General features: G+C 61.3%; 55 protein-coding genes and 1 riboswitch (1 of these 56 running past the window's edge). Of the genes, 41 read left to right on the forward strand and 14 right to left on the reverse strand.

The window, feature by feature from the left end; all coding sequences use genetic code 11:
* Positions 1 to 415: 415 nt before the first annotated feature.
* Positions 416 to 1,495: a Gfo/Idh/MocA family protein gene (locus tag DWX39_RS05830; protein ID WP_117758819.1), complete on the forward strand. Its 1,080-nt coding sequence runs from the start codon at positions 416 to 418 to the stop codon at positions 1,493 to 1,495.
* Positions 1,496 to 1,498: 3 nt separating this feature from the next.
* On the forward strand, positions 1,499 to 2,245 hold the full coding sequence (locus DWX39_RS05835; protein ID WP_117758820.1) for a DeoR/GlpR family DNA-binding transcription regulator: 747 nt from the start codon (positions 1,499 to 1,501) through the stop codon (positions 2,243 to 2,245).
* A gap of 398 nt (positions 2,246 to 2,643) precedes the next feature.
* Here the strand turns inward: DWX39_RS05835 and DWX39_RS05840 are convergent, their stop codons facing one another.
* Both DWX39_RS05840 and DWX39_RS05845 read right to left on the reverse strand, forming a co-directional pair.
* Positions 2,644 to 3,303 carry an RluA family pseudouridine synthase gene (locus DWX39_RS05840; protein WP_233508892.1) on the reverse strand — a complete coding sequence of 220 codons (660 nt, stop codon included), beginning with the start codon at positions 3,301 to 3,303 and terminating at the stop codon, positions 2,644 to 2,646.
* Positions 3,304 to 3,318: 15 nt separating this feature from the next.
* Complete coding sequence (locus DWX39_RS05845) at positions 3,319 to 5,814, reverse strand: U32 family peptidase (protein ID WP_117758821.1); 2,496 nt, start codon at positions 5,812 to 5,814, stop codon at positions 3,319 to 3,321.
* Positions 5,815 to 6,114: 300 nt separating this feature from the next.
* Between DWX39_RS05845 and DWX39_RS05850 the strand changes: the two genes are divergently transcribed.
* A complete protein-coding gene (locus DWX39_RS05850; RefSeq protein WP_117758822.1) occupies positions 6,115 to 6,492 on the forward strand; it encodes a RidA family protein in 378 nt (125 codons plus the stop codon).
* Between the two features lie 112 nt (positions 6,493 to 6,604).
* Here the strand turns inward: DWX39_RS05850 and DWX39_RS05855 are convergent, their stop codons facing one another.
* On the reverse strand, positions 6,605 to 7,261 hold the full coding sequence (locus tag DWX39_RS05855; RefSeq protein WP_231500731.1) for a transcriptional regulator: 657 nt from the start codon (positions 7,259 to 7,261) through the stop codon (positions 6,605 to 6,607).
* A 352-nt stretch (positions 7,262 to 7,613) separates the two neighbouring features.
* On the opposite strand from DWX39_RS05855, the gene DWX39_RS05860 reads away from it, so the two are divergent.
* From DWX39_RS05860 to DWX39_RS05885, 6 genes are all read left to right on the forward strand, one after another.
* The gene (locus DWX39_RS05860; RefSeq protein WP_055252519.1) at positions 7,614 to 9,008 is read left to right on the forward strand and encodes a uracil-xanthine permease family protein; all 1,395 of its coding nucleotides are present in this window, start codon (positions 7,614 to 7,616) and stop codon (positions 9,006 to 9,008) included.
* Positions 9,009 to 9,203: 195 nt separating this feature from the next.
* Positions 9,204 to 10,559, forward strand: a complete 1,356-nt coding sequence (gene ssnA, locus DWX39_RS05865; RefSeq protein WP_117758823.1) for a putative aminohydrolase SsnA — start codon at positions 9,204 to 9,206, stop codon at positions 10,557 to 10,559.
* Between the two features lie 148 nt (positions 10,560 to 10,707).
* On the forward strand, positions 10,708 to 13,707 hold the full coding sequence (gene ygfK / locus DWX39_RS05870) for a putative selenate reductase subunit YgfK (RefSeq protein ID WP_117758824.1): 3,000 nt from the start codon (positions 10,708 to 10,710) through the stop codon (positions 13,705 to 13,707).
* 11 nt (positions 13,708 to 13,718) lie between these two features.
* Complete coding sequence (locus DWX39_RS05875) at positions 13,719 to 14,198, forward strand: 4Fe-4S binding protein (protein WP_117758825.1); 480 nt, start codon at positions 13,719 to 13,721, stop codon at positions 14,196 to 14,198.
* A 12-nt stretch (positions 14,199 to 14,210) separates the two neighbouring features.
* Positions 14,211 to 16,988, forward strand: a complete 2,778-nt coding sequence (xdh, locus tag DWX39_RS05880) for a selenium-dependent xanthine dehydrogenase (protein WP_117758826.1) — start codon at positions 14,211 to 14,213, stop codon at positions 16,986 to 16,988.
* A 291-nt stretch (positions 16,989 to 17,279) separates the two neighbouring features.
* Positions 17,280 to 18,101: a 3'-5' exonuclease gene (locus tag DWX39_RS05885; protein ID WP_158561623.1), complete on the forward strand. Its 822-nt coding sequence runs from the start codon at positions 17,280 to 17,282 to the stop codon at positions 18,099 to 18,101.
* On the opposite strand, the gene DWX39_RS05890 is transcribed toward DWX39_RS05885, so the two are convergent.
* The 3 genes from DWX39_RS05890 to DWX39_RS05900 form a co-directional block, all read right to left on the reverse strand.
* Positions 18,093 to 18,545, reverse strand: a complete 453-nt coding sequence (locus tag DWX39_RS05890) for a hypothetical protein (RefSeq protein ID WP_117736006.1) — start codon at positions 18,543 to 18,545, stop codon at positions 18,093 to 18,095. The two genes, DWX39_RS05885 and DWX39_RS05890, sit on opposite strands and share 9 nt — an antisense overlap.
* Positions 18,546 to 18,553: 8 nt before the next feature.
* A riboswitch (SAM riboswitch) is annotated at positions 18,554 to 18,644 on the reverse strand.
* A 266-nt stretch (positions 18,645 to 18,910) separates the two neighbouring features.
* Complete coding sequence (locus DWX39_RS05895; RefSeq protein ID WP_117758828.1) at positions 18,911 to 19,873, reverse strand: hypothetical protein; 963 nt, start codon at positions 19,871 to 19,873, stop codon at positions 18,911 to 18,913.
* 123 nt (positions 19,874 to 19,996) lie between these two features.
* Entirely contained in the window at positions 19,997 to 20,650 is a 654-nt protein-coding gene (locus tag DWX39_RS05900) for a transcriptional regulator (protein WP_022094290.1), read from the reverse strand.
* A 277-nt stretch (positions 20,651 to 20,927) separates the two neighbouring features.
* On the opposite strand from DWX39_RS05900, the gene dpaL reads away from it, so the two are divergent.
* The 5 genes from dpaL to hydA all read left to right on the forward strand — a co-directional run bounded on the left by dpaL (position 20,928) and on the right by hydA (position 27,306).
* Positions 20,928 to 22,142, forward strand: coding sequence for a diaminopropionate ammonia-lyase (gene dpaL, locus DWX39_RS05905; RefSeq protein ID WP_089573553.1), 1,215 nt, complete (start codon positions 20,928 to 20,930; stop codon positions 22,140 to 22,142).
* A 232-nt stretch (positions 22,143 to 22,374) separates the two neighbouring features.
* Complete coding sequence (locus DWX39_RS05910; protein ID WP_099432046.1) at positions 22,375 to 23,760, forward strand: YgeY family selenium metabolism-linked hydrolase; 1,386 nt, start codon at positions 22,375 to 22,377, stop codon at positions 23,758 to 23,760.
* Between the two features lie 201 nt (positions 23,761 to 23,961).
* Positions 23,962 to 25,164: a knotted carbamoyltransferase YgeW gene (ygeW, locus tag DWX39_RS05915; RefSeq protein ID WP_055252229.1), complete on the forward strand. Its 1,203-nt coding sequence runs from the start codon at positions 23,962 to 23,964 to the stop codon at positions 25,162 to 25,164.
* Positions 25,165 to 25,314: 150 nt separating this feature from the next.
* Complete coding sequence (locus DWX39_RS05920) at positions 25,315 to 25,929, forward strand: nucleotidyltransferase family protein (RefSeq protein ID WP_158561624.1); 615 nt, start codon at positions 25,315 to 25,317, stop codon at positions 25,927 to 25,929.
* A 9-nt stretch (positions 25,930 to 25,938) separates the two neighbouring features.
* Positions 25,939 to 27,306: a dihydropyrimidinase gene (hydA, locus tag DWX39_RS05925; protein WP_117758830.1), complete on the forward strand. Its 1,368-nt coding sequence runs from the start codon at positions 25,939 to 25,941 to the stop codon at positions 27,304 to 27,306.
* A 79-nt stretch (positions 27,307 to 27,385) separates the two neighbouring features.
* Here hydA and yqeC read toward each other — a convergent pair whose 3' ends face one another.
* Positions 27,386 to 28,123, reverse strand: coding sequence for a selenium cofactor biosynthesis protein YqeC (gene yqeC, locus DWX39_RS05930; RefSeq protein WP_117758831.1), 738 nt, complete (start codon positions 28,121 to 28,123; stop codon positions 27,386 to 27,388).
* 102 nt (positions 28,124 to 28,225) lie between these two features.
* Here yqeC and yqeB point away from each other — a divergent pair, with 102 nt between their 5' ends.
* The 23 genes from yqeB (at position 28,226) to DWX39_RS06045 (ending at position 42,827) form a co-directional block, all read left to right on the forward strand.
* Positions 28,226 to 29,020, forward strand: a complete 795-nt coding sequence (gene yqeB, locus DWX39_RS05935) for a selenium-dependent molybdenum cofactor biosynthesis protein YqeB (protein WP_117758832.1) — start codon at positions 28,226 to 28,228, stop codon at positions 29,018 to 29,020.
* Positions 29,021 to 29,029: 9 nt separating this feature from the next.
* Positions 29,030 to 30,073 (forward strand): XdhC family protein, encoded by a 1,044-nt coding sequence (locus DWX39_RS05940; RefSeq protein WP_117758833.1) that lies wholly within the window; start codon positions 29,030 to 29,032, stop codon positions 30,071 to 30,073.
* A gap of 325 nt (positions 30,074 to 30,398) precedes the next feature.
* The gene (gene rplE, locus DWX39_RS05945) at positions 30,399 to 30,956 is read left to right on the forward strand and encodes a 50S ribosomal protein L5 (RefSeq protein WP_006235260.1); all 558 of its coding nucleotides are present in this window, start codon (positions 30,399 to 30,401) and stop codon (positions 30,954 to 30,956) included.
* Between the two features lie 79 nt (positions 30,957 to 31,035).
* Positions 31,036 to 31,221: a type Z 30S ribosomal protein S14 gene (locus tag DWX39_RS05950; RefSeq protein WP_022094280.1), complete on the forward strand. Its 186-nt coding sequence runs from the start codon at positions 31,036 to 31,038 to the stop codon at positions 31,219 to 31,221.
* 119 nt (positions 31,222 to 31,340) lie between these two features.
* Positions 31,341 to 31,739, forward strand: a complete 399-nt coding sequence (gene rpsH, locus DWX39_RS05955; protein WP_006235262.1) for a 30S ribosomal protein S8 — start codon at positions 31,341 to 31,343, stop codon at positions 31,737 to 31,739.
* 33 nt (positions 31,740 to 31,772) lie between these two features.
* Positions 31,773 to 32,309, forward strand: coding sequence for a 50S ribosomal protein L6 (gene rplF / locus DWX39_RS05960; protein WP_006235263.1), 537 nt, complete (start codon positions 31,773 to 31,775; stop codon positions 32,307 to 32,309).
* Between the two features lie 75 nt (positions 32,310 to 32,384).
* Positions 32,385 to 32,753, forward strand: a complete 369-nt coding sequence (gene rplR / locus DWX39_RS05965; protein WP_006235264.1) for a 50S ribosomal protein L18 — start codon at positions 32,385 to 32,387, stop codon at positions 32,751 to 32,753.
* A gap of 14 nt (positions 32,754 to 32,767) precedes the next feature.
* Entirely contained in the window at positions 32,768 to 33,292 is a 525-nt protein-coding gene (gene rpsE / locus DWX39_RS05970) for a 30S ribosomal protein S5 (RefSeq protein ID WP_055252236.1), read from the forward strand.
* Between the two features lie 2 nt (positions 33,293 to 33,294).
* Positions 33,295 to 33,477 carry a 50S ribosomal protein L30 gene (rpmD, locus tag DWX39_RS05975; RefSeq protein WP_006235266.1) on the forward strand — a complete coding sequence of 61 codons (183 nt, stop codon included), beginning with the start codon at positions 33,295 to 33,297 and terminating at the stop codon, positions 33,475 to 33,477.
* 3 nt (positions 33,478 to 33,480) lie between these two features.
* Positions 33,481 to 33,930: a 50S ribosomal protein L15 gene (gene rplO, locus DWX39_RS05980; RefSeq protein WP_006235267.1), complete on the forward strand. Its 450-nt coding sequence runs from the start codon at positions 33,481 to 33,483 to the stop codon at positions 33,928 to 33,930.
* Positions 33,924 to 35,210 carry a preprotein translocase subunit SecY gene (gene secY / locus DWX39_RS05985; protein WP_089573561.1) on the forward strand — a complete coding sequence of 429 codons (1,287 nt, stop codon included), beginning with the start codon at positions 33,924 to 33,926 and terminating at the stop codon, positions 35,208 to 35,210. The genes rplO and secY overlap by 7 nt, the downstream gene beginning before the upstream one ends.
* An 18-nt stretch (positions 35,211 to 35,228) precedes the next feature.
* The gene (locus DWX39_RS05990) at positions 35,229 to 35,855 is read left to right on the forward strand and encodes an adenylate kinase (protein WP_006235269.1); all 627 of its coding nucleotides are present in this window, start codon (positions 35,229 to 35,231) and stop codon (positions 35,853 to 35,855) included.
* Complete coding sequence (map, locus tag DWX39_RS05995; RefSeq protein WP_006235270.1) at positions 35,852 to 36,640, forward strand: type I methionyl aminopeptidase; 789 nt, start codon at positions 35,852 to 35,854, stop codon at positions 36,638 to 36,640. The genes DWX39_RS05990 and map overlap by 4 nt, the downstream gene beginning before the upstream one ends.
* A 104-nt stretch (positions 36,641 to 36,744) precedes the next feature.
* Positions 36,745 to 36,963 carry a translation initiation factor IF-1 gene (gene infA / locus DWX39_RS06000; RefSeq protein ID WP_035137443.1) on the forward strand — a complete coding sequence of 73 codons (219 nt, stop codon included), beginning with the start codon at positions 36,745 to 36,747 and terminating at the stop codon, positions 36,961 to 36,963.
* Between the two features lie 150 nt (positions 36,964 to 37,113).
* The gene (gene rpmJ, locus DWX39_RS06005; RefSeq protein ID WP_006363204.1) at positions 37,114 to 37,227 is read left to right on the forward strand and encodes a 50S ribosomal protein L36; all 114 of its coding nucleotides are present in this window, start codon (positions 37,114 to 37,116) and stop codon (positions 37,225 to 37,227) included.
* Between the two features lie 14 nt (positions 37,228 to 37,241).
* On the forward strand, positions 37,242 to 37,616 hold the full coding sequence (gene rpsM / locus DWX39_RS06010) for a 30S ribosomal protein S13 (RefSeq protein ID WP_022094275.1): 375 nt from the start codon (positions 37,242 to 37,244) through the stop codon (positions 37,614 to 37,616).
* A 14-nt stretch (positions 37,617 to 37,630) separates the two neighbouring features.
* Entirely contained in the window at positions 37,631 to 38,035 is a 405-nt protein-coding gene (gene rpsK, locus DWX39_RS06015; protein ID WP_006235274.1) for a 30S ribosomal protein S11, read from the forward strand.
* Between the two features lie 19 nt (positions 38,036 to 38,054).
* Positions 38,055 to 38,651 (forward strand): 30S ribosomal protein S4, encoded by a 597-nt coding sequence (gene rpsD / locus DWX39_RS06020; RefSeq protein ID WP_006235275.1) that lies wholly within the window; start codon positions 38,055 to 38,057, stop codon positions 38,649 to 38,651.
* Positions 38,652 to 38,683: 32 nt separating this feature from the next.
* Positions 38,684 to 39,625, forward strand: a complete 942-nt coding sequence (locus DWX39_RS06025; protein ID WP_006235276.1) for a DNA-directed RNA polymerase subunit alpha — start codon at positions 38,684 to 38,686, stop codon at positions 39,623 to 39,625.
* 30 nt (positions 39,626 to 39,655) lie between these two features.
* The gene (rplQ, locus tag DWX39_RS06030; RefSeq protein WP_089573564.1) at positions 39,656 to 40,138 is read left to right on the forward strand and encodes a 50S ribosomal protein L17; all 483 of its coding nucleotides are present in this window, start codon (positions 39,656 to 39,658) and stop codon (positions 40,136 to 40,138) included.
* Positions 40,139 to 40,230: 92 nt separating this feature from the next.
* Positions 40,231 to 41,055: a tRNA pseudouridine(38-40) synthase TruA gene (gene truA, locus DWX39_RS06035; RefSeq protein ID WP_117758834.1), complete on the forward strand. Its 825-nt coding sequence runs from the start codon at positions 40,231 to 40,233 to the stop codon at positions 41,053 to 41,055.
* 203 nt (positions 41,056 to 41,258) lie between these two features.
* Positions 41,259 to 42,257 (forward strand): glycosyltransferase, encoded by a 999-nt coding sequence (locus DWX39_RS06040; RefSeq protein WP_147336376.1) that lies wholly within the window; start codon positions 41,259 to 41,261, stop codon positions 42,255 to 42,257.
* A gap of 132 nt (positions 42,258 to 42,389) precedes the next feature.
* Entirely contained in the window at positions 42,390 to 42,827 is a 438-nt protein-coding gene (locus tag DWX39_RS06045; RefSeq protein ID WP_006235280.1) for an arginine repressor, read from the forward strand.
* Positions 42,828 to 43,011: 184 nt separating this feature from the next.
* Here DWX39_RS06045 and DWX39_RS06050 read toward each other — a convergent pair whose 3' ends face one another.
* Positions 43,012 to 45,210, reverse strand: coding sequence for a transglycosylase domain-containing protein (locus DWX39_RS06050; RefSeq protein ID WP_117583036.1), 2,199 nt, complete (start codon positions 45,208 to 45,210; stop codon positions 43,012 to 43,014).
* 162 nt (positions 45,211 to 45,372) lie between these two features.
* Here DWX39_RS06050 and DWX39_RS06055 point away from each other — a divergent pair, with 162 nt between their 5' ends.
* From DWX39_RS06055 to DWX39_RS06070, 4 genes are all read left to right on the forward strand, one after another.
* Complete coding sequence (locus DWX39_RS06055) at positions 45,373 to 47,349, forward strand: U32 family peptidase (RefSeq protein WP_158561625.1); 1,977 nt, start codon at positions 45,373 to 45,375, stop codon at positions 47,347 to 47,349.
* Positions 47,350 to 47,445: 96 nt separating this feature from the next.
* Positions 47,446 to 48,657, forward strand: a complete 1,212-nt coding sequence (gene tyrS, locus DWX39_RS06060; protein WP_117758837.1) for a tyrosine--tRNA ligase — start codon at positions 47,446 to 47,448, stop codon at positions 48,655 to 48,657.
* Between the two features lie 358 nt (positions 48,658 to 49,015).
* Positions 49,016 to 50,836, forward strand: coding sequence for an adenine deaminase (locus DWX39_RS06065; protein WP_117630078.1), 1,821 nt, complete (start codon positions 49,016 to 49,018; stop codon positions 50,834 to 50,836).
* A 206-nt stretch (positions 50,837 to 51,042) separates the two neighbouring features.
* A complete protein-coding gene (locus DWX39_RS06070; RefSeq protein WP_117758838.1) occupies positions 51,043 to 51,837 on the forward strand; it encodes a Cof-type HAD-IIB family hydrolase in 795 nt (264 codons plus the stop codon).
* Between the two features lie 101 nt (positions 51,838 to 51,938).
* Here the strand turns inward: DWX39_RS06070 and DWX39_RS06075 are convergent, their stop codons facing one another.
* The 6 genes from DWX39_RS06075 to DWX39_RS06100 form a co-directional block, all read right to left on the reverse strand.
* Positions 51,939 to 52,781 carry a Cof-type HAD-IIB family hydrolase gene (locus DWX39_RS06075; protein ID WP_117758839.1) on the reverse strand — a complete coding sequence of 281 codons (843 nt, stop codon included), beginning with the start codon at positions 52,779 to 52,781 and terminating at the stop codon, positions 51,939 to 51,941.
* An 86-nt stretch (positions 52,782 to 52,867) separates the two neighbouring features.
* A complete protein-coding gene (locus tag DWX39_RS06080) occupies positions 52,868 to 54,286 on the reverse strand; it encodes a citrate synthase (protein WP_117630075.1) in 1,419 nt (472 codons plus the stop codon).
* Between the two features lie 74 nt (positions 54,287 to 54,360).
* Positions 54,361 to 54,648: an ACT domain-containing protein gene (locus DWX39_RS06085; RefSeq protein WP_006235289.1), complete on the reverse strand. Its 288-nt coding sequence runs from the start codon at positions 54,646 to 54,648 to the stop codon at positions 54,361 to 54,363.
* Positions 54,649 to 55,044: 396 nt separating this feature from the next.
* Positions 55,045 to 55,752 carry a site-specific integrase gene (locus tag DWX39_RS06090; RefSeq protein WP_255360342.1) on the reverse strand — a complete coding sequence of 236 codons (708 nt, stop codon included), beginning with the start codon at positions 55,750 to 55,752 and terminating at the stop codon, positions 55,045 to 55,047.
* Between the two features lie 18 nt (positions 55,753 to 55,770).
* Positions 55,771 to 56,022, reverse strand: coding sequence for a helix-turn-helix transcriptional regulator (locus DWX39_RS06095; RefSeq protein WP_006235292.1), 252 nt, complete (start codon positions 56,020 to 56,022; stop codon positions 55,771 to 55,773).
* A gap of 9 nt (positions 56,023 to 56,031) precedes the next feature.
* Positions 56,032 to 56,495, reverse strand: the 3' portion of a protein-coding gene (locus DWX39_RS06100; protein ID WP_117758840.1) for a DUF2975 domain-containing protein. Its footprint extends 49 nt past the window's final position; the window shows 464 of its 513 coding nt (coding positions 50–513); the start codon falls outside the window, past its right edge — the gene reads right to left on this strand; the stop codon is at positions 56,032 to 56,034.

Genomic DNA, 56,495 nt, shown 5'->3' on the forward strand with positions numbered 1-56,495 from the left:
TTTCAAAGTCCAAGAAATGGGATGCAGTTCAAATGAGTGGGTTAGCCGTTGGGGAAGGTCCTTCGCGGGCAGGGCGATCTTCATGGCGTTCCTAGGGTCCTTTCGACCGATATCTCCTGTGCAAATCTTCGGCCTGAGACGTATCGGGGATCAACCTACTGGATGCATCAAGCATAGATTCTCATCCGCCTAAGAGCCAATATCGGTCGCGCGTCGTGCTCTGTAAATTGCATGCTTGCGTGTCTGTGCGCGTTCTCTTGCGTTCTATTGCGCACTACCGCGTATATATGTGCCGTTTTCGGGACAATAATGACCGTTTAGCGGTGAGATACGCACAAACGCGCACAGACGCGCGTGTTTGTGCGAATATAGAGCTGTCAGAAAGCAAGGCGTTCTATGACACAGGAGGCACATAATGGCAGATTCCAAGCAGGCTCCGCTCGACGCGGCGGCAGCCGCCAAAGCAGCGTTCGCTTCGGTCCAGGACAAGCCGTTCCCCGACGATATCTTTACGGCCCCCGAGCTTCGTTGGGCTGTGATCGGTTGCGGTGTTATCGCCAACCAGATGGCTCAGTCTCTCGCCCTTGCCGGCCGCAAGCTCGCGGGCGTTGCCAACCGAACGCTGTCCAAGGCTCAGGCTTTTGCTGAGCAGTATGGCGTTGAGAAGGTTTATGACACGGTCGAGGACCTTTACGCCGATCCGGGCATCGACGCCGTCTACATCACCACCCCGCACAACACTCATATCACCTATCTGCGCGCTGCCCTGGCAGCCGGCAAGCACGTGCTCTGCGAGAAGGCCATTACCCTCAATTCCGCTGAACTCGATGAGGCCCGTGCCATTGCCGCCGAGCACAACGTGGTCCTTATGGACGCTACCACGGTGCTCCACATGCCCTTGTATCAAGAGCTGCGTCGCCGCATGGATGCCGGCGAGTTCGGCCGCATGAACCTCGCTCAACTCAACTTTGGTAGCTACAAGGAGTACGGCGACCTGACTAACCGCTTCTACAACCGTAGTCTTGCCGGCGGTGCCATGCTCGATATTGGTGTGTATGCCCTGTCCGTCATGCGCCTGTTTATGGCGAGCCAGCCCGCCGAGGTCGTGTCTCTAGGCAACACCTGCGAGACTGGCGTCGATGTTGCGGGCGGCATCGTCTGCCGCAATGCCGAGCAGCAGCTGGGCGTCGTGAGCCTTACGCTTCACTCCAAGCAACCCAAGCGCTCGGTCATCAGCTTTGACAAGTGCTACATCGAGGTCAACGAATATCCGCGCGCCGATCACGCGACCATCGTGTGGACTGCGGACGGCCACCGCGAGGAGGTCCACGCCGGCACCGAGGCTTACGCCCTTTGCTATGAGATGGCCGATCTTGAGAAGGCCGTTGCCGGCGACGACTCTAAGCGTGAGCTTCTGGGCTATGCTTCTGATGTTATGGAGCTGATGACCAAGCTACGCGCCGACTGGGGAGTCGTGTACCCCGAGGAGGAGTAAGCGATGCTAGCGGAAGATAGGCTCAACGCGATCGTGTCGATGGTTCAGCAGACCGGCTCGGTTACCGTGCCGGAGCTTGCCGAAGCCCTGGGCGTGACGGCGTCTACCATTCGGCGCGACCTGCAGACGCTCGACCGAGCACACCGTATCGCCAAGGTGCACGGAGGCGCGACAAGTCTGGAGCGCGCGCACGTGACGCGCGACCTAACGCTTAATGAGCGCAGCGATCTCCATAACGACGACAAGGAACGTATCTGCGCCCGTGCGGCGGCGCTGGTAGAGCCCGAGAGCTTTGTGTACATCGATTCGGGTTCGACGACGCTCAGGCTCATCGAGCATCTTCCGCATCTCGAAGGGGTCACCTATGTGACTGATTCCGTGCTCCATGCTCAGCATCTCGCTTTGCGCGGTATGCGTACCGTGGTGCTGGGCGGCGAGCTCAAACCCGAGACCGAGGCGCTCGTTGGCCCCGATGCCTTGGCAACTCTAGACCGCTACAACTTCAACTGCGGCTTTTGGGGCTCTAACGGCATTGCCGCCGAGCAGGGCTTCACGGCGCCCGATATCGAGGAGGCACAGGTCAAGCGCATCTCGATGCGCCATACGGCCAAACGCTTCGTAATCTCTGATGCCAGCAAATTTGGCATGGTGGCACCCGTCAAGTTCGCGGACTTCCGCGACGCGACGATCATCACCGCGGGCGAGGTGCCTGCCAAGTACCAGACGATGGACAACGTCATCACGGTCTAGCGGCGGGGCAAGGCCAAAACCACCACAAAGGGGACAGGCACCTTTGTGGTGGGTCAATGGAAAAGCGGCAACGACCATCCCGGGCGCTGCCACTTTTGTTGTCTACCGGTTTATCTAAATCTGTAACAACCAGACCGTTAAAAGCAGGCTAGATGTTACAGATCGAGATACTTACGAACCGCGCCGTCCCTTTGTCTCAATCTGTAACATCTGGGACTGATTTTGCCGAGTTACTGTTACAGATTGAGATTATTCCCTTGAGGGGATTCGAATGTCTCGATCTGTAACAGATAGACCGGAAAATGGGTTCTAACTGTTACAGATCGAGACGTTTTGGGACCGCGGCTGAGCCATCGCGGCAAAACCATCATAAAGGTGCCTGTTCCCATTGTGGTGGTTTAGGGCTCCCAGGGGCAAGGGGCTTCGATGTGGATGTGCTCGCCGGTTACGGGATGCGTAAAGGACACGCTGTGGGCATGGAGCATGAGGCCGCAGGGGCGCGGCGTTCCGTACAGGTCGTCGCCAACCAGGGGATGATGCTCGCTTGCCAGGTGCACGCGAATCTGATGCTTGCGGCCGGTGAGCAGCTCGACATCAATATACGAGCGCGTGGGCAGGCCGCGGCGGCTCTTAAGGCGCTTGAGTACCTTGACGCGCGTCTGAGATGGCTTGCCGCTGGCGCCAACGCGCATCTTGCGGCTATCGTGGCGGTCGCGGGCGATAGGCTTGTCGATGAGCTTCTCGTTCCAGTCGATTTTGCCCTCGGCGAGCGCCAGATAGTGCTTTTCGAATGCGTGGTCGATGACCATCTGGTCAAAGGCGGGCTGCGTCTGCTTGTCGAGCGAGAACAGCACCACGCCGGTGGTGTTGCGGTCCAGGCGATTGAGCGGCTGCATGTCGGTCGCGGCAAAGCCGTCGCCCATCGCCAGCAGCAGGTCGCTGGCGTAGTCGGTAAGTGTGCGCTCGCCGGTGCCGTCACCGTGGACGATCATGCCGGCGGGCTTGTCGATGGCCATGAGCCAGGCGTCGCAGTAGAGGACTTGAGGTTCTTCGTTCACGTGTAAGCCTTTCGGTTAGCTAATTCCCACAAACATGCAGCCCGAGGTGGCCCCGCGCAGGCGGGCGGCGGGCTTACGGCCGGCCTGCGCGGCCTCGACGGCGCGACGGACGCGTGCGACGGCGCGGCCCAACTCATCCGTCTCGAGCAGCGTGCCGTCCACCATAAGACGACGGACGCCGGCGTCGAGCAGCTGTGGCACCTGCGGCGTGAGGTCGATGGGGTAGGCGTCGTACAAGCGAGAGCGGCCATGGATGTCGGTGCGCACGGGCATGACCTTGCCGTCGATATTCTTGAGCGACAGCTTGCGGGCGCGCAGACGGCAGTTGGCGCAATCGTGGATGCAGCCATTGGCCACCTGCAGGATGCAGTGCTCGCTCGTCATAACGCGCGGGCGGCCGAACACGGTGATGCCCAGGGCTGCGGGCGCGGAGGTGCCAAGCGAGACGATCTCGTCGAGCGTGATCTCGGGCGAGAGCCAAAACGCGCCGGCTCCGCGCTCGGCAAGTGCCTCCATGCAAGGGGTGTTGTGCACGGGCAGGCAAGAGCGGATCTCCGCCGTGGCGCCAACCTGGGCGGCCAGGGCAAGCTCAGAGATGTTGCCAATAGCGACCGTGGCGCCGGCAACAACCCACGGGTCGACGCGTACGTGGTCAACGGCGCGGCAGACCTCGTCGAGTACGGGTACGATGCCCTGCTCAAGCGCATCGGCGGGGGAGAGCTCGGCCGCATCGAGCGCGTCGGTGGTCATGTAGATGCGCGTTGCACCCTCGGCGCGAGCGGCCTCGGCGGCCTCGAGCGAGGTGACGGTGGCGCAGATCTGCGGCTCATCGCGGTAGTGCTCGGGCGCGGGGCGGGAATCACTGGTGACAATCGCCGGCAGCTCGAGCGTGCGGGCACGCTCCTCGTACGGCGCCAGAATGGCCTTTTCCAGCGCCTTGCAAGCGGCGGTGCGTACCTTGTGCACAGCGGAGAAGCCCATGCCGCAGCCTTCATCGAGCGCCACATCAAAGCTCGCGGCCTCAAAGGGAGAGGAGCCCATGCGGCCCACATGCTCAACCAGATCGGATGCCTCGACGGCGCGGGTCTTGGCAGCCTCGACGGTAAAGCCCGTGGCCGTGGCCGTAAGCGATGGGGCGTCGCAGCAGGTGAGCGTGACGACAAACGGTTCGCCCAAACGCGCCACAACGGTTACATCAACGGCGCGGCGGCGCAGCACGTCGCGCTTGAGCGCGGCGCCGGCGGCGTCGATGGCGCGCTGGCTGCGGATGATGCGCACGCGGCAGCCCTCGGGCATGCTGCGGGGCACGCGACATTCGATGATGTCACCGGCGGCGGCATCATCGGTAGCGATAGTGGTTAGGAACTGATCGAACTCGTCGTCGTGGCGAAGTTCCAACAAGTCGCCCTTGCCCACGGGCTCAAACAGCTCAATGCGGGCGATGGCGGCGCGGCGACGACGATCGTCGGGTTTGAGCCCGCGCACGTCGCGGTTGGCCAGGCGGCTGCCCAGTACCGTGCCCACAATCTGGCCGCGGTTGTTGGAGCGCTCGTAACTCATCATCTCGTCGCCCGAGGTGCCGTCCTGATAGGCGTGCGTAAAGTCGCGGTTAAAGCAGCGCTTGAGTTGGCGCTGGCGAGCGGCGTTCTCGTGCTTATCTACGGCGACCCCGGCCAGCATGTCATCGATTTGATGACGATACACATCGACGATGGAGTACACGTAATCGGGCGCCTTCATGCGGCCCTCGAGCTTGAGCGATGCGGCGCCGGCGTCATACAGACGGCGAACGAGCTGCGAAGTGTTGGTGTCGCGCGGGCATAGAGCGCGCTCGCGTCCGGCAGGGGAGAGCGCGCGGCCGTTCTCGTCGATCAGCTCGTAAGGCAGGCGACAGGGCTGAGCGCACATGCCGCGGTTGGCCGAGCGGCCCGCCATGGCAAAGCTCGATAGCAGGCACAGGCCCGAGTAGCAAAAGCAGATGGCGCCATGGCTAAAGACCTCAAGGTCCACATCGGGCGCGGCATGGTGAATGGCGGCGATCTCGTCGATGGAAAGCTCGCGCGAGAGGGTCACGCGGTCAGCGCCCTGCTCGCGGCACCAGATGGTTCCACGGTCATCATGGATGTTCGCCTGGGTCGAGATGTGTGTCTCGATGCCGGGCATGGTGTGCTTGACCTCAAAGAACAGGCCCCAGTCCTGGATGATAAAGGCGTCGGCGCCCAGCGTGGAGCAGCGGTGGATGAGTTGCAGTGCGTCGCCCAGCTCGGACTGCTTGATGACGATGTTGACCGTGACATAGACGCGCGAGCCGGCCAGGTGTGCAGCACGGCAGGCCTGCTCAAAGGCCTCGTCGGTAAAGTTCGTTGCCTTGCGGCGGGCGTTGAAGCTGCCCATGCCACAGTAGATGGCGTCTGCCCCGGCAGCGAGTGCGGCGGCAAAGGGTTCCGGGCCTCCGGCGGGGGCCAAGAGCTCGGGTCTGCGGTTGGTGGTTCGACTGGCGGTTGCGGTCATATCCTGCCTTTCAAAATGCTCAGATACTCAAAAGTATAGTGGCGCTGGCGCGACAGGCGATGCCCGTGGTCCAAGCGGGATAAAGTCTTCAGCAGCTTGGGGTGGCTGCCACAGAACAGAACCGTTCGGCGGTTCGGAGAAACCGTTGGGCGATAAATCTTTCTCGCACAATAATAAAATTCTTGCACAGCGCGAAATCCTTGGTTACTATCCCAATCAAGCGCGGTGTTCAGACCGAACTGTGCCTCCCGGTGTGAACACCGCGCTCACGCTCTCTCAACTGATCGTAAGGAGAAAAACATGAGCAAGACCGTCGTGTCTTCCGATAACGCACCCGCAGCCATCGGACCGTATTCCCCCGGCATCCAGACCGACAACATGGTGTTCCTGTCCGGCCAGCTGGGCATCGACCCCGCAACCGGCAAGCTGCCCGAGGGCGTCGAGGCCCAGGCCAAGCAGTCCCTCGCCAACGTCGAGGCCCTGCTGACCGCTGCCGGCGCCACCTTTGCCGATGTCGTCAAGACCACGGTCTACCTGGCCGACATCGCCGACTTCGCCGCCGTGAACGAGATCTACGCCTCTAAGTTCGAGGCCCCGTTCCCCGCGCGCAGCGCCTTCCAGGTTGCCGCCCTTCCGGCTGGCGGTCTGGTCGAGATCGAGGTCGTCGCCGCTCTCTAAGGCGTTGGCCACAACTAAACATGACATGCAAAAAGACCCTGCAGCGCGTGCGAGCTGCAGGGTCTTTTGTCAAGTGACGGATCGCTTATGGAGCCGCGCTCCATTTTGCTTGTTAGCCTTCCTTGCGAACTTTTTGTAGGTAGCGGTAGACGCTGGGCTCCGAGATGCCGAGTGCGGTCGCGGCGCAGGCAACAGCGCCCTTGAGCATAAAAACGCCGTTGCCGTTAAGGTGGCGAATAACGTCCACACGATCGGCCTGCCCGAGCGAGGCGACATCCTGCCCGCGGCTTTCGAGCAGCTCGGAAATACTGCGGTCGATGAGCTCCTGTGTAGACTCCGAAAGACTTTCAACCTCGATAGACGCGGGCTCCGCCTGCCTTGGCACAGCGTCGAAGCATGCCATGAGCTGCTGCGCCATGGCGTTGATGGAGCGCACGGTCGAGAGGTCGGTGTTGACGCAGAGCATACCGACGATCTCGTTATCCTCGCGGATAAAGTACGTCGCGGACTCCAGTGTCTTGCCACCGGCACCGCGCCCCTCGTAGCCCGTAATAAACGGCAGGTCGCGATACTTGGGGTCGTGCATGATCTTGAGCGCCAGATCGGTGGCGGGACCGCCGACCTTACGGCCGCTTACGATGCCGTTGCGAATATCGACGATGGCATGGTCGGGATCCGAGAAATCGTGCAGCACGATTTCGCTGTTTTTGCCGAGTATCTGCTCAAGGAAATCGACCATCGGCAAAAAGCGACGTACGGTCTCGTTCACGGGCAACTCCTTGGGATGAAATCGGAAATGTTCATAACAATTTTTTCTCATGGTAACACGGTGTCTATTGACTCGCATATTCGCAGGTACATTGCGTAATACGGACGAGCGGTAGGAATTTGGCGGTAAACGGTCGACCAAAAGAAAAGTTAGATGTTATTTTGACAAGACACTTTCCTGACCTGCGGAAATGCATAATCCCAGCTCAAGAACAGTCTGATAACAAAAAATTATTATTGAGAATGAGAAAAATCTTTAATACGATATGCAACGAAGGCACAACCTCACCCCCGCACTGCGTCACAATAGAGCGTTAGATGCGAAAACAACTACTTCGAGGATTGGTGGTCAAATGGCCCAGGAGACGGTTACGAACGGCACTGAAGCCCTGTTCACTCGCGAAGGCATGCCGCCCGTTAAGGAAATGATCCCGTGTGCCCTTCAGCACGTACTGGCATCGTTTGCCGGCATCATTACCCCGGCGGTCATCATGGCCGGCGTCTACGGCTTTAATAGCCAGCAGAGCACCGACATCATCCAGGTCGCGCTCATTCTTTCGGCGATCGACACGGCCCTTCAGGCCTTCGCTCCCTTCCGCCGCATCGGCGGCGGCCTGCCCATCGTCATGGGCGTCTCGTTCGCGTTCCTGCCGGCCCTGCAGGCCATGGGTGCCTCGGGCTTTAGCTTTGGTGCGCTGCTGGGCGGCGAGATTGTCGGCGGTGCCGTCGCGGTCCTCTTTGGTCTGGCCTACAGCAAGATTAAGTGGCTGTTCCCGCCCGTCGTGACCGGTACGGTCATCTTCTCCATTGGCGTCTCTCTCTATCCCACGGCCGTCAAGTACATGGCCGGCGGTATGGGTACGCCGCTGTGGGGCACTCCGCAGGCCTGGTGCGTCGCTCTTATCACCTTCGCCGTGGTCTTTGCGCTCGCCAACTTTGGCAAGGGCACGCTCAAGCTGGGATCCGTGTTCTTTGGCATGATCGTTGGCATGATCGTTTCGATCCCCTTTGGCATGATCGACTTCTCCAGCGTCGCCACCGCTCAGGTCTTCGCCCTTCCCAAGCTCATGCCCTACGCGCTCGAGTTTGACCCCGAGGTCTGCATCACCCTCGCCGTCGTGTTCCCCATGGTTGCCATCCAGGTTATCGGCGACGTCTCCGCCGCCTGCCTGGGCTCCATCGACCGTATGCCCACCGAGCGCGAGCTCTCCGGCGCTATCGTGTCCCAGGGCCTCACCTCTATGGTCGGCGGCCTGCTGGGCGGTCTTCCCACCAGCGCCCTTGGCCAGAACGTGGGCATCATCTGCTCCAACAAGGTCGTCAACAAGTGGGTCTTTGTGATCATTGCGGCCGTCTTTGCCATCGCCGGTCTGTTCCCGCAGCTCTCTGCCGTCCTTTCCGCTATCCCGCAGCCCGTCATCGGCGGTGCTACCGTGGGCGTGTTTGGCACCATCACCATGAACGGCGTGCGCATGTTCACCCGCGAGGGCCTCACGCAGCGCACTACCACCATCGTCGGTACCTCCGTCGTCTTTGGCCTGGGTATCTGGATGGCCAGCGGTTGCCTTGCCGGTGAGGGTATGCCCGCCTGGGTGTCCACCGTCATCGGCTCCAATGCCGTAACCCCCACCGCCATCATGGCCATCGTCCTTAACCTGATTCTTCCGCAGACGCCGGTCGTGGCTCAGCACATCGATGCTGCCAAGGACGCTGCCGTGGATCTGGTCTTGCCCGAGAGCAAGAAGTAGCCAATTCGGTGCTATTCGTCGGCGGGCGCATCGCCTCGTCCGCCGACGTCATGCGGCGCCAAGCCGCACTTCAAAGGGTTTGTCCCTTTGGTGAAGCGTTGACGGGAGAGGGCCCGTTTCCGGTGTAGGCCGGCGCTTCGCACTCCGCCATGTCAGAGGTGTCAAACCCCGCCCCTGATGTTGAAGGGAGCATCCATGCTTCTGGTCGCTAACGGTTCTGTCTTTACCCGCAATGCTCAGACCCCGTTCATTCCAAACGGTGCGGTCGCCATTGACGGAGATACGATCGTCGAAGTGGGCCCCGAGTGCGAGCTCAAGGCCAAGTACCCGGATGCCGAGTACGTCGACGCCCGGGGCAACCTCATCATGCCCGGACTCATCAACTGCCACACCCACATCTACTCGGGTTTGGCCCGCGGCCTTGCCATTAAGGGCTGTAACCCTACCAACTTCCTGGAGAATCTTGAGCAGCAGTGGTGGAAGATCGACGACAACCTGACGCTCGACGGCACCAAGGCCAGCGCCTATGCCACGATTCTTGACTCCATCCGCGATGGCGTCACCACGATCTTCGATCACCATGCGAGCTTCTGCGAGATTCCGGGAAGCCTCTTTACCATTAAGGATGCCGCTCAGGATCTGGGCATGCGTTCGTGCCTGTGCTACGAGGTCTCCGATCGCCGCGGCCAGGAAAAATGCGACCAGGCCATTGCCGAGAACGCCGAGTTTGCCCAGTGGGCCGCCAAGGAGCGTCGCGATAACGACAACCACATGATCGCCGCCATGTTTGGCGGACATGCCACCTTTACGCTGTCGGACGAGACCATGGACAAGATGGCCGAGGCCAACAACGGCCTGACCGGCTTCCACATCCATGTGTGCGAGGGCATGAACGATGTGTGGGACTCCCGCCTCAACCGCGGCGGCATCAGCCCCGTCGAGCGCCTGCTGCAGCACAATCTGCTGGGTCCCGACACCATGCTCGGCCACTGCATCCACGTGACGCCTGCCGAGATGGATATCGTCAAGGAGTCCGGTACCTGGCTCGTCAACAACCCCGAATCCAATATGGGCAACGCCGTGGGCTGCGCCCCCGTGCTCGAGTTCTTCCGCCGCGGCATCCCCGTGTGCATGGGCACCGACGCCTACACCCACGACATGCTCGAGAGCCTCAAGGTCTTCCTGATCATTCAGCGCCACAACGCCGCCATGCCCAACGTGGGCTGGTGCGAGGCCATGACCATGCTGTTCGAGAACAACGCCAAGATGGCCAGCAAGTACTTCGATCGCAAGCTCGGTGTGCTCGAGGCCGGCGCCGCTGCCGACGTCATCGTTATGGACTACAAGCCCTTTACGCCGCTGAGCGAGGAGAACATCGACGGCCACATGCTCTTTGGCATGATGGGCAAAAACTGCCGCACCACCATCATCAACGGCCGCGTCCTGTACAAGGATCGCGAGTTCGTTGGCATTGATGAGGACAAGATCAACGCGTGGACCATGGCCGAGTCCAAGAAGCTCTGGAGCACGCTCAACGATCGCGCCTACTAATTACAAGTAGATTTGCGCGCGTCAGATGTTTCGCCGCATCCGACGCGCGTATAGGTGACCTCCGCGGGGTCGCCGGCGCTGTGCTAGCGCTACACCGTATTTGCGCCCGCCGCGCGGTCTCGCCGGGCGTTACAGAGAGGAGCTCACTATGAGCGACATCATGAGGCCGATCCCGTTTTCGCAGCTGATGAACTGGATCATCGAGGAGCACAAGACTCAGGGCGCCGTCTTTGGCGTGCGCAAGATGGCCACGACCAACCAGGAGGGCGCGCTTCCCATTTTTGACGAGCGCATCGAGACTCCGTTTGGCCCGGCCGCCGGCCCCAATACACAGCTTGCCCAGAACATCGTGGCCTCTTATGTGGCCGGTTCTCGCTTCTTTGAGCTCAAGACCGTCCAGGTTATGGACGGCGAGGAGCTTTCCCGTTGCGTCAACAAGCCCTGCATTGTGGCGCAGGACGAGTGCTACAACTGCGAGTGGTCGACCGAGCTCGAGGTTCCGCAGGCCTTTGCCGAGTACGTGAAGGCATGGTTCGCCTGCCACCTGATCGCTCGCGAGTACGGCCTGGGTAGCCCGGACGGCTTTGTCTTCAATATGTCCGTGGGCTATGACCTGGAGGGCATCAAGAGCCCCAAGGTCGACGCCTACATCGAGGGCATGAAGGATGCCAGCGGCTCCGACGTCTGGAACGAGTGCCGTGCCTGGGCGCTTGCCAACCTAGACAAGTTTGAGCATGTCGACGCCGCATTTGTCGAGTCCATCCCGGCGCGCGTCTCCAACTCCATCACCGAGTCTACCCTGCACGGCTGCCCGCCCGCCGAGATCGAGCGCATTGCGACCTACCTCATCACCGAGAAGGGCCTCAATACCTACATCAAGTGCAACCCCACGCTGCTGGGCTATGAGTTTGCCCGCCAGCGTCTGAACGAGCTGGGCTTTGACTACATCGTCTTCGACGATACGCACTTCCGCGAGGACCTGCAGTGGGCTGACGCCGTGCCCATGTTCGAGCGCCTGATTGCCCTGTGCGCCGAGCGCGGCCTGGAGTTTGGCGTCAAGCTGACCAACACGTTCCCCGTCGACGTGACGAGAAACGAGCTGCCCTCCACCGAGATGTACATGTCGGGCCGTTCGCTGTTCTCACTGACCATCGAGGCCGCCCGTCGCATTACCGAGCAGTTCGATGGCAAGCTGCGCATCAGCTACTCCGGCGGCGCCACGGTCTACAACATCCGCGCCCTGTACGATGCCGGCATTTGGCCCGTCACCCTGGCGACCGACGTGCTCAAGCCCGGTGGCTACGAGCGCTTTAGTCAGATGGCCGGCGAGTTTACCGACCTGGATGGCAAGCCGTTCGCGGGCGTCTCTCTCGAGGCCGTGACGGCGATTCAGACCGACTCGCTCACCAACCCGCTCTACAAGAAGCCGCTGCGCCCGCTGCCCGATCGCAAGGTCGCCGGCAAGAGCCCGCTTTCCGACTGCTTTACCACGCCGTGCCGCACGAGCTGCCCCATCCAGCAGGATATCCCCGCCTATCTGGCGGCTGTTGACGAGGGCCGTTACGAGGACGCACTCAACATCATCATCGAGCGCAACGCCCTGCCGTTCATTACCGGCACCATCTGCCCGCATCCCTGCGGCCGTGCCTGCGAGCGTGCATTCTACGAGCCCGAGGGCGCCCAGATCCGCGCCAGCAAGCTCAAGGCCGCCCGCGAGGCCATGACCGCCGTGCTGCCCAAGCTGCGCGCCCAGGCCATCGCCAACGACGGCGAGCGCAACGTTGCCGTTATCGGCGGCGGCCCGGCCGGCCTGGCGACGGCGTTCTTCCTGACGCGCGCCGGCGTGCCCGTCACTATCTTCGAGACCCGCGACTCTCTCGGCGGCGTGGTCCGTCACGTGATCCCCGAGTTCCGTATCGCGAGCGACGATATCTCCCACGATGCCGAGCTCTGTCTGGCCTTTGGCGCCAAGGTGCAGCTCAACGCCCGCGTGGAGTCCATTGGCGAGCTCAAGGCCCAGGGCTTTACCGACGTAGTCGTGGCCACTGGTGCCTGGATGCCCGGCTCTGCGGGCTTGGGCGAGGGTGCCGAGCTCGACGTGCTGGAGTTCCTCGAGGCCGCCAAGAAGGGCGAGAAGCTCGAGCTGGGCGAGGACGTCGTGGTCATTGGCGCCGGCAACACCGCCATGGACGCGGCCCGCGTGGCCAAGCGCCTTGCTGGCGTGAAGAACGTGCGCCTAGTGTATCGCCGCACCAAGAAGCAGATGCCCGCCGACGAGGAAGAGCTCGATCTTGCTCTTGCCGACGGCGTTGAGTTCTGCGAGCTGCTGGCGCCCAAGGCGCTCAACGGCGCCGTGCTGACCTGCGACGTCATGGAACTTGGCGAGCCGGATGCAAGCGGCCGTCGCAGCCCCATCGCCACGGGCGAGACCGTCGAGCTTCCCGCCACCACGGTGATTTGCGCCGTGGGCGAGGGCATCGATGCCAGCCTGTACGACGCCGCGGGCGTCGAGCACGACCGTCGCGGCCGCCTTGCCGCCACCTCCACCGGCGTCGAGGGCGTTTGGGCTGCCGGTGACTGCCGTCGCGGTCCTGCCACCGTGGTCGAGGCTATTGCCGACGCCGCCGAAGTTGCCCGCGCCATCGCCGGCGTGGACTTTAACAAGTACGTCGACTGCAACGAGCAGGCCGGCCGCGAGGACACCTGCTACGAGCGCAAGGGGTCGCTATGCCGTGACAAGCGCAACTGCACCAAGACTCGCTGCCTGGGCTGCGGCTCGGTGTGCGAGGTCTGCTGCGATGTGTGCCCCAACCGCGCCAACGTTGCCATTAAGGTGCCGGGCCTGGCCAAGCATCAGGTCGTCCACGTCGACGGCATGTGCAACGAGTGCGGCAACTGCGCTGTGTTCTGCCCCTACCAGGAGGGCCGTCCCTACAAGGACAAGCTCACCCTGTTCTGGAGCGAGCAGGACATGGAGAACTCCGAGAACGAGGGCTTCCTGGCCGTGGACGAGGACCACTTTAAGGTCCGCGTCGCCGGCACGGTCCGCACCGTCTCGGTCGATGCCGTCAACACCGGCCTTCCCGAGGCCGTCCGCCTGACCATCAGGGCTGTGCGCGACAACTATCCGTACCTCCTTAAGAAATAGGCGAGTCTCTTATGGCCAAATCCATTCAACATAACGTGGCCTACGTTGCCTGCGGAAGCGGTTGCGCCTCCGCAGGCGGCGACGCCCGCTGCAGCGAAGGCTGCATTGGCTGTGGCGCCTGCGTCACGGCCTGCCCCCACGGTGCCATTGCGCTGGTCGATGGCATCGCCCGCGTGGATCGCTCAAAGTGCACGGGCTGTGGCCTGTGCGGCATGGCGTGCCCGCAGCGCGTGATTGCCTTCGTTCCCGGCTACCAGAACATTCTGGTGCGCTGCAACAACACCGACAAGGGCGCCATTGCGCGCAAGATCTGCGACACGAGCTGCATCGGTTGCGGCATGTGCGCCAAAAAGTGCCCTGCCAGCGCTATCCGCATCGAGGACAACTGCGCCCATATCGACGGCGCGGACTGCCTGTCGTGTGGCATGTGCGCTGTCGTCTGCCCGCATGGCGCCATCCACGACCGCACCGGCATCGCCGCCGGCGTGTAGAAGGGAATCACCATGGCACAGGAATTCACTTTTACCGTTAACGGCGTCGAGCGCACGACGACTCAGAACAAGCCGCTGCTCCGCTACTTGCGCGACGACCTGCACATCCATTCCGCTAAGGACGGCTGCTCCGAGGGCGCCTGCGGTACCTGCACCATCCATGTAGACGGCGCGGCCGTCAAGGCGTGCGTGCTAACCACCGCTCTTGCCGCCGGCCGCAACATCGTGACTGTTGAGGGCCTGCCCCAGGACGTGCGCGAGGCCTTTGTGTACGCCTTTGGCGCCGTGGGCGCCGTGCAGTGCGGTTTTTGCATCCCCGGTATGGTCATGGCGGGCGCTGCGCTCATCGCCGAGGATCCCGAGCCCACCGAGGAGCAGATCAAGTACGCCATCCGTGGCAACGTCTGCCGCTGCACCGGCTACAAGAAGATCATCGAGGGTATTTCGCTGGCAGCTGCGGTGCTCCGCGGCGAAAAGCAGATCGACGAGGACTTGGAGCGCGGCGACGACTACGGTGTGGGCAAGCGTGCCTTCCGTATCGACGTGCGCAAGAAGGTACTCGGCGAGGGCAAGTACCCCGACGACATCGACGAGCTCGATCAGCCAGGTCTGACCTACGCCAGCGCCGTGCGCTCCAAGTATCCGCGCGCCCGCGTGCTCTCCATCGACACTTCCAAGGCCGAGGCCCTGCCCGGCGTGGTGGGCATCCTGCGCGCCGAGGACGTGCCGGTCAACCAAGTCGGCCACCTTATCCAGGACTGGGACGTCATGATCGCCCAGGGCGATATCACCCGCTGCGTGGGCGATGCCATTGTGCTGGTGGTTGCCGAGGACGAGGCGACGCTCGAGAAGGCCAAGAAGCTCGTAAAGATTGATTACGAGCCGCTGGAGCCCGTGCGTAACATTGTCGAGGCCAGGGCCGCCGACGCCCCACGCCTGCACGACAGCTTCTTTGCCTTTGGCAACACGGTGGAGCTCAAGGACAACGTGTGTCAGAGCCGCCACGTGACGCGCGGCGACGCCGCCAAGGCGCTGGCCGAAAGCGCGTTCACCGTGACGCAGCGCTTTACCACGCCCTTTACCGAGCATGCCTTCTTGGAGCCCGAGTGCGCCGTTGCCTTCCCGTACAAGAACGGCGTCAAGGTGCAGTCGACCGACCAGGGTGCCTACGACACGCGCAAAGAGTGTGCCCACATGTTTGGCTGGGACAACGAGCCCGAGCGCGTGGTCGTCGAGACCATGCTCGTGGGCGGCGGCTTTGGCGGTAAGGAGGACGTTTCGATCCAGCACCTGGCCGCGCTTGCTGCCTATAAGCTCCAGCGTCCTGTGAAGTGCAAGCTCACGCGTGCCGAGTCGCTCGCGTTCCATCCCAAGCGCCATGCCATGGACGGCACCTTTACGCTGGGTTGCGACGCCGAAGGCAACTTTACCGGTCTGGACTGCGAGATCAACTTTGACACCGGCGCCTACGCGTCGCTGTGCGGCCCGGTGCTCGAGCGCGCCTGCACGCATGCCGTCGGCCCCTACAAGTACCAGAACACCGACATCCGCGGCTTTGGCTACTACACCAACAACCCGCCCGCCGGCGCGTACCGCGGCTTTGGCGTGTGCCAGTCCGAGTTTGCGCTCGAGAGCCTGATCGACCTGCTGGCCGAGAAGGTCGGTCTGGACCCGTGGGAGATTCGTTATAGAAACGCCATCGAGCCGGACGAGGTTTTGCCCAACGGCCAGATTGCCGACTGCTCCACGGCGCTTAAGGAGACGCTGCTCGAGGTCAAAGATGCCTACTATGCGCATCCCGGACACGCCGGTATCGCCTGCGCCATGAAGAACGCCGGCGTGGGCGTGGGCCTGCCCGATGCCGGCCGCTGCAAGATTCGCGTCGAGAACGGCGTGGCCGTGGTCTATGCCGCCACGTCCGACATCGGCCAGGGCTGTAACACCGTCTTTTTGCAGGACGTTGCCGAGGCATGCGGCCTGCCGCTGAGCTGCATTGCCAACGGCGAGTGCTCCACCGAGAACGCTCCCGACTCCGGCACCACGTCTGGCTCGCGTCAGACGGTCGTGACCGGCGAGGCCGTGCGCGGTGCCGCCTTCCTGCTGCGCGATGCCATGGTTGGCATCGAGGCCGGCAAGCCTGCGCCTACCGCCCCGGTGAGCGCCCATGGTGACGGCGTCAAGATCGAGTACGACGACGGTCGCGCCTATCAGCTACGCACACAGGAGCTCGTCGCCGGCCAGGGCATGCATCCTCAGGATCCCGCGGCCGCCATCAAGGCGCTCGAGGGATGCGAGTTTGGCTACGTGTATCTGGAGCCGACCGACAAACTGGGCGCCGACGTCCCCAATCCCAAGAGCCACATCTGCTACGGCTTTGCCACGCACGTGGTCATTCTGGACGATGACGGCCGCGTGAGCGAGGTCTATGCCGCGCACGATTCCGGCAAGGTGGTCAACCCCATCTCGATCCAAGGTCAGATTGAAGGCGGCGTGCTCATGGGTATGGGCTATGCGCTCACCGAGGACTGGCCGCTTAAGGACTGCGTACCCCAGGCAAGGTACGGCACGCTCGGGCTGTTCCGTGCGCCCGAGATTCCGGATATCCACGCCATCTACGTGGAGAAGGACGAACTGCTGCCCGTGGCATACGGCGGCAAGGGCATCGGCGAGATCGCAACGATCCCCACGGCGCCCGCCGTGCAGAATGCCTACCGCGCGTTTGACGGCAAGCTGCGTCCAAATCTGCCCATGGTGGATACGCCGTACAGCCGCGCTCGTCACCGCGGGTAGAGTAGAGCGCGGACGGCCATTACTGACGGGCTGTTCGCGCTCAACATCAACTACATATGCTGCGTCTTTGGCCCCAGCTCCATCGCGAGCCGGGGCCTTTTGTTTGGAGCGGAGGGCGCATCCCGGAATTGGCGCTCAGAATGGGATGCGCTGCAGAGCCTCAAATGGAACATGCGTTCCAGGACCCGCAACGGCGCCGCCGCGCAATTTTGTGTCCGCACGGGCAGCTACACTTGCTGTGATATGACCGTTCGAGAAACGAGCGGCAAGCAACGGAGAGAGGCCCTAACCGTGTCAGCTGAAAAGATGCCGGGTGTCTCGGCTATCGATACGACGAACTTTGCGCGCCAGATCGTGCTGGACTTTGAGTTTGCGCCGGTGCCAAAGCAGCGTCAGCGCCGTGGACTGTGCAATGAGATTATCGAGGCCGGCGCCGTCAAGCTCGATTACCACGGCAACGTTATGGGCGAGTTCTCGCAGTTTGTACAGACGGAATTTACCGAAGGCGTTGCGTTTCCCGTCCGCGAGCTTACAGGGATATCGACCGTGGACACCGCGATGGCCGATCCGCTCTACACGGTGATCAAAAGGCTCAGCGATTGGATCGGTCGCTACTCCGCTCAGATAGTTTGCTGGAGCGGGACGGATCGTCGACAGCTTTTGACCGAGTGCCAGGCAAAGCACATCGACCTTGCCGCATTTCCTTCGGACTGGGCCGACCTGCAGGCGTTTTACACCTCGATTATGGACGTGGGCAGCCATGGGCGCGTCTCGTTGGGCGACGCGGCGACGTGGTCTGGCATCGAGTTTGACGAGTCGACGGGGCACGCCCACAGCGCTCTGGCCGATGCGCGCGTGACCGCCAAGCTGCTCAAGCAGATGATGGACGGGGACTACCGCGTGAGCCCGCGCGCCCAGGAAGTCCGCCAGCGGTGGGGGATGGGCGAGCGAGCCCGGATGCGCCTTTCCGACAAGTGCCCCGGGTCGAGCGACCTGCTGCTGAAGCTGAAGGCGGAGGGGGTAGGCCTTTTGAGAACGCCATTCGGTTTGGCATGGCAGCGCTGTAAGCGCGACTCCGCCCTGCTGTTTGAATCGAAGCGTCAATCAGTATGACGAGTGGCTCGGTCCGCCTACCTGCACTTCCGCAATCCCGCCCGCTGCACTCAGCAGCTCGTACTCCCTTTGGCTCCACTGACGCAGCTCGGCTGTGCGTACGGCGTCGCGACACAGGTCCAGAAACACCTCAGCGCCCTCGCAGAAGCGCTCGCGGGCAAAGGCTCCGGACCCGCTTGCGACACACGCGCCGTCGGCAAAGAGCTTCCAGCTAGACGGCTCGCGCGAGTCGTCTCCGAGCAGCTGAATCTGCAGTACGTGCGGATTGCCAGCAGCACAGAGTTCCTCCTCGAGCTTCTGTATGGTAAAGCGCATCTGGTGGGAGAGGCCGCTCTTCACCAAAGCCGAGGTGTAGCCGCTCGGCTCGTCTAGAAGATGCATTCGTTTTGGCTTGACGATCAGGTTGTGGAAATTGCGCTCGCTGCGCACGGAGAAATTGTCCATACGGACTCCTTTCATCGATGTTGGCAGGGCCACCGTGCCTCTTGGCCGGTTGGCGTCGGGATCGTGGAGCCAACTCTCTACCCCGACTCTGGATAAAACGCGCCCGCTCCTTGCGGGCAAGAGGAAGTCTATCAACGTGTACGGACAGAAATCAAGCGCCGCCTGCGAAATGACGCGTGAACGGCGTTGGTTTCCCAAGTGATTATTCGGCTTTCATCCAGAAAAGTGTCGAAATCAGCCGTGTAAAAGTACGGAAAAGTGTCGAAATAGGCACCTTAAAACTTCGGAAAAGTGTAGCTGGATGACAAAACAGCACTTAGAAGCCGGTGTTGGATGCGGGATCCTGCGGCCGCCTTCAGCCCTCGCTACTCATCGTCCCCGTCGTTGGGGTCGCCCTTGAGGGTGTTGATGTCCAGATACTCGTTATCGTCCTCTTTTTGCTGGGTCTCCGACTCCGCTTGGGTGGGGCCGGAGAACAGCCGGAATCCCTCAAACGCAATGACACCGAGCAGGGCAATGACAATGGCGATAAAGGCAACCTTGACTGCCTGCGGAAATTCCGAAAAACGCAGCGCCTTTTCCTCGGCGTAATAATCGGCGAAGCGCTCTTCGCCCGTGCTTTTGGTATACGCCGGTGCGGACGCGGCCTCCGGGTCATATTCCGGTGCAGGCGTGGCGGCGTACGGATCGTTGAGATAATCGCTCGATGCAGTGCCATAATCCTCGGTCTCGATGCGACCGGTGCCAGTATAGCTATCGGAATAATCGGAATATGCCGCACCGCCCTCATAGTCCGCGGCGCTCGTGTTGGCGGCAAAAAGCGGGTTAACTGGAACGTCGAGCGCCGGCATGCCGGTAGAGGTCTCATCCAGATCGGCTGCAGCCCAGGAAGCGTAGGCAACCTGATGGGCAACGGGCTCATCGAGCCTTGTGACCGGAGACTTGCGTGCCGCAGGAACGGGCAACTGCTGGGCGCTGTACATAACGGTGCTGTCGGCCGATTTGCTCCGCGTCGCCGCAGCGAGAAATGCCGCCGTCTCGGATGGGTCGCTTGCGGGGCGGGGAGCGGGCGTAGACGCGGGCGTCGAAACAGGCGGCTGCGCAGGAGTCGGCGCAGATGCGGGCTTAGGCGCAAGTGCGGGATTGGGGCTTGACGGGCGAGCCCCACCGCCCATGAGTTCGTCGGCGGTCCACGGGCGATCATCCATCACGTCGTCAAGGCTCAGCGAAAACAGGTCGTCTTCACCCTCATCGAACATGCGGTGCACATGTCCACCAATTGCCGGAATCAATCCGCGACCGGTGCATGATGCCTTGCTCAACGCCATTCTGTTCCACCCTTTCGAAATACTAATGACATCGATTATATGGAACTTTCCAAGCGGCTCGGTCTTGGATTCATGCTTTCCAGAACTCGCGCCCAAAAGGGGAGGGGCAATCCAGGCGAGTGCCTACTTGTCGCCGGCCGCCGCCTTGGCCTCATTGAGGTAGCTATAGAAGCTGTACTTAGAGATGCCAAAGAACTCGCAGGCGCGCTCGCTCGACTTGGAAATGAGGAAGGCGCCGCGACGGTCGAGGTAGCCGATGGCGCGAATGCGCTCATCTTTGGTCATAAGTGCCGCGGGCTTGCCCACAAACTGCTCGCACTCGTGCAGCAGGTCCTCGAGCAGGTCACCGATGTTCTTGGTAATGGGCTCGGGCTCGGTATAGCCCGTGCCGCCGGTGCCGGTAAAGGCGTCGAGCGAACGCTCAAAAGCCTTCATAAGCGTAATGTCAAAGTTGATGCCCAAAATGCCGACGGGCTTGCCCTCGTCGTTGCGGATAAAGATGGTCGAGGACTTGAGCAGCTTGCCGTCGGTGGTTTTGGTGAGGTACGGCTCGCGGTCGTGCACGTCGGTGGTGCCCTCGTGCATGGACTCAAACACAATATGGCTGGGGCCGTCACCCAGTTTGCGCCCGCTGACGTGGCCGTTTTCGATCACCACGATGGAGTGGTCCACGTCCTCGGTCTCCAGATCGTGGACGACGACTTCGCAGTTGGGGCCAAATTGGAGCGCCAGGCCGTGTGCAAGGCGCTTATAAAACTCAATCTGTGCGGGGGTCATGGGTGCCTTCCTAAAAATTAGTTTGGGCACACTTTGCCATAAACCACACTTGTTCGCAAATAACGAAAGCGTCGCTGCGTTATGTGACCGTTCGGCGGCGAAAGGGTACCGATTACGGCAACAAACAATTTGTTAGGTTTACCAATCAAAAAGTGTGATAGAACAGTGTTAACAAACTTTTTGTTTGGCATCCACATAAAAGTTCAGTCGCATGAATGGGAATGGGCTGAAACGCGTATGCGGGGGCCGGCAAGAGAGGACTTAAGGAGTTCACCGTATGGCCGATAAGATCCAGTGGGCGGGCAACACGATGCCCAAGAGCGATGACAAGCACTTGGGAATCATGAGCCTCGACCACGTGAAGAAGGCCCGTGCCTTCCACCAGTCGTTCCCTCAATATACCGTCACTCCGCTTGCCCGTCTGGACGGTCAGGCTGCGCGCCTGGGCCTGTCCAACCTGTGCGTTAAGGACGAGAGCTATCGCTTTGGCCTCAACGCCTTTAAGGTCCTGGGCGGCTCGTTTGCCATGGCCAACTATATTGCCGACGAGACCGGCAAGGACGTTGCCGACTGCACCTTCGATTACCTGACCTCCGATCAGCTTGCCAAGGACTTTGGCCAGGCTACCTTCTTTACCGCCACCGACGGCAACCATGGCCGCGGCGTGGCATGGGCTGCCAACAAGCTGGGCCAGAAGGCCGTCGTGCACATGCCCAAGGGTTCCACCAAGCCCCGCTTCGATAACATCGCCGCCGAGGGCGCCACGGTGACCATCGAAGAGGTCAACTACGACGAGTGCGTGCGCATGGCCGCCGCCGAGGCCGACGCCTGCGAGCGCGGCGTCATCGTTCAGGACACCGCCTGGGAGGGCTACGAGAAGATCCCGTCCTGGATCATGGAGGGTTACGGCACCATGGCCTCCGAGGCTGCCGAGCAGCTGCGTGAGATGGCCATCAACCGCCCGACGCACGTGTTTGTCCAGGCTGGCGTGGGTTCGCTCGCTGGCGCCGTGGTGGGCTACTTCACCAACCTGTATCCCGATAACCCGCCCACCTTTGTCGTGGTCGAGTGCGCTCCTGCCGCCTGCCTGTACAAGGGCGCTGCCGCCGGCGACGGAGATCCGCGCATCGTGGACGGTGACATGCCCTCCATCATGGCCGGCCTGTGCTGCGGCGAGCCCAACATCTTGGGCTGGGATATCCTGCGCAACCACACCACCGCCTTCGTGTCCTGCCCCGACTGGGTCACCGCTCGCGGCATGCGCACCCTGGGCGCTCCCGAGAAGGGCGACCCGCGCGTCATCTCCGGCGAGTCCGGCGCAGTGACCACCGGTCTGGTCGAGACCCTCATGCTCGACCCCGAGTACGCCGAGCTCAAGGAGCTCATCGGCCTGGACAAGACGAGCTCCGTGCTCTGCTTCTCCACGGAAGGTGACACGGACCCCGACCAGTATCGCCGCATCGTCTGGGAAGGCGAATACCCCACTTGCTAATCGTTGGGCGGCGCAACGCGCCGCGCCAAATTTCTATTAGACCCTCTATGTCCTGCAGATGCATGAACCCGGGAGGCGGAGGAATACCTATTTGCTCCGTCGCGAGTTCCGCACGCAAAGGAAAGCACTTAATGTGCTTTCCGTCTTGCGCAGGACTGTTCGAGCAGCGGAGTAAATAGGTATTCCTCCGCCAACTCCTAGGTAGACTCCTTCGAATGAAAGGTTGACTGTTATGACTAAAGAACTCGATTTCGACGCTATCAAGGCTGCTGCTGAGTCTCACCGCGCCGACATGACCCGCTTCCTGCGCGCTATGATCTCCCATCCCTCTGAGTCCTGCGAGGAGGGTGAGGTTGTTGCCTGCATCAAGGCCGAGATGGAGAGCCTTGGCTATGACGAGGTCAAGGTCGACGGCCTGGGCAACGTCATGGGCTTTATGGGCGAGGGCGACAAGATCATCGCCATCGACTCTCACATCGACACCGTCGGCATCGGCAACATCGAGAACTGGGATGCCGATCCCTATGAGGGCTACGAGACCGACGAGATCATCTACGGCCGCGGCGGCTCCGACCAGGAGGGCGGCATGGCTTCTGCTACCTACGCTGCCAAGATGATGAAGGACATGGGCCTCATCCCCGAGGGCTACAAGATCATGGTCGTCGGCACCGTCCAGGAAGAGGACTGCGACGGCATGTGCTGGCAGTACATCTACAACAAGGACGGCATTAAGCCCGAGTTCGTCATTTCCACCGAGCCCACCGACGGCGGCATTTATCGCGGTCACCGCGGCCGCATGGAGATCCGCGTCGACGTTCACGGCACCTCCTGCCACGGCTCCGCTCCCGACCGCGGCGACAACGCCATTTACAAAATGGCCGACATCATCGCCGACGTCCGCGCCCTCAACAACAACGGCTGCGACGAGTCGACCGACATCAAGGGCCTCGTCAAGATGCTCGACCCCAAGTACAACCCCGAGCACTTCGAGGACGCCCGCTTCCTGGGCCGCGGCACCTGCACCGTCAGCCAGATCTTCTACACCAGCCCCAGCCGCTGCGCTGTCGCTGACTCCTGCGCCATCTCCATCGACCGTCGCATGACCGCCGGCGAGACCTGGGAGTCCTGCCTGGACGAGATCCGCAACCTGCCGGCCGCCAAGAAGTACGGCGACGACGTGAAGGTCTCCATGTACATGTACGACCGTCCGTCCTGGACCGGCGAGGTTTACGAGACCGAGGCTTACTTCCCCACGTGGATCAACAAGGAGACCGCTCCGCACGTCAAGGCCCTCGTCGACGCCCACAAGGCCATGTTCGGTGACGAGCGCATCGGCTGCGAGCCCAGCATGGACAAGCGCACCGGTCGTCCGCTGTGCGACAAGTGGACCTTCTCCACGAACTGCGTTTCCATCCAGGGCCGCTATGGCATCCCCTGCGTTGGCTTTGGCCCGGGTGCCGAGTCTCAGGCTCACGCTCCCAACGAGGTCACCTACAAGGACGACCTGGTCACCGCTGCCGCCATGTATGTTGCTGCTTTGAACCTCTACGATCCGAGCCAGGCCGATGGCGACGCTACCGTGTTCCGCGCTGGTCTGACCAACAACAAGATCGACTAGTCCCATTCCTTGATCTTGTTGAGCCGGGGACAGCCTGTGTCCCCGGCACCCCCTGTTGACTTGGGGCCCGTGGTCGTTATCTCCCATGCTTCCTCAACGGTAGCGGGTCCTCGTCATAGCGCTCTGCATGTTCTAGCCACACGCGCATGCCGGAGCACATCTACTCATTGCGATCGTTTCATCTATGGAAAGGATATTTACATGGACGCCAAGTTTACCGAGCTCGTCGAGCAGCTGAACGGCCTCGATTTTAAGGGCATGTACGGCAGCGACTTCCTGCACACCTGGGATAAGACCACCGATGAGCTCAAGGCTCTCTACATCGTTGCCGACGCCCTGCGCGAGCTGCGTGAGAACAACGTTTCGTCCAAGATCTTCGACTCGGGCCTGGCCGTCTCCCTGTTCCGCGACAACTCCACCCGTACGCGCTTCTCCTTCTCTAAGGCCGCCAACCTGCTCGGCCTCGAGCTGCAGGACCTGGACGAGAAGAAGTCCCAGATCGCTCACGGCGAGACCGTCCGCGAGACCGCTACCATGATCTCCTTCATGGCCGACGTCATCGGCATCCGCGACGACATGTACATCGGCAAGGGCGACGCCTACATGGCCGAGGTCTCCGAGTCTGTCCAGCAGGCCTACGAGGATGGCGTTCTGGATCACCGTCCCACGCTCATCTCCCTGCAGTCCGACTCCGATCACCCCACGCAGTCCTCTGCCGACATGCTCTACCTCATCAACGAGTTTGGCGGTCTTGAGAACCTCAAGGGCAAGAAGGTTGCCGTTACCTGGGCCTATTCACCCTCTTACGGCAAGCCGCTGTCCTGCCCGCAGTCGCTGATCAGCCTGCTGCCCCGTTTTGGCATGGACGTCACCCTGGCCCACCCCGAGGGCTACGACCTCATGCCCGAGGTCGTCGAGCGCGCCAAGGGCTATGCCGCCGAGTCCGGCACCACCTTTAAGCAGGTCAACACCATGGCCGAGGCCTTCGAGGGCGCCGACATCGTGATCCCCAAGAGCTGGGCTCCGTTTGCCGCCATGGAGAAGCGTACCAACCTGTACGCCGAGGGCGACGACGCCGGCATCGCAGCGCTCGAGAAGGAGCTGCTCGCTCAGAACGCCACCCATCAGGACTGGTGCTCCACGACCGAGCTCATGGAGAAGACCGCCAACGGCCAGGACACCATCTTTATGCACCCGCTGCCCGCCGACATCTCCGGTGTCTCTTGCGAGCACGGCGAGGTCAACGCCGACGTCTTTGACATGCACCGCGTGGGCATGTACAAGGAGGCCAGCTACAAGCCGTACGCCATCGCAGCTATGATGTTCCTGCAGAAGGTTGCCGATCCCGCCGCTACCCTCAAGGCCCTCGACGAGCGCAACACCGCCCGTTGGTTCCAGGCCTAAAGCCGCGCTGAGGTAAGCCATGTAAAGGGGGCGCTCTGCCAACCGGCGGGGTGCCCCTTTTTGCATCGTGGGCGTGCGGGATAAGCGCTTTCGATGTAGATGCCCCGCGACGCGAGTTATGGGTACGATGGTTTCAGGGGAGGTATCGCCATGAAACTCGGTTGCGTCATTATGGCTTCGGGCGAGGGCAAGCGGTTTGGCTCTAACAAGATGCTTGCCGATATCTATGGCAAGCCGCTGATTGCCCGGACTATCGATTCGGTTCCCCGGGGCTTTGACGTCGTGGTTTCGACGCGTTGGCCCGAGGTCGCCCAGATTTGCGAGGACAAGCATTGCCCGTGCGTGCTGCACGATGGCAAGCTCAGGAGCGAAAGCGTCCGTGCGGGCCTTTCGTGGGGGGCGAGCCGCGGCTGGAAGGGTTGCCTCTTTTTGCCGGGCGACCAGCCGCTCGTGAGTTCGGATTCTTTTGAGGCCATGGTTCGCGCGTTTGATGAGCGTGGCCGCAAGTATCCGGTGCGTCTTGCGTGCAACGGTGAGCCTTCGAGCCCGGTGCTCTTTCCGGCGGAACTGTTCGATGCACTTATGTGTCTTGAGGGCAAGGACGGTGGCGGCTCGATCCTCAAGGACCGTATCGACGTGGTGCTGGTTGATGCGCGTGCTTACGAACTGTGGGACGTCGATACCGTCAAGGGACAGCGACGCATAACGGAGCATATCGCCGCCTGCTCGTATTTTGATCGCGTGGCCAACTGCATCAATCAATAAGGAGCAATTATGATCATCATCAAAAACGGCGCGCTCGTGACGCCCCAGGGGCTTCGTCGCGCCGATCTTGCCATGGATGGCGATAAGATCGTGCGGATCGCCGCGGCGATTGAGCCGGCCGAGGGCGATACCGTCGAGGATGCCGCGGGCTGCTGGGTGTTCCCGGGCTTTATCGATGGGCACACGCACATGCAGTGCTGGACCGGCATGGATTGGACAGCCGATAGCTTTGAGACCGGCACGCGCGCGGCTGCCTGCGGCGGCACGACGACCATTGTGGACTACGCGACGGCCGATCGCGGCGTGACCATGCCCGATGCCTTGGTCGAGTGGCATCATCGCGCCGACGGCACCTGCACCGCCAACTATGCCTTCCATATGGCGCTTGCCGAGTGGAATGAGCGCAACCGCGCCGATCTTTCGGCCATGCGCGAGGCGGGCGTGTCGTCGTTTAAGACCTACTTTGCCTACGACCATCTGCGCCTGGACGATGCCGAGACGCTCGAGGTGCTGGAGGAGCTCAAGCGCGTGGGCGGTATCCTGTGCGTGCATTGCGAGAACGGCACGTTGGTCAACGCGCTGCAGAAGCGCGTGTTTGAGCAGGGTATCCACGGGCCCGAGGGCCATGCGCTCAGCCGTCCGGACGTGTGTGAGGCCGAGGCCGTGAGCCGCCTGCTGTATCTGGCGCACTTGGCCGGGGACGCTCCGGTCAACGTGGTGCACCTTTCGACCAAGCTGGGGCTCGAGGCCATTCGCGCTGCCAAAGCGCACGGGCAGAAGAACATCTATGTCGAGACCTGCCCTCAGTATCTGATGCTCGACGACACCTGCTACCTTGAACAGGGAGAGGACGGCTTTGCGGGCGCCAAGTATGTGATGAGCCCGCCGCTGCGCCATGCCGGTGACCGTGCCGCGCTGCGCGAGGCGCTTGTGGCTGGCGAGATCGATACTATTGCGACCGATCATTGCAGCTTTAACCTGCACGGGCAAAAGGACCGAGGACGCGATGATTTCCGCGCGATTCCCAACGGCGGGCCCGGCGTGGAGCATCGTCCCGTTGCGATTGCCACGAGCTTTGAGGGACAGCTGGGTCCCGAGGATCTGTGCCGCTTGATGAGCGAGAATCCGGCGCGCGTTTTTGGCATGTATCCGCGCAAGGGCTGTCTTGCCGAGGGCGCCGATGCCGACGTGTGCGTGTGGGATCCGTGCGCGCGTTGGACGATCAGCGCCGCGACGCAGCATCAGGCCGTGGACTACACGCCGCTCGAGGGCTTTGAGGCGCATGGCCGCGCCAAGGCCGTGTTTGTGAACGGCGTGCTGGCGGCACGCGACGGCGAGCCCACCGGAGCCCAACCCGGCCGCTACGTGCCCCGCTAACGGGAAGACCGCCGGGGTAGCTAATTTGGGAGATGATTTTTTGGGACGGGGTAGCAAAAAGAGCCCCGTCCCAAATTTGCTACCCCTGGAGGCTGGTGGCGATGAGGGGGCGGTTGAGGGCTGCCTCGAAGCGATCTGCCATTGTTGGGTCGGCAAGCGTGTCGGCTTGGTTGAGCATGACGCGTGCGGTGCTGAGTCCCAGCGCCTGCATCTCGGCATTGAGCACCTGGGCGACGCGCTCGGGCGTGGCGATGTCGGTAGGCTCGCAGCCGCAGCGCTCGCAGAAGAGCTCGGGGCGGTGGACAACCTCGGCGACGGGCTTGCCCAGCCCCGAGGCGCCGACGACCCAGACAACGTTTGCCGTGGCGGCGGGAATTACCGGCTCCCAGGCGGCATGCGCCTTGAGCGGGAGTCGCTTGCTGCCATCTGCCTCGGCCAACACATAGTTAAAGCGCCGTGCCAGCTCGCCGAGCGGCTCGGCGGGGGCGGAGAGCTTGCCTGTCTCCGGGTCCAAGACGCCTGCCTGGCAGATGCTTCCGTGCACAAGGCCCGTGCAGGCCTCGCAGGTGCAACCGGGGACATGCGCGGCGCCCGGCTTCCAAGGCGCGGCGTCCAGGCGACGATTCGACCCGTCCCATGGCACGCCGGCGACGGGAAACATATGCGTGGTGGTGCAGAGGAGCACGCGGCCGCCAGCGCGCATGAGCTCAAGACCCAGCGTCTTCAGCAACGTCGACTTGCCGCCGCTGCCGATAATCGCGGTAATGCCTGGCTCGATCCTGAGCGCCGAGACAAGATTGCCGCTAACCGTTTCCATCTGTTCACCGCCGTATAATACTGTGATAATAAATAATCATCAGAGTAGCGGTCGAACCGCTTTTGCTCTGCTCAAACCGTAGCACAGGGAGGTGCCCCGGGAATGCTCGTTTATGTTCGCGGCGCCGGCGATATCGCCACGGGCGTCGCCGCTCGCTTGGTGCGCTCCGGCGTGTCGGTCGTTATGGCCGATATCGCGGTTCCCACGTGCATCCGTCGCACAATCTGTTTTTGCGAGGCCATTCGCCTGGGCGAGGTCGAGGTCGAAGGCATTCGCGCTCGCTTGGCACAGACGCCGGCTGAGGCGCTTGCGATTACCGAGGCTGGAGACGTCGCCGTTGTAGTGGACCCCCAGGCCAAGATGCTCGGCGAGTTGAAACCCGTGGCTGTGGTCGACGCGATTTTGGCTAAGCGCAACTTGGGCACCACGCGCGACATGGCGCCTGCCGTCATCGCCGTGGGGCCGGGCTTTACCGCGCCGGTTGACTGCGACGCCGTGGTCGAGACCATGCGTGGGCATTTCCTGGGCCGTGTCATTACCCAAGGTTCGCCCCAGCCCAACACGGGCGTGCCGGGCATTATCGCCGGCTATGGCAAGGAACGTGTTATCCACAGCCCCGCCGCCGGCGTGTTTCGGTCCGACCGCGCAATCGGCGACATCGTGAGCGCCGGAGACGTGATTGGCTACGCGGGCGATACGCCCATGTGCACGCAGATCGATGGCTGTCTGCGCGGGCTTTTGGCGAACGGCGTGCAGGTGACTGAGGGCTTTAAATGCGCCGATGTCGATCCACGCGGCGATGCCAGCTATATCAACTACATTTCGGACAAAGCGACGTCGGTCGGCGGCGGCGTGCTCGAGGCACTCGCTATGCTCACCGATGTCTTTAGAGGATAGAAGGCGGCAATGGAAAAGCTCGATGTTGTGAATGCGGCGCTTGCCGCCCTGCGTGCTGGCGAGACGTGCGAGCTGGTGGTAGTGGCCGGTACGGCGGGGTCGTCCCCGCGCGGTGTGGGCGCATGGATGACTGTCTTTGCCGATGGCAGCCAAGCGGGCACTATCGGCGGCGGCAAGATTGAGCTCTTTGCGCTGGACGAGGCGCGCGAGCTGCTGGCCGGGGGTAAATCGCGTCTGGTCCGCTACACCATGGGCGGCGAGAACTCCGATACCGGCATGATTTGCGGCGGAGCCATCTGCCTGTGCTACCTGCATCTGGATGCGACCCAGGCACCGTTGTTCCAGTCGGTTGCCGACGTCTTGGCCTATCGGCGCATCGGCGACTTCGCCATCGACTTTGAACCGTTTATCGCAAGTGCGCTCGAAGGCGATGTTGCCGAATACCATGGCGAGGAGTCGCGCCGCACCATAATGGGCTGCCCCGAGCTTTCGCTGGTGGAGGAGGGGAGTAAGGTCACCTACACCAACGCGGCCTCCGAGATTCCCGCGGCGCACATCGAGACGCTCTGCCCCGAGGGCCTGACCTATATCTTTGGCTGCGGCCACGTGGGTGCTGCGACGGCGCGGGTGCTCACGGCGGCGGGCTTTGCCGTCGTGGCTTGCGACGACCGCCCCGGCACACTGACCCCCGAATGGGTGCCCGGTGTCTACGACCGTCGTCTGGTCGACTACAAGAACCTGAGCAAGCAGTGCCCCATCGGCCCGCGTGACCTAGTGGTCGTCGCCACGGCGGGTCACAAGTCCGATATCGACGTGGTGATTCAGGCCATGCACGCCAAGCCCGCCTATCTGGGCTGTCTGGGTTCGCGCCGCAAGACGGCCTTTGTGCGCGCCCGCCTGGAGCAGGAGGGCTTTACGCAGGACCAGATCGACGAGCTGCACCTGCCGATCGGTGTCGCCATCGAGGCCGAGGACCCCGAGGAGATCGCCATCTCCATCGCTGCCGAGATGATCCACCTGCGCCGCACCAAGCTCGTCCCCCGCAAGCGCTAATCGCATCCCCATATATGAGTTGCGGTGAAATACGGACTGTTAAAGCCTGTTAAGCCGTCAAACGGTCCCTATTTCACCGCAACTGCCATTTTCCTCCGTCCCCTAGGGATCAATATGTGCGGGGGAGTTGTGGAGTTGTGCAGGCAGACGAGGTTTTTCTGGAAATACGCTCCCGATGCGCGTATAGTACCGATTGTTTTGTCGGCTCCTGCTGCGTCGAGTCCAAACCGCGAAATGCCATGAGCGGCGCGGATGCAGCCAGGAGGCACGAGGACAACCCATCGTGGCCACGCCCCGTGCTTAAAACCCCAAAAAGGAGTGAACAATGGCAGAAGAGAAGTATGTGCCGCGTCTGAAGACCAAGTACAACAACGAGGTCAAACAGCAGCTTCAGGACAAGTTCCAGTACGAGAACGTCATGATGATCCCCAAGTTTGAGAAGATCGTCGTGAACATGGGTGTCGGCGAGGCCGCTACCGATTCCAAGGCCATCGACGGTGCCGTGCGCGACCTGCGCGCCATCACCGGCCAGCAGCCGATGATCACCCGTGCCCGCAAGTCCATCGCTACCTTCCGCCTGCGCGCTGGTATGCCGATCGGCTGCAAGGTTACCCTGCGTGGCGACCGTATGTGGGAGTTCTTCGATCGTCTGACCTCCGTCGCGATCCCCCGTATCCGCGACTTCCGCGGCATCTCGGCCAAGAGCTTCGACGGCCGTGGTAACTTCTCCATGGGCGTCACCGAGCAGCTCATCTTCCCCGAGATCGACTTCGACTCCGTCGATCACCAGCGTGGTATGGACATCACTTTCGTGACCACCGCCAACACCGATGAGGAGGCCAAGGCCCTTCTGGACGCCTTCGGTTTCCCGTTCAAGAAATAGGTTCACCTGCCCTATGAGCGCCGTTCCCACAAGGGGGCGGCGCTTGGGGCGAACAATACTCTATGTGAGGAGGATATAAGTGGCTAAGACATCGATGATCGTCAAGTGCAATCGCAAGCAGAAGTTCTCTACTCGTGAGTACACGCGCTGCCAGCGCTGCGGCCGTCCGCACTCTGTGTACCGCAAGTTCGGCCTGTGCCGTGTCTGCTTCCGCGAGCTTGCACTCAAGGGCGAGCTTCCCGGCGTTAAGAAGGCCAGCTGGTAAGTCACTACCAGCGTTTCAAGCATCAGTTTGGAACAGGGAAAACGCGCTAAAAAGGCTTTGCCGTTAAGGGCGGCGAAGAACCAAGAGCACGTGTTCATCAAGAACGAAGGAGAATCTGTATGAACCTTACAGACCCGATCGCAGATATGCTTACGCGCATCCGTAACGCTAACTCTGTGAACAAGGCCACGGTCTCCATGCCGAGCAGCAAGAAGCTCGTCGAGATCGCTCGTGTTCTGCACGAGGAGGGCTACATCGAGGGCTACGATGTCGAGGACACCGTTCCCCAGAAGACTCTGCACATCACGCTTAAGTATGGTCCCAAGAAGGCTAAGGTCATCAACGGCATCCGCCGCATTTCCAAGCCGGGCCTGCGTAAGTACACCGGCGTTGCCGACATGCCCCGCGTCCGCGGTGGCCTTGGTACCGCCATTATTTCCACCAGCCATGGCGTCATGACCGACCGCGATGCTCGCAAGCACAACGTCGGCGGCGAGATCATCGCTTACGTCTGGTAATTCGCTCGGTAGGTAGAAGGAAAGGAGATCACCGTGTCTCGTATCGGTAATAAGCCTGTCCAGATTCCCGCCGGAGTCGAAGTGGCAGTCAACGGCAACAACGTTGTCGTCAAGGGCCCCAAGGGCCAGCTCGAGCTCGATGTCTTTGAGAAGCTCGCTATCAACGTCGAGGACAACGTCCTCACCGTTTCCCGTCCCGACGACGAGCGTGAGACCCGTGCCCGTCACGGCCTCACCCGCGCCCTCATCCACAACATGGTTGTTGGCGTTTCCGAGGGCTTCGAGAAGAAGCTCGAGCTCGCCGGCGTCGGTTACCGCGTGCAGCAGAAGGGCAAGAACCTCGAGTTCTCCCTGGGCTTCTCGCACCCCGTGATCGTCGAGGCTCCCGAGGGCATCACCTTCGAGGTTCCCGACAACACCCACGTGAACGTCAAGGGTATCAACAAGCAGCAGGTCGGTCAGATCGCCGCTGAGATCCGCGGCCATCGTCCTCCCGAGCCTTACAAGGGCAAGGGTATCCACTACGTTGGCGAGCACATCCGCCGCAAGCTGGGTAAGGCCGCCAAGTAGTCGTAACCGACTCACTCGCATAAGACCAGCACCCCGTCAGGTGCTGGCAAGATCAACCTTTTTAGGAGTTTACGTATGAACAAGCATAAGGCGAAGCTGGAAGGCCTCAAGCGTCGTCAGCGTCGTGTTCGCGGCAAGGTCTCGGGTACCTCCGAGCGTCCGCGTCTTCGCGTGACCCGTACTAACGCCAACATCTATGCCCAGATCATCGACGACAGCAAGGGCTCCAGCCTGACGCTCGTCTCTGCCTCGACCCTCGAGGCCGAGTTCAAGGGCACCCACACCTCGAACAAGGAGGCTGCGGAGAAGGTCGGTCAGCTCGTTGGCAAGCGCGCCATCGAGGCCGGCATCACCAAGGTCGCCTTCGATCGTGGTGGCCGTATCTACCATGGCCGCGTCAAGGCCCTCGCCGACGGTGCTCGTGCCGCCGGTCTCGAGTTCTAGGAGGTATGTAGCACATGGCTCGTAATCAGAAGCAGCAGCGCGAGGCCTCCGAGTTCGAGGAGCGCGTCGTTTACATCAACCGCGTGTCGAAGACCGTCAAGGGTGGTCGTCGCATGAGCCTCGTCGCTCTCGTCGTCGTTGGCGACGGCAAGGGCAACGTCGGCGTTGGCATGGGCAAGTCCGCTGAGGTGCCCCTGGCCATCTCCAAGGCGTCTCTCGATGCCAAGAAGAACATGTTCCACGTGCCGGTGACCGAGCAGGGCACCATCCCGCACGAGGTTCTCGGCCACTTTGGTGCCGGCCGCATCATCATCAAGCCCGCTGTCGAGGGTACCGGCGTTATCGCCGGCGGCGCTGTGCGTCCCCTCTTCGAGCTTGCTGGCATCAAGAACGTCCTGTCCAAGTCCCTCGGTACCGACAACGGCCTCAACATCATCAAGGCTGCCGTCGAGGGCCTCAAGGAGCTCTCCAGCCCTGAGGACGTCGCGGCTCGCCGTGGCCTGACGGTCTCCGAGATGTTCGTCGGTAAGGAGAACTAAGCATGGCTGACACCATCAAGATCAAGCAGGTCCGCAGCACCAACGGTTGCAAGCAGGACCAGGTCCGTACTGTCCGTGCCCTCGGTCTCCACAGGATCCGCGAGGTTCGCGAGATTGCTGACAACGAGTCCGTCCGCGGCATGATCTTCAAGGTCAAGCACCTTGTCGAGATTGTAGAGGAGTAGCAAATGCAGCTTCACGATCTTACTCCCGCGCCCGGTTCCACCAAGAACCGTAAGCGCGTCGGCCGTGGCAATTCTTCGGGTCACGGCACCACTTCTGGCCGCGGCCAGAAGGGCCAGGGTTCCCGCTCTGGCGGCACCAAGGGTGCCGGCTTCGAGGGTGGCCAGACTCCGCTGGCTATGCGCCTGCCCAAGCTTCCGGGCTTCCGCAACCCCCGTCGTATCGAGTACACCGCTGTTAACGTTGAGCGTCTCGAGCGTAAGTTCGAGGATGGCGCTGTGATCGACGGTGCCGCTCTTAAGGCCGCTCGCATCACCAAGAGCGAGTTCGAGCCCGTCAAGGTGCTCGGCAATGGTGAGCTCACCAAGAAGTTCACGGTCAAGGTCGACAAGGTCAGCGCTTCTGCGCAGGCCAAGATCGAGGCCGCCGGCGGAAAGGTCGAGCTGCCGTGCTAAATGGTCTTAAGAATGCTTTCCGCATCAAAGAATTGCGCGAAAAGATTCTTTTTACCATAGCTATGCTCGTCGTGTACCGCATTGGTGCGCACGTTCCTGTGCCCGGCATTCCCTTCCAGGGGATGCTGGGCCTTTTCTCGACCGATAACAATTCGGTCGCCGCAGGTGCTATGGCCCTCCTGAATCTTTTCTCTGGCGGCGCGTTGAGCTATGTGTCGGTGTTTTCGCTGGGCATCATGCCTTACATCACCAGCTCGATCATCCTCCAGATGCTCCAGGCCGTCGTGCCTTCCCTGCATGAGCTTGCCCGCGAGGGCGAGGTCGGTCAGACCAAGATTACGCAGTATTCGCGTTACCTCACCTTGGCTCTGGCAATCCTCAACTCCGTGGGTTACCTCTTCCTCTTTAAGAGCTTCGGCATCAGCTTTAATGGCGCCGGCGCTCCCGAGATCATCTTCGACCTCATGGTCGTCGGCACGCTCACTGCGGGCGCCATGCTGATCATGTGGATTGGTGAGCTCATCACCCAGCGCGGTATCGGCAATGGCATGTCGCTGATCATCTTTGCGAACATCATGGCCGGTCTGCCGCAGGCTATCTTCTCCAGCACCGAGGGCAATGCCGGTGGCATCATCACCATGGTGATCATCTGCGCCATCATCCTGCTGGTTATCCCGCTGATCGTTTTCCTTGAGCGCGGCCAGCGCCGCATTCCGGTCTCCTACGCCAAGCGCGTCGTGGGCCGTCGCATGATGGGTGGACAGACCACCTACCTGCCCATCAAGGTCAACACCGCGGGCGTCGTGCCGATCATCTTCGCTTCGGCGCTGCTGTACTTCCCGGCTCAGATTGCCGTGTTCTTCCCCGGCATCGGCTGGATTCAGGCAGTTGCCTCTGCGCTTTCGACCGGTTGGCTCAACTGGGTGCTTAACGTTGTCCTCATCGTGTTCTTCGCGTACTTCTACACCTCCATGGTGTTCAACCCCGATGACACGGCCGATAACCTTAAGAAGCAGGGCGGCTTTATTCCGGGCGTGCGTCCGGGTAGGGCTACCGCGGCCTACATCAAGAACGCGCTCAACAAGATTACGCTTCCCAGCGCTGTCTTTTTGGCGCTCATCGCCATCGTGCCTTCGATCATCTTCTCCTTCACGGGTAACCATCTGATCCAGGCATTTGGCGGCACGTCCATCCTCATCATGGTCGGCGTCGTGCTCGACACGGTCGATAAGCTCGAAGGCCAGATCAAGATGTATGATTACGATGGATTCTTTAAATAGGCTAGAGGAGGATTGCTCATGAACCTCGTATTGCTCGGAGCTCCGGGTGCCGGTAAGGGCACCGTCGCACAGGAGCTCGTCGCCGAGTTTGGCGTCGCCCACATTTCCACGGGCGACCTGCTGCGTGCTGCCGTCAAGGGCGGCACCGAGCTTGGTATTCAGGCTAAGAAGTACATGGACGCTGGCGAGCTCGTTCCCGACCAGCTCGTGATCGACCTTGTCAAGGAGCGCCTTGCCGCCGATGACGCCCAGCAGGGCTTCATTCTCGACGGCTTCCCGCGCAACACCGCCCAGGCTGTGACGCTCGATTCCGAGCTCTCCGCCATGGGTCGCGAGATCGATTGCGCCCTTCTGGTCGATGTGGCCCCCGAGGTCATTATCGATCGTCTGTCTTCGCGTCGCACCTGCCGCGCCTGCGGTTACACCGGCACTGCTGCCGATGCTACCTGTCCCAAGTGCGGTGGCGAGATGTATCAGCGCGACGACGACAAGCCCGAGACCATCAAGAACCGTCTCGACGTCTACGAGAAGTCCACGAGCCCGCTCGTCGACTACTATCGTGGCCAGGGTCTGCTCAAGTCGGTCAACGGTGACCAGGCTCGCGAGACCGTGTACGGGGATGTCAAAGAGGCTCTCGGTCTATGATCAAGATTAAGTCTGCAACGCAAATCGAGCAGATGAAGAAGGCAGGAGCGCTATCTAAGATGGCGCTCCGCCACGTTGGAGCCATGGTGCGCCCTGGTGTTTCGACCTTTGAGCTCGATCAGCTCGCGGAGCAGATTATCCGTATGCATGGCGGCACCCCGGCCTTTAAGGGTTACGGCGGGTTTCCCGGTACCATTTGCGCATCGATTAACGATGCCGTGGTCCACGGCATTCCCAACCCCGACATGATCCTGCGCGATGGCGATATCATTTCCATCGATACGGGAGCCGTTGTCGACGGTTGGGTCGGCGATAACGCTTGGACGTTTTTTGTCGGCACACCCACGCCCGAGGCCAAGGCCCTGTGCGAGGTTACGCGCGATTGCCTTAAGGCTGCCATCGAGCAGGCTGTTCCCGGTAACCATATCGGGGACGTCGGTTATGCCGTTCAGTCCCTCGCTGAGTCTCACGGTTACGGCGTGCTTCGCGACTATGTGGGCCATGGCATTGGCCGCGTGATGCACGAGGACCCCAACGTTCCTAACTATGGAAAGAAGGGGAGGGGCGTTCGCCTCCAGGCTGGCATGGTCATTGCCATCGAGCCGATGGTTACGATGGGTTCCAACCATGTGAGCACGGGCTCCGACGGTTGGATTGTTACGACCAACGACCACCTGCCCGCCGCGCACTACGAGAACACCGTCGCCATTACCAATGACGGTCCGGTGATTCTCACCACCGACGCGCAAGGTGCTTGGTGTTCGCTCCAAGGCGGAGAAATGTAACAAGTTTCATTTAGTTGTGGAGCCATTACGAAGTTATTACGATGCGTGCATACGTGTTGTAGAATACTCAATCGCTGTCGTTTTCTAGAGAAAGATGATTGCTTGTGAAGAAGGAAGACGCAATTGAGCTCGAGGGTACGGTAAAGGAACCGCTGCCCAACGCCATGTTTAAGGTCGAGCTCGAGAACGGTCATTCGGTTCTGTGCAACATTTCTGGCAAGATCCGAATGAATTACATCCGTATTCTCCCCGGTGACAGGGTTGTCGTGGAGCTTTCCCCGTACGACCTGACCCGCGGCCGCATCACCTATCGCTACAAATAGCGGCACGCATACACGCACTCCATTTCCGACTGCAGGCTTAGCTCAACCTACGGTCGGATTGTGTGTGAAGACCAGCCATAGTTTTAAACGCCTGCGGCTGGGCGAGTAGATAGTAGGGAAGTAGTTTGAGCGCTACCGAAAGGAAGAACGATGAAGGTACGTCCTTCGGTCAAGAAGATGTGCGATAAGTGCAAAATCATTAGGCGCCATGGCAAGGTCCTCGTTATTTGCGAGAACCCCCGTCATAAGCAGCGTCAGGGTTAAGAGAGGAGACTACGTTGGCCCGTATTAATGGTGTCGACCTCCCGCGTGAGAAGCGCGTTGAGATCGGTCTGACCTACATTTACGGCATCGGCCGCACCACTGCGACGAAGATCTGCGTCGAGTGCAACGTTAACGTGGATACGCGCGTTAAGGACCTCACCGAGGATGAGGTTAACGCCATCCGCGATTATATCGATAAGAACCAGATCATGGTTGAGGGCGACCTCCGCCGTGAGCGCAACCAGAACGTCAAGCGCCTTATGGACATCGGCTGCAACCGCGGCCTTCGTCACCGCAAGGGCCTCCCGGTCCGCGGCCAGCGCACCCACACTAACGCTCGTACCCGCAAGGGCCCGAAGCGTCAGATCGGTGCTAAGAAGAAGAAATAAGGAGCGCTAGATAGATGGCTACTGCTAAGAAGAACGTTCGCGCTGCCCGTCTGAAGCGCGCGGACCGTAAGAACATTTCCGTGGGCCAGGCTCACATTCGTTCTACGTTCAACAACACGATCGTTTCGATCACCGATCCCCAGGGCAACGTCATTTCCTGGAAGTCGGCTGGCCAGGTGGGCTTCAAGGGCTCCCGTAAGTCCACGCCGTTCGCTGCCCAGATGGCTGCCGAGGCTGCTGCCAAGCAGGCCATGGAGCACGGCATGAAGAAGGTTTCCGTCTTCGTCAAGGGCCCCGGCTCCGGTCGTGAGACCGCCATCCGCTCCCTCCAGGCTGCTGGCCTCGAGGTCTCGAGCATCCAGGACAAGACCCCCATTCCGCACAACGGCTGCCGCCCCAAGAAGCGTCGCCGCGTGTAACTGAAAGGATCGTATCAATATGGCAATCGACAGGACTCCTGTTCTTAAGCGCTGCCGTCAGCTCGGGATCGATCCCGCTGAGCTCGGTTACAGCAGCAAGAAGGAATCTATCCGTCAGCCCAAGCGCCGTCGCAAGGAATCTGAGTACGGCATGCAGCTGCGCGAGAAGCAGAAGGTCAAGTTCATCTATGGCGTTCTGGAGAAGCAGTTCCACGGCTACTTCAACAAGGCCCGCAAGATGAACGGCGTCACCGGTGAGAACCTCATGATCATCCTTGAGTCTCGCCTCGACAACGTCGTCTTCCGTCTTGGCTTCGCCCGTACCCGCAAAGAGGCTCGTCAGTCCGTCCGTCACGGTCACTTCACCGTGAACGGCAAGCGCGTGGACATCCCGTCCTACCGCGTCAAGGCCGGCGACGTCGTCGCTGTCGGCGAGAAGTTCCGTGACCTCCTCCCCATCAAGGAGGCCCTGATTTCCTCCGAGCGCTTTGAGGTCCCTGGCTGGCTCGAGGTCGATATCGAGAAGCTGTCTGGTAACGTGCTCGCTCTGCCGACGCGTGAGCAGATCAGCGGTGATATCAACGAGCAGCTCATCGTCGAGCTCTACTCTAAGTAGTCCATCCGGGCTGCTGAGGCTGGAGGTAATACATGTCAGAATTCATTAGGCCTCAGGTTCAGGTCGAAGAGATCAACGAGACGTCTGCTCGTGTCTCCGTCGAGCCGCTCGAGCGTGGTTACGGCGATACGCTGGGTAACTCCCTTCGTCGCGTTCTTCTGTCCTCGCTCGAGGGTGCCGCCGTCGAGGCTATTCAGATCGATGGTGCGCAGCACGAGTTCATGACCATCCCTAACATGGTCGAGGATGTCACCGACATCGTCCTGAATGTCAAGGGTCTTGTCTTCAGGGCTCTCGGCACGACCGACGAGGCGACCGCCACCATCTCGGTTGACGGCCCCTGCGAGGTCACCGGTGCGGACTTCTTTATTCCGTCCGAGTTTGAGCTGGTCAACCCCGAGCAGCACATCGCTACGCTCACCGAGGGTGGCCATCTCACCATGAGCATGCGCATCGGCTATGGCCGCGGCTATGTCTCTGGCGAGGCCAACAAGCGCGACAACGATCCCATCGGTGTGATCCACGTCGACTCGCTGTACTCGCCGGTTTCCCGTTGCGCCAAGCTCGTTGAGGCTTGCCGTGTCGGTCAGCACACCGACTACGACCGCCTTGTCCTCGAGATCGAGACCAACGGCTCCATCGCCCCGCGCGACGCCGTGGTCCAGGCTGCCAATATCATCAATCAGCATATGGCCGCCTTTATGAACCTTGCCGAGACCCCCGAGGTTGAGGAGGAGGCTTCGATCTTCGCTCCCGAGGTCACCAACGACAACGCCGAGCTGGACAAGCAGATCGAGGATCTGGACCTTTCCGTCCGTTCTTACAACTGCCTTAAGCGCGCCAGCATTCACTCGGTCCGTCAACTCGTTGAGTTCTCGGAGAACGATCTGCTCAACATCCGTAACTTCGGTGTTAAGTCGATCGAGGAAGTGAAGGACAAGCTTGAGTCCATGGGCCTGAGCCTGAAGGCTTAATGCTTCGCATATTTGAGGAGAAACTAGACCATGCGTCACAACGTTAAGAAGGGCCTGAAGCTCGGCACCGATGCGAGCCACACCAAGGCCATGAAGAAGAGCCTTGCTAAGGCCCTCTTCGAGAACGACCGCATCAAGACCACCGAGACCCGTGCTAAGGCGCTGCGTTCGGTCGTCGACCCGATCATCACTTGGGCCAAGAAGGGCGACCTGCACTCTCGTCGTCTGGCTATCGCCAAGCTCGGCGATAAGCAGCTCGTTGCCGAGATTTTCGACAAGGCTGCTCAGGGCATGTGGCAGGACCGCAACGGCGGTTACACCCGCATCATGAAGCTCGGTAACCGTAAGGGCGACAACGCTCCCATCGTTATCATGGAGCTCGTCACCGAGCCTTGCACGCCTAAGGCCAAGAAGGCTGCTCCGGCCCCCAAGAAGGCCGCTGCTCCCAAGAAGGTCGAGGCTGTCGAGGAGACCGCTGCCGAGGAGGCTCCTGCTGAGGAGACCGCTGAGTAGACATTCCGTCTGCATAGGCTATATTCGAGGGGTACGTTCGCGTACCCCTCTTTTTTTGTCGCGATACCGTTGCTTGTTTGTTGGGAGCGCCCATGACTGCGCCGTCTGATTCCAATTCGATTTCCGAGCTTGACGCCACGCTCGTATTTCGCGTGGCCTATGATGGCTCGTCGTATAGCGGATTTGCCGAGCAGCCGGGACAGACGACGGTTGCGGGTGAGCTACGTCGAGCCATCGAGACGCTGCTTCGCCGCCCGATCGATCTGACGTGCGCGGGGCGTACCGATGCCGGCGTGCATGCCGTGGCTCAGTACATCAGCGTGCCCGTAACGGACGCTGAGCTCGCTTGTACGCGCCGTAGGTGGCTGCGGGCTATGGATGCCCTGCTGCCCAAAGATATCGCCATTAACGAGGTCTACAAGGCCCGTAAAGGCTTTTCTGCGCGTTTTGACGCGCGTTCCCGTACGTATACATACCGCATTGCCGATCGAGATGCGCGCCCTGTGCTGTCCCGCGGTGCCGTGTGGTGGCATCGCTATCCCTTGGATGTTGAGGCTATGTCTGCTGCCTGCCCCGCACTGCTGGGCGAGCAGGACTTTAAAAGCTTTTGCAAGGTCGCTTCGGCCGTTGGCAAGCCCACGCATCGCTGCGTGATGCGTGCCGAATTTGGCCATGAGGTTGCGTTTGGCGAGGACATCCTGACGTTCACCATCGAGGGCAATGCGTTTCTGCATTCGATGGTCCGTACGATCGTGGGCACGCTTGTCGAGATTGGCATGCATCGCCGTGAACCCGAGTGGATGCGCGAGGTTATCGATGCTTGCGACCGTACCGCTGCGGGCCCCACGGCTCCTGCCTGCGGCCTTACGTTTATGGCAGTGGATTACGATCCCGCCGAGCTTGTCGTGCTCGACTAGGGGAGGGCTCGACGTGTCGTGCGTCGACACCTGTCATCTGTGGGCTGCGCGTGTGCAACATCTGTTCTTGGCGTGCAATGCAACCGGTGTCTCATTGCTTTTATTGCCGGGGTGTACCATGAACCACGGTTTGATTCATTGCTGTCGAGAGGACGGATAATTTGGTTCGACGTGGCTCGCATCCGCGACTTTCGGTGATCCTTGTGGTAGAAGGTTCGCCCAGCTATGCGATGCGTGCGCTCGAGAGTATCCAGAACCAAGACCTCTACGATTTGCAGATTGTCGTTGTCTGCCGCGATGCTGCGTCCGGTGTGCGCCATTCGCTTCAAGTTGCTGCCGACAGGGACATCCATATTGATTTGATTGACGTCGAGGACGCGAAGCGCGGTGCTTGTCTTCGTGCCGGTTTTGCTGCCTCGCGCGGCTCTCAAATCATCGCTATGAACGCCGATGAGTGGTTTGCTCCGCAATCCCTTTCCAAGATGGTCGATATCGCGTGCGATACTGCGGCAGACATAGTGTTCCCTACGGTGTCGCTCGACCGCTATGATGCACATCGAGAGCGCCATTCGCGCGTCTTGGATGCTGCTTCTATTGCTATTGAAGACAAGTCTTCGATGGTGGCCGGGCTGCCCCAGTTGATTTTAGGCGGCCTAGTCGTTCAGACCTCTGGCGTGATGTATAGCCGTCCGCTGTTTGAGGCATGCCTGTCGCACGGCAAGGCGCACCGTACGGTTGAGTTTATGGCATATGCGCTCTCGCAGGCACAGCGCGTCTCCGGCTGCGGCGACGCTTGTTTCCACGCGGCGGCGCCTAAGCTTACAGATGCCTTTGATCCCACCATGTATGCCAAGGTATCCGATGACACCCGGGCGCTCGACGAGCTTGCGGACTCACTCTCGGAAGCAGATAGCGGTGGTCGGGTCAAGCTGGCAAGCCAAAAGTTCTACTTTGCCGGACTGGTCGCCTGCATCGAGAATTTGTGTCTGAGCCCGCATGGAGTGTCGTCAATCGAGCGTTCCGCCCGCATGCGTGATATGCTCGAGGCGCCTCGAACCCGTCAGATGGTCGCCGCGCTCAAGGATAACCATCGGGGGCTCGGTCTGTTGTTTGGGCCGATCGCCAGCGCTAAGCCCGCGCGCTGCGTGATGTGTACGCATCTGGCAGCTTTTCTTAACCGGACGGGCGCAAAAACCGCCTAAACGGCTCATTACGAAACAAACTTGCATAGAATTGTTTCGAAATGCGTTCTTATACACAAAAGCCTTCAAATAGCGTTAAACTATTCAATCACTGATTGATTGTCTCCGCCATCTTTTGGAGAGAGGGTTTGTATGGCTAAAAAACGCAATGGGCGCCAAGATGCCATTAGAGATATTGTGCGCAATAAGGATGTCCGCACGCAGCGCGTGCTGGTCGATGAGCTCCGTGCTATGGGCTTTGATTGCACGCAGGCGACTGTCTCTCGCGATATTGCCGACATGGGGCTGCGTAAGCTCCCTGAGGGCATCTATGTTCTGGCAGAGGACTTGCACCTGCAGCGTATGGTTTCCGAGCTCGTAACGGGCGTTCTGCGTACCGATAATCTGGTTATGATCAAGGCTCAGCCTGGCACGGCTTCCGGCATCGCCGCCGCCGTTGATGCGGCAGAGTTGCCCGATGTGCTTGGCTCGCTTGCCGGCAACGATACGATTTTGGTTATTGCCCAGACGGCCGAGGACGGCGAGCGTCTCGAGGCGCTGATCAATAAGTTGAGCAATTCTCGCAAGTAGGTGTGCGGGTCGTGCGCTCGGCATTGTGTGCGCTGACATAGTGGCTTGTAAGGGGTATCGACGTTGGTCGGTACCTCTTTTTGTTTGCCGGTATAAAGACCGCCCACCAGGTCGCTTCAAACTAAAAGGCCCCGAGCAGTTCAATAAGCTGCTCGGGGCCTTGTTGGCTTTAGTCGCGTACTTCTTAGCCGACCGTATCGTCAGGCGTGGGCGAGGGGTCGGGAGTGGGCGTAGGCGTAGGCGTGCCGCCATCGCCGCCGGTCGAACCACCAGTGGAGCCGCCCGTCGAGCCACCGGTCGTACCGGTGCCGCCGGTGGTGTCGCCGCCCGTGGTCTCGGTGGTCGTGGTCGTCGTGGTAGTCGTTGTGGTGGTTTCCTCTTCCTCTTCCTCTTCGTCCTTGTCCTTGTCGTCGTTCTCCGACTTCTTGGTGTTGTTGGTGCCGTAGAACTTCCAGACGCTGTTGTTCTTGTAGGTGGGCGCCGTTCCGGTCGCAAACTCCTCGCGCTCGGTACCGGTCAGAACGGTGTTCATAAACCGCTTAAAGACAGGCAGGTTGGTGCTGTCTCCCAGCAGGTCCGTGCCGTACTTTTGGATGGGGATCTCGCCCGCGGAATAGCCGGTCCACAGGGCGCATGCCAGCTGCGGGGTATAGCCGCAGAACCACAGGTTGGTGGTGTTGTCGGTGGTGCCCGTCTTGCCGGCATAGGGCTGGTTGACACTCAGGGCGCCGGCAGCACCCGTACCGCTGCCCTTCATGACGCCGGACAGAACATCGGTGACCGCGGCGGCCTCGCCCTCGGTAAGCACCTGTGAGGGATTGTCGGTGTGCTGGTACAGCACCGAACCGGTACGAGAGTCAATCTCGGTGATGGCGATCGGCTGGCGATAGTAGCCGCCGTTGGCAAACGTCGCGTAGGCGGCGGCCATCTCGAGCGGCGAGATCGAGCCGGTGCCGAGGGTCATGACGGGAACGTCCTCGATGTTGTCCTTGGCGGGGTCGATGCCGAGCTTTTTGACGAGCGAGATGATCTTGCTGTTGCCGACGGCTTCCGCCACCTGGATGTAGCCGGTGTTGGAGGAGTATGCCGTCGCCTGCTTGAGCGTGATGTTGCCATAGCTCTGGTTGGCGTAGTTTTGTACCTCGGTTGTGGTGCCCTTGGCCTTGAGCGGCGAGTTGCAGTTGAGGGTGACGTTGGGGTTCATGCCGTTTTGGATGGCAGTTGCCAGCGTAAAGGCCTTAAAGGTGGAGCCGACGGGACGCTTGGCCGTGGCATGGTTTACGTGGTTCTCGTCGGCGTTGTAGTCGTAGCCGCCCACCATGCACTTGATGTAGCCGGTCTTGGGGTCGACGACGACCATGCCCATGTCCAGGCCGTCAAGCGAGAGCGTGTCGAGCTGCTCGCGGACGGCATTCTCTGCCACCTGCTGCATCGTGGGGTCGATGGTGGTCTTGACGGTCAGGCCGCCCTTAAAGAGCACGTCGGTCGAGAACTCCTGCTCCAGTAGCTGCTTGACGTAGGAGACAAAGTAGGGCTGCGAGTATACGTCGACGCCGCTGCCCGAGATTTCGGTCACGTTGAGGGTGATGGGCTCGGCCTGTGCGGCATCGTGCTCCTCCTGGGTGATGTGGCCCAGGCGCAGCATGTTGTCGAGAACCTTGTTGCGGCGAGACAGTGCCAGATCGGGGTTGACCGTGGGGTCGTACTGCGAAGGCGAGTTGGGAAGGCCGATGAGCAGCGCGGCCTCGCTGAGGGTGAGGTCGGCGGCGCTCTTGGACAGATAGGTCTCGGCTGCGGCCTCGATGCCGTAGGCGCCGTGGCCGTAATAGATGGTGTTGAGGTACATCATGAGGATCTCGTCTTTGGAGTACATGTCCTCCATCTTGATGGCGATGTAGGCCTCGCGCACCTTACGCTCAATGGTCGAGTCGAACTGCTCCTCCTGCAGGATGGTGTTGCGCACAAGCTGCTGGGTGATAGTCGAGGCGCCTTCGTGCCCGCCACCGAGGGTTGCCACCGCAGCACGCGCGATACCCCACAGGTCGATACCGCCGTGCTCGTAGAAGCGCTCGTCCTCGACGTCAACGGTGCCCTGCAGCACGTAGGGGGAGACCTCGTCCTTGGTGATAGACTTGCGGTTTTGCGTGTAGAAGCTCGCGATCTTGTTGCCGTTGCAGTCGACGATCTCGGTGGGCTCGCTCACCAGATACGCGTTGGCGTCGGTGTAGTCGGGCAGATCGGACAGCCAGCGGTTGACGTTGCCGACCATGCCGATGCCAAATGCCACGCCCGCAATCAGCAGAAAGCCCAAAAACGAGAGCAGGATTATGGGCAGAGCATGCGTCTTTGAACGGCTGCGTCCCTGTCGTTGGCGAGGACCCATATATTGACCTCCAGGTATGTCGTGCCGGACGGTGGATGTGCCGTCGGGGCAGGATGGACATAAGTTATTACACGATAAACCAAACGGGGCGCGCGAGGCCTCGTGTATGCTGGAAGACGGCATTTTTCAGAGTGAATGCATACCTTGGTAAGGAGTTTGTCGATGGCGATTCGGACGATGGGGCCGAGCGGACAATACGAGACTGGATTGGATGCTGCCGGTGCGGCGCTGCCCGAGCTGCTGGCGCCGGCGGGCGGACTCGACCAGATGCTTGCGGCCATCGCCGCGGGTGCCGATGCCATCTATGCGGGGTTGGGCGGCTTTAACGCCCGTGTGAGCGCCCATGGCTTTACGGATAACGAGTTTGCGCGCGGCTGCGCCGTGGCGCATGCCCATGGCGTGCGTGTGTACGTAACGCTCAACGTGTTCGTGTTTGACGATGAGTTGTCCGACGCGGTGGCGTTGGGAGCTCATGCACTGGAGCTGGGCGCCGATGCTCTGATTGTCGCCGATGCCGGGTTGGCCTGCGCGCTGCGCGCGGCGATTCCCGGGGTCGAGATTCACCTGTCCACGCAGGCGGGCGCTCATAGCGAGGGTGCCGTGCGGCTTGCCGCCGATGAGCTGGGGGTCGAGCGCGTGACGACGGCACGCGAGCTGACGGTCGACGAGATTGCGGCGCTATGTGCCACGGGCGTGCCCATCGAGGTATTCTGCCACGGTGCGATTTGCATCGGCTATTCGGGGGCGTGCGAGTTCTCGGCCTTGCGGCGTGGGCGCTCGGCGATGCGCGGCGACTGCACGCAGCCGTGCCGTCTGGCGTACGACCTAGTGGACGAGGCGGGGCAGAGTGTTGTTGCCGTCGAGGGAGACCGCCTGCTTTGTCCGCGTGACTATCTGGGTATCGCGCACCTGCCCGAGCTTGTTGCCACCGGCGTGGCATCGCTCAAGATCGAGGGACGCATGAAGAATCCCGATTACGTATTCAACGTGGTGAGGGTGTGGCGTCGGGCACTCGATATGCTGTGCGACGGCGCGTGGGACTCCGGTGCCGTGGAAGAGCTTGAACGCGAGCTGGGAAGGTCGTTTAACCGTGGGTTTACCGATGCTTACCTGCGGGGTCGTTCGGGTGCCGAGCTCATGAGCTTTGAGCGCGCGATCAACCAGGGCGTGCGCGTGGGCCACTTGGTGGCGGTGGGTCACGAAGAGGTGACGGTTGAGCTTGATGCCGCCGTGGCGGCGGGCGATACGCTCGAAATACGATTTTACCCGGGTGCCGACGCGCGTCCCGATGTGCCCAAGCGCTGGCCACAGGTGCCTTGCCCCGTGGATGCCGCTGCGGGGGAGCGCATCGTCGTGCATTGCAAACGTAAGGTGGACGCGGGCTGCGAGGTCTATCTGATTCGCAGCGCCGGCGTGTTGGATCAGACGGCGGCGGTGTTGGAGCGCATGCGGGCCGAGGCGGATGCGATTGCGCCCGTTGCGCGTGCCGTTGAGGTGCTGCCCTTTGAGGGCGCTGCGGTGGATGGCGGTGCGTCGACGGAGTTGGCGGGGTCGGCGGGGCCGGCAAAGCGCGAGGATTTTGCTCGTATGGTCTTTGCCTGGGAGCTGATGGATGTGGGTCCGCGCGATGAGCGAGATCTGTCCGATACAACGGTGGTGCTCGACGAAGTGTGCCGCGCGGGCGACGCCGAGCGGACTCGGGCGCTTATGCAGCGTGCCGGGCGCGTCGTCTGCCGCAATCTGGGACAAGTGGCGATGGCCCGCGAGCTGGGCGTGACGTTTGACGTGGCGGCGCCGGTGTTCTGCGCGAATCGGGCCACGCTTGCCTGGCTGCGCGAACTCGGTGCGGGGCGGGTGTACTTGCCGGCCGAGTTGCTCGGCAATGATGCGGAGCGTATTGCCGAACTGGCTGCTGAACCCGGCGTCTGGGGTCCGGTCGACGCCGATCGTCCCGAGCTTATGGTGTGCGAGCACTGCCTGCTGACCGCCGAGGGCGTCTGCGCTACCGATGCGACGGGACAGGTCCGTTGCCGCGACTGCTTGCGTCGTCGGCAGGTACGCTATCTGGTCGAGCGTGACGGTACACGTCTGCCGGTCGCCGTTGACGCGTGCGGCAGGACGAGGATTTTCCTGTCGTAGGTGCCGCGTCGCGTCAGTTTGTTATCATATGAGAGTTTATGGACTTCCAGCACCGCCGTATCCGGTGAGGGTGCTATAGCAAAAGGAGGATACCCAATGCTGTCTGTTGACGAGCAAATGCGTATCATCACCTCGGGCGCTGCGAAGATCGTCCCCGAGGCCGACCTTCGTAAGAAGCTTGAGAAGGGCGAGCCCCTCAACATCAAGCTCGGCGTCGACCCCACCAGCCCCGACCTGCACCTGGGCCATGCCGTGCCGCTGCGCAAGATGCGCCAGTTCCAGGACCTGGGCCACAACGTCACCCTTATCATCGGCAACGGCACCGCGCTGATCGGCGACCCCTCGGGCAAGAACTCCACCCGCCCGCAGCTTTCGCAGGAGCAGATCGAGGCCAATGCCGAGACCTACGTGAGCCAGGCCATGAAGATCCTGGACCCCGAGAAGACCACCATCGTGCACAACGGTGACTGGATTCTGTCGATGGATCTGGCCGGTCTGCTGCAGGTGTGCTCCAAGTTCACCGTTGCCCGCATCCTTGAGCGCGACGACTTTACCAAGCGCTACCAGTCTCAGACGCCGATCGCCCTGCATGAGTTCCTGTATCCCGTGATGCAGGCCTTCGACTCTGTGCAGATCAAGGCCGACGTGGAGATGGGTGGCACCGATCAGCTCTTCAACCTGCTCGCCGGCCGCGAGCTCATGGAGAAGATGGGCATGGAGCCCCAGATCGCGCTCACCATGCCGCTGCTCGAGGGCACCGATGGCGTTCGTAAGATGTCCAAGTCCTATGGCAACTACATCGGCCTGACCGACGCCCCCAAGGATATGTTCGGCAAGACCATGTCCATCCCCGACGAGATGATCGGCAAGTACTATCGTCTGGCCAGCTCGCTCACCCCGGCCGAGGTCGACAAGATCGACGCCGCTTTGGCCGATGGCTCTGCCGACCCCTATGAGCTCAAGCGTGCCCTGGGCCGCGACCTGTGCGACACCTACCACGGCGCCGGTGCCGGCGACGAGGCTCAGGCCGAGTTCGACCGCGTGTTCAAGGAAGGCCAGCTCGCCGACTTCCCCGAGAAGCATGTCGAGCTGACCGTCAACGACGAGGGTCAGATCTACCTCGCCGGCCTGCTCAAGGATCTGGGACTTTCGGCCAGCGCCGGCCAGGCCCGTCGCGATATCGACGGCGGCGGCGTCAAGATTAATGGCGAGGCCGTGGCTCCCAAGAGCTACAACATCGACCCCAGCGCGCTCAAGCTGGGCGACACCCTCTCCGTGGGCAAGCGCAAGGGCTTCAAGTTGATTTAGTTCCGCCGTTCTAACGAACGGCGGACCGGCCGACGCTGCGCGGGCCGCATTTGGACAATCTGACGTTCAACTTCAAGGGCGCGACCAGAAGGTCAGCGCCCTTTCGTTTCGCGTCACCTTGCCTCAAATGCGGCCCGCTCGCTGGCGTTGCCAAAATATCGGCGCTGCCGTTGTTGGCACTTTGGGACACTCCTTGTCATTGGTGCAAAGCAACCTGTCTCCATTGCGCCAAGCGGCGTGTGCCGTTAAGCGGAGAGGCGTATTGTTGACCCATCGTTTGGGCATACAATGGCTATTGGTTTGCTGCGGTGAAGGTCTGTCCGCCCCGCAGCTTTTTTCTACGGTTAAAGGAGTATGTATGTCCGTTGAGGTCATGAGGTCTGTGATCGACGCTGCCGAGGGTCGCGTGCCCGTCGACACGCTGTTTACCAATGCGCAGATTGTCGACGTATATGGCCAGCGCGTGGCGCCCGGTAGCGTTGCCGTCAAGGATGGCGTAATCGTCGGCGTGCTCTACGACGGTCGCGATGACGCTGCTGGCACCTACGAGGCGGCTGAAGTCATCGACTGCCAGGGCCGCTATCTTGCCCCCGGTTTTATCGACGGGCACTTGCATATCGAATCTTCGAACATCCGCCCTGCTGAGTATGCGCGCATGGCGGCGACGCGCGGCACCACCACTGCCATTGCCGACAGCCACGAGATTGCCAACGTTTCCGGCCTGGACGGCCTGCGCTTTATGATCGAGGACGGCCGTCGCGCGCCCATTTCCATCAAGTACATGATGCCCTCGTGCGTGCCCGCGCTGCCCGATGAGCAGGCCGGTGCCGTCATTACCGCCGCCGATATGCAGGCGTTTTTTGCCGAGTATCCGGGCGATGTCTTCGGTCTGGGTGAGATGATGAACCTGCCGGGCGTCTTTATGGGCGACCCCGAGACCTGTGCTCGCATCGATGCTGCCAACCAGACGCCGTCCAAGCAGGTTGACGGCCACGCGCCGCTCGTTGCCGGAAAGGACCTCAACGCCTATGCCGCGGCGGGCATTATCGCCGACCACGAGTCGACGATTCCCGAGGAGGCACTCGACAAGCTGTCCCGCGGCATGTATGTGATGCTGCGCGAGGGTACGTGCAGCCATGACCTGGCCAACTTGTCGCCGATGCTGCTGGAAAACCCCGCCCGTGCCCGCCGCTGCTGCTTTGCGACCGACGACCGTGCTCCCTCCGACGCGCTTTCGACCGGTATGATCGACAACGCCTGCCGTGTGGCTATCGAGGCCGGCATTGACCCCGTGGTTGCCATCTCTATGGCGTCCCTCTCCACGGCCGAGGCGTTTGGCCTGGATCACGGCTGCCGCGACCCGTACGAGCTACGCGGTGCGATTGCCCCGGGCAAGCGTGCCGACCTGCTGGTGCTCAATGATCTGACGTTTGCCACGGCTCCGCATCGCGTATATGCCGCCGGTGCCCTGGTGGCGCAGGACGGCACCTTTGTGGGCGAGATTGCACCCGAGATGGCCGAGGTTGCGGCCCTTGCCGATGAGCTGCGTGCCTCCGTTAAGCTGCCGAAGCTTTCGCTCGATGTGTTCGACTATGCCTTTAAGCCGGGCGAGGCCGTTATCGATGTGATCCCGGGCATGGCTATCACGGGCATGATTCGCCCCGAGACTGACGAGGACTTGCGCCGCATTATGCTGATTGAGCGCCATGGCCGTGGCGTGTCGTTGCAGGTCGAGGGTGTCGACGGCGACGGCCCCGCCGGTCTGGGCTTGGTCGGCAAGCATATCGGTCGCGGTTGGGTGCGCGGTTTCACCATCACCGGTGGTGCCATTGCCTCCACGATCGGCCACGATTCGCATAACGTGTGCGTGGTGGGCGACAATGCGGCGGATATGATGGCTGCCGTTGAGGCCGTGGGCCAGGGCGGCCACGTGCTGGTGCGCAACGGCGAGGTCGTGGCGCGCATTCCGCTGGCGCTCGGTGGCCTTATGAGCGAGGGTACGGCCGAGGACGTTGCCGCGCAGCACGACGACTTTATGGTCAAGGCGCGCGCCATGGGTATTGAGCCGCCGCTCGACCCCATCATGGGCATCATTTTCCTGCCCCTGCCGGTGATCCCGACGCTCCGCATCCGCCCCGAGGGCATGTTCGACGTTACAACCTTCACCTACGCCGACTAGTCATCGGGGACGTTCTTAAACGACTAGTCGTTGGGGACACTCTTTGGCGTGTCGCCTGACGCCGCGACCGTGAGACCTCTGGCATGTGTGAGCTATTTGCCAGGTCCTTGTAACGTTTACGCCCGCGGAGTCTTATTTGAGCTCCCTTTGGGTACGTTGGAATCGGATACACGTTCGATTCCAACAAGCCCGAAGGGAGCTTTTCTATGTTTAAACTGATTGCATCCGATATGGACGGCACGTTGCTTGACGAAAACGGCCAGGTGCCTCCCGAGACCTACGAACTGATTCTGGCGCTACGCGAGCATGGCGTGCATTTCGCCGCATCGTCAGGTCGTCGCTACGATCGCCTGTGCGAGTTCTTTGCGCCCGTTCGCGACAAGATGGACTTTGTCGCCGCTAACGGTGCCCAGGTCTTCGCCGACGGCAAGATGGTAGACCGTGAGGTGTATTCGCACCTGGCGATTCGAAGGCTCGCCCAAGCCGTCGCGACGTTTCCCAATCTGCATCTTGCGCTTTTTGACCGAACCAAGTCCTTCTTGCTCGATGACGAGTGCAAGTTCGTGCGTGAGGTCGATAAGGACCTTCCCAATGCCGAGCGTATTTGGGAGCTGCCCGATCCCAGCGTAAATATCATCAAGGCGAGTATCTTTTGCGATGACGGTGCCGTTATGGACAGCGCTTACGTACTGCAGCGTGAACTCGGTCAGCTCTTTACTTTTGCGCCTTCGGGCAACGCGTGGATCGATGCCATGCAGCCCGGTGTGTCGAAGGCCTCGGGCATCGCACAGCTCATGGAGCACTATGGCGTCGAACGCGACGAGGTCATGGCGTTTGGCGACTCGATGAACGACTACGAGATCATTCGCTTTGTCGGTACGGGCTGTGCGATGGGAAACGCGCGCCCCGCGCTCAAGGCGGTGGCCGATCGCGTGGTGGGTTGTAATCGCGACCACGCCGTCCAGCAGGAGCTCCGTCGCGTGCTGGAGAGCCTCTGCTAGACCGGTAGTTGGGGACAGACTTAAGTAAGTGAAACCACTCATTGGGGACAGACTTAAATGAGTGCCACCAGCGACTAGCCATTTAAGAACGTCCCCAATGACTAGGCGAGGGCGGCCATGATGGTGCGGGCGACGCCGTCGTGGTCGTTGTCGTATTCGGTGATGGCGTCGGCCGCCTCGCGGTCCTCGGGTTCGGCGTTGATCATAGCCGTGCCGTGGCCTGCTGCCTGCAGCATGGGAATGTCGTTGATGTTGTCGCCGAACGCCCAGGCGTCGGCGAGACGCTCGCCCAAGTGCTCGCATAGCCACGTGAGGGCCGTTCCCTTGGTGGCGCCCTCGCCCATGACCTCGATATTCATGGCGTACGAACGTGTGACCTCAATGCCTCCGAGCGTGTCGAGCTCCGCCGCGATGGCGTCGCGATCGGCCGGGTCGTGCCAGTACATGGCGATGCGTTCGAGCGTCTCGACCTCGTCGATCTTGCTGTCGATATTCATGTCGATCGGTGTTCGTGTGCGCTTGAGCGAAGCCGCGATGTGGGGGTCGCCGCCGCAGAATTCGTCCAGGCGCGTGTAGAGCGAGCGGGGGAGGAAGCACTGCCCGTCCGCGAAGATATCGAAGGTCACATCGTGGCCGGCGGCAATGCGATGGATGCGGTGGGCAATGCCACGGTCGAGCGGACGGCTCAAGATGCACGTGGCGCGCGAGGCGTCGGTGGGCGTATCCTCGTCGAGCTGCCAGACGCTGGCGCCGTTGGCACAGACCGCGTAGTGCACGGCGGGATGGGCGAGAATGGGCTCAAAGATGCCCGACAGTGGACGTCCCGTGCAGGGAACAAACTCGATGCCACGATGTGCGAGCTCGTCGAGCATCGCCCAGGTGGCATCGCTCATTTGCTTATCGCTCGTCAGCAGCGTCCCATCCATATCGGAAAACACAATCATTTGATGCGGTCCTTTCTACTGGCATAAAAAGCGTGGCCGAGGGCTTGGGTCCCTGGCCACGCTCGAGTTCTATAACGGTCCGCGTCCTAGCGGTCGGCGAGCGGCTTGTACTCCAGCGGCTCGATCACCGGACGATAGGCGGGGCGGATGATACGGTGCGCGCAGAAGAGCTCTTCCATGCGGTGTGCCGACCAGCCGGCCATGCGGGCGACGGCGAATAGCGGCGTAAAGAGCGTTTCGGGCACGCCGAGCATCTTGTAGATAAAGCCTGTGTACAGGTCGATGTTGGCGCAGATGGGCTTGGTCATGCCGTGGTCGCGCATCACCTGCGGTGCCAGGCGCTCGATGCGCTCGATGAGTGCGAACTCTTCGCCCAAGTCCTTCTTGGCTGCCAGTGAGCGCGCGTAACGGCGGCACACCTCGGCACGCGGGTCGCTCAGCGTGTAGACGGCGTGGCCCATACCGTAGATGAGACCCGTGCCGTCGAAGGCCTGCTTGTCGAGAATCTTGCCCAGGTAGGCTGCAACCTCGTCCTCGTCCTCCCAGTTGGAGACATGCGCGCGGATGTCCTCGTGCATAGACACGACCTTGGCATTGGCACCGCCGTGGCGCGGGCCCTTGAGCGAGCCGATAGCCGCGGCGTAAGCGGAATACGGGTCGGTTGCCGAAGAGGACAGCACGCGGCAGGCGAAGGTGGAGTTGTTGCCGCCGCCGTGCTCGGCATGCAGCATGAGCATAACGTCGAGCAGCATCGCCTCATCGCGGGTGAATGCCATGCCGCCGCGCAGGACCTGTAGGATGGTCTCGGCGGTGGAGAGACCGGGCGTGGGGTGCGGCACGTGAACCTCGGAGCCGCGAAGCTTGGCGATCGAGGCCATGTGTGCGAAGGCGGCGATGCGCGGGAGACGTGCGAGCATGGAAATGGCGACGTCGATTTCGTGCTCGGGCGTGATCACGTCTGGTTCGGCATCGAAGGCGTAGAGCAGCAGCACGGCGCGCTGGAGCACGTTCATGATGCTCGACGACACCGTGGTCATAGGGAACTCTTTGACGTACTCGTCGCTCAGATGTCTAAAGGCGCCCAGGCGCTCGCAAAAGCCGTCGAGCTCTTCCTTGTTGGGTAGCGAACCCGTGATAAGCAGATAGGCGACTTCCTCGTAGCCGTAGCGATTCTCGGCCTGGGCATTGTTGACCAGATCCTCGATGCTGTAGCCGCGAAGCGTGAGCTTGCCCTGATCGGGCACGACCTTTCCGTCGACCTTGTTGTAGCCGTGCACATCCGAGATGCGAGTGAGGCCCGCGACCACGCCCGAGCCGTCGGCATTGCGCAGGCCGCGCTTGACATTGTGCTCAACAAACAGGCCCTCGTCATAAGGGTCGGTCGGCAGGCCGTGGTAGAGGTTTTCGCTCTCAGACGAAATCTGGCGGCTTGCTTCGTAATCCAAGACCAGACGGCTCAGGTGGTCGTCGAAGCGGTAGTAGATTTTCTTGGCGTCGTAGGCCATGTGCGCTCCTCTCCGGGCCATGTGGTGACGTTGCGCCTGGGCGCACGTTGGGCCGTCTCCACGCAGCCTGTTCGCTACAGGCGGTACATAAAGTTAAAGACGTCCTCGCGCTGGATGGACACGTTGACGCCCGAAAGCTCGCCGGCCTCGGCCAGGGCCTTCTGCAGCTCGGCAAAGTCGAGCTTGGACTCGGCGGTGTCGGCCAGCATGGTCATGGTGAAGATGTCCTCGATAATGGACTGCGTGATGTCGCGGATGTCGACGTTGGCCTCGCCCAGAACGCGGGTGACGCCGGCGACGATGCCGGGGCGGTTCTTGCCAAGGACGGTGATGACGATACGGGAGGACGAGATCTCGGCCATGGGAAACCCTTTCGCGTGATTGCGGCGCGCGCGGGGCGCTCCGCTACGGTACAGTGTTCATCATTGTACCTGTCTGGCGCAAAAAAGGCGCGCTCGCTGCGGCGTTACATGCCTGCAACATGAGCGTAAGGGGGAAGGCCGCACGGGGAAGAGCCGTCTGGCGCGTGTCCGGCTCGTGTTGGGTTGATTTCCGATCTCAGCCGAACACATTGAGCGGACAGGCCGTTCCCGCAGTCAGCCGAACGCCTCCGACGGCTGATTCCGAACTGGAAGCGGAGGGCATCCCCGCCCTTCGGTAGGGGATACCGCTCCGCGGCGCATGCCGCGGGCGGCGCCCCTATCGGACCACCGTGACCTCAGTTGGGATGGGCCCAGCACTGCCGCGTACTCGGTGAGCTAGAGCCAACTGTTCGTCTTCACGTCGCGTATGGCGATATTTCGGTCGTCCGGCTCGGTGATGCCGTAGCCGAACGCCTGGAGCGTCTCGATGGACTCCTGGATCCTCTGTTGGAACATTGGACCCGGATCGACCCTCGGCCCGAGGTGCCCGCGCCAAAGGCACGGCGTGGCGCGCAGCATGTTATGGATTTTGGAGATGGGCTCGATGTCGGCGTAGACGTTGAGCGTCGCCATGGCGTCCTTGTGGCCGAGGATCGATTGGAGCGCCTTGATATCGCCGCCTTGGCGGATCCACTGCGTTGCGAACGTGTGGCGAAGGCCGTGGAACGTGATCAGCTCATCGTTGGTGCCCATGAGGCCGTTGGTCTCCGAGAACGTCTTGAACGCCCTGCGGATATAGCTTGTCGTCGCGAAGGTCGCGCCCGGCTCCGACAGGATGTAGCAGTCCCCGATCTCGACCGCCCCGGTAAGGCCGCGCAAGCGCAGCTTTCCGCAGTCGATCTCGTGGGTCTCCTTCAGGAAGGGGAGTAGGCCGACCGGGTCGATGGGGATACCCCTGGCGTCATGGGTCTTGGTGTCCTTGATGAACGAACCCATTCCCTTCGCGTACGCCACCGAGTGTCTGATCGAGATCAGGCCCGTCTCGAAATCCACATCGCACCACCGAAGGCCGCAGACCTCGCCGATTCGCATCCCCGTGTGCAGGGCGAGTACGACCGCCCTCTAATCCTCGGCGGACCAATCGAGTCCGAACTCCTTTCGGGCATCCTCTTCGCTCATGACTTCGAGAAGGTCTCCGGGTTGGCAACGAAGGGCGAGGCATAGCTGCTCGAGTGTGTTGAAGCGAATGCCGCGAATATGCCCTTTTTTAATACGGGACAGGTTCACGGGCGTGGTTCCAATCCTTTCGGCAAGTTCGTTCGAGGAAATCTTTCGCTCGGCCATGATCTTGTCGAGGCGAACAATTACGGGCATGGCGTTTCCTTACGCAATCTCGTCGGAGTCGAGGTACAGCTCTCGGGCGTACAAGAAGAGCTGGGAAAGCATGAACAGGACGATGCCGAGAACCAGAGAGGTCCAATCGAATGATGAAGCGATCTCTTGGGCGCCGACGGCCCCCTCGCCGCCAAACATCGAAACGGAGGTTTTGAGTGAGCCGGCGTAGAGGCTGGTGGCAGCTTGAACAACGAAGAGAATGCCGAGCACCTTCAAGCATGTCGCAGACCCTTTCTTGAAGGGGTCTCCGCTCTTGATCGTCCACACGAGAACGGCGCTGAGGATGGTCGTAGCGATACCGATGACGGCAGGGATCAATGTCGAGATCGCAAGGGCTGGATACGCGGGGGAGTCTGCAATTACAGGGTTGTCGAGCACTTCGATTGCTGGCTTTAAGGAGAACGCCACTTGTGCGATGGCGGTGGCGCAAAGGGTCGCAGAGGCTATCGCAC

The sequence above is a fragment of the Collinsella sp. AF19-1LB genome (assembly GCF_003459655.1).
Lineage (GTDB): Bacteria > Actinomycetota > Coriobacteriia > Coriobacteriales > Coriobacteriaceae > Collinsella.

Excerpts from the sequence above, each read along its gene's own strand:
- DWX39_RS05830 (WP_117758819.1), top strand. The coding sequence starts at position 416 with ATGGCAGATTCCAAGCAGGCTCCGCTCGACGCGGCGGCAGCCGCCAAA.
- DWX39_RS05835 (WP_117758820.1), top strand. The coding sequence starts at position 1,499 with ATGCTAGCGGAAGATAGGCTCAACGCGATCGTGTCGATGGTTCAGCAG.
- DWX39_RS05845 (WP_117758821.1), bottom strand. The coding sequence starts at position 5,814 with ATGACCGCAACCGCCAGTCGAACCACCAACCGCAGACCCGAGCTCTTG.
- DWX39_RS05850 (WP_117758822.1), top strand. The coding sequence starts at position 6,115 with ATGAGCAAGACCGTCGTGTCTTCCGATAACGCACCCGCAGCCATCGGA.
- DWX39_RS05860 (WP_055252519.1), top strand. The coding sequence starts at position 7,614 with ATGGCCCAGGAGACGGTTACGAACGGCACTGAAGCCCTGTTCACTCGC.
- ssnA (WP_117758823.1), top strand. The coding sequence starts at position 9,204 with ATGCTTCTGGTCGCTAACGGTTCTGTCTTTACCCGCAATGCTCAGACC.
- ygfK (WP_117758824.1), top strand. The coding sequence starts at position 10,708 with ATGAGCGACATCATGAGGCCGATCCCGTTTTCGCAGCTGATGAACTGG.
- DWX39_RS05875 (WP_117758825.1), top strand. The coding sequence starts at position 13,719 with ATGGCCAAATCCATTCAACATAACGTGGCCTACGTTGCCTGCGGAAGC.
- xdh (WP_117758826.1), top strand. The coding sequence starts at position 14,211 with ATGGCACAGGAATTCACTTTTACCGTTAACGGCGTCGAGCGCACGACG.
- DWX39_RS05890 (WP_117736006.1), bottom strand. The coding sequence starts at position 18,545 with ATGGACAATTTCTCCGTGCGCAGCGAGCGCAATTTCCACAACCTGATC.
- DWX39_RS05895 (WP_117758828.1), bottom strand. The coding sequence starts at position 19,873 with ATGGCGTTGAGCAAGGCATCATGCACCGGTCGCGGATTGATTCCGGCA.
- DWX39_RS05900 (WP_022094290.1), bottom strand. The coding sequence starts at position 20,650 with ATGACCCCCGCACAGATTGAGTTTTATAAGCGCCTTGCACACGGCCTG.
- dpaL (WP_089573553.1), top strand. The coding sequence starts at position 20,928 with ATGGCCGATAAGATCCAGTGGGCGGGCAACACGATGCCCAAGAGCGAT.
- DWX39_RS05910 (WP_099432046.1), top strand. The coding sequence starts at position 22,375 with ATGACTAAAGAACTCGATTTCGACGCTATCAAGGCTGCTGCTGAGTCT.
- ygeW (WP_055252229.1), top strand. The coding sequence starts at position 23,962 with ATGGACGCCAAGTTTACCGAGCTCGTCGAGCAGCTGAACGGCCTCGAT.
- DWX39_RS05920 (WP_158561624.1), top strand. The coding sequence starts at position 25,315 with ATGAAACTCGGTTGCGTCATTATGGCTTCGGGCGAGGGCAAGCGGTTT.
- hydA (WP_117758830.1), top strand. The coding sequence starts at position 25,939 with ATGATCATCATCAAAAACGGCGCGCTCGTGACGCCCCAGGGGCTTCGT.
- yqeC (WP_117758831.1), bottom strand. The coding sequence starts at position 28,123 with ATGGAAACGGTTAGCGGCAATCTTGTCTCGGCGCTCAGGATCGAGCCA.
- yqeB (WP_117758832.1), top strand. The coding sequence starts at position 28,226 with ATGCTCGTTTATGTTCGCGGCGCCGGCGATATCGCCACGGGCGTCGCC.
- DWX39_RS05940 (WP_117758833.1), top strand. The coding sequence starts at position 29,030 with ATGGAAAAGCTCGATGTTGTGAATGCGGCGCTTGCCGCCCTGCGTGCT.
- rplE (WP_006235260.1), top strand. The coding sequence starts at position 30,399 with ATGGCAGAAGAGAAGTATGTGCCGCGTCTGAAGACCAAGTACAACAAC.
- rpsH (WP_006235262.1), top strand. The coding sequence starts at position 31,341 with ATGAACCTTACAGACCCGATCGCAGATATGCTTACGCGCATCCGTAAC.
- rplR (WP_006235264.1), top strand. The coding sequence starts at position 32,385 with ATGAACAAGCATAAGGCGAAGCTGGAAGGCCTCAAGCGTCGTCAGCGT.
- rpsE (WP_055252236.1), top strand. The coding sequence starts at position 32,768 with ATGGCTCGTAATCAGAAGCAGCAGCGCGAGGCCTCCGAGTTCGAGGAG.
- rpmD (WP_006235266.1), top strand. The coding sequence starts at position 33,295 with ATGGCTGACACCATCAAGATCAAGCAGGTCCGCAGCACCAACGGTTGC.
- rplO (WP_006235267.1), top strand. The coding sequence starts at position 33,481 with ATGCAGCTTCACGATCTTACTCCCGCGCCCGGTTCCACCAAGAACCGT.
- DWX39_RS05990 (WP_006235269.1), top strand. The coding sequence starts at position 35,229 with ATGAACCTCGTATTGCTCGGAGCTCCGGGTGCCGGTAAGGGCACCGTC.
- map (WP_006235270.1), top strand. The coding sequence starts at position 35,852 with ATGATCAAGATTAAGTCTGCAACGCAAATCGAGCAGATGAAGAAGGCA.
- rpmJ (WP_006363204.1), top strand. The coding sequence starts at position 37,114 with ATGAAGGTACGTCCTTCGGTCAAGAAGATGTGCGATAAGTGCAAAATC.
- rpsK (WP_006235274.1), top strand. The coding sequence starts at position 37,631 with ATGGCTACTGCTAAGAAGAACGTTCGCGCTGCCCGTCTGAAGCGCGCG.
- rpsD (WP_006235275.1), top strand. The coding sequence starts at position 38,055 with ATGGCAATCGACAGGACTCCTGTTCTTAAGCGCTGCCGTCAGCTCGGG.
- DWX39_RS06025 (WP_006235276.1), top strand. The coding sequence starts at position 38,684 with ATGTCAGAATTCATTAGGCCTCAGGTTCAGGTCGAAGAGATCAACGAG.
- rplQ (WP_089573564.1), top strand. The coding sequence starts at position 39,656 with ATGCGTCACAACGTTAAGAAGGGCCTGAAGCTCGGCACCGATGCGAGC.
- truA (WP_117758834.1), top strand. The coding sequence starts at position 40,231 with ATGACTGCGCCGTCTGATTCCAATTCGATTTCCGAGCTTGACGCCACG.
- DWX39_RS06045 (WP_006235280.1), top strand. The coding sequence starts at position 42,390 with ATGGCTAAAAAACGCAATGGGCGCCAAGATGCCATTAGAGATATTGTG.
- DWX39_RS06050 (WP_117583036.1), bottom strand. The coding sequence starts at position 45,210 with ATGGGTCCTCGCCAACGACAGGGACGCAGCCGTTCAAAGACGCATGCT.
- DWX39_RS06055 (WP_158561625.1), top strand. The coding sequence starts at position 45,373 with ATGGCGATTCGGACGATGGGGCCGAGCGGACAATACGAGACTGGATTG.
- tyrS (WP_117758837.1), top strand. The coding sequence starts at position 47,446 with ATGCTGTCTGTTGACGAGCAAATGCGTATCATCACCTCGGGCGCTGCG.
- DWX39_RS06065 (WP_117630078.1), top strand. The coding sequence starts at position 49,016 with ATGTCCGTTGAGGTCATGAGGTCTGTGATCGACGCTGCCGAGGGTCGC.
- DWX39_RS06070 (WP_117758838.1), top strand. The coding sequence starts at position 51,043 with ATGTTTAAACTGATTGCATCCGATATGGACGGCACGTTGCTTGACGAA.
- DWX39_RS06075 (WP_117758839.1), bottom strand. The coding sequence starts at position 52,781 with ATGATTGTGTTTTCCGATATGGATGGGACGCTGCTGACGAGCGATAAG.
- DWX39_RS06080 (WP_117630075.1), bottom strand. The coding sequence starts at position 54,286 with ATGGCCTACGACGCCAAGAAAATCTACTACCGCTTCGACGACCACCTG.
- DWX39_RS06085 (WP_006235289.1), bottom strand. The coding sequence starts at position 54,648 with ATGGCCGAGATCTCGTCCTCCCGTATCGTCATCACCGTCCTTGGCAAG.
- DWX39_RS06095 (WP_006235292.1), bottom strand. The coding sequence starts at position 56,022 with ATGCCCGTAATTGTTCGCCTCGACAAGATCATGGCCGAGCGAAAGATT.